Origin of the sequence: Bacillus cereus, from assembly GCF_007678085.1 — a bacterium.
Taxonomy (GTDB): Bacteria; Bacillota; Bacilli; order Bacillales; family Bacillaceae_G; genus Bacillus_A; species Bacillus_A cereus_BE.
The window spans coordinates 1-48422 of record NZ_VEDW01000011.1; the positions used below are offsets into that span (position 1 = coordinate 1).

The following is a 48422-nucleotide window of genomic DNA, read 5'->3' on the forward strand; positions in this document are numbered from 1 at the left end:
GAACACGGAAGTTAAGCTCTCTAGCGCCGATGGTAGTTGGGACCTTGTCCCTGTGAGAGTAGGACGTCGCCAAGCAATTAAAAACACAAGTCTTTTGACTTGTGTTTTTTTTGTGTTTTCAAACAGTACGCAAAAAGAAGTAATGGTAATACAAACACGTTGCCCAAGGATTAATCATATTATATAAGAGATTGATGTATATTTTTCTGTAAATTGTTAAGGAATAGAAATATAAAATATGTCCATTTAAATAGGGAGGGAAGGTTATGAAATCACAAAATGAAGTTTGTATTGTTTGTGAGACAGAAAGAAAAGAAGGGATATATGTTTATAATAATTTGATATGTTATGAATGTGAAAAGGATATGGTAAATACGGAGACAAATGATCCGAAGTATATATATTATTTAAAACAGCTTCGGAAATTAGAAGTATCATATTTTTAAATAGGCGTATGCCTATTATTTTTTTTGTTCTGTATAATAGAGAAAGAATGAAATAATAAGGAAGAGATATAGATGAATCAAAATCGCATACCTTTATATGAGGCATTAAAAGAGTTTAAAGAAAGAGGGCCGTTGTCCTTTCATGTCCCAGGTCATAAAAATGGTTTAAACTTCCCTCAGGAGGTAGTAGAGGAGTTTAAAGATATACTATCTATCGATGTAACTGAGTTGTCAGGGTTAGATGATTTACATAGTCCGTTTGAATGTATAGATGAGGCACAACAATTATTAGCTGATGTATATGAAGTGGAAAAAAGTTATTTTTTAATTAATGGTTCAACAGTGGGGAACCTAGCAATGATTTTGTCTTGTTGCGGAGAACATGACATTGTTCTTGTGCAAAGAAATTGTCATAAATCAATTATTAATGGTTTAAAATTAGCGGGAGCAAATCCAATTTTTTTAGATCCATGGATTGATGAAGCTTATAACGTACCAGTGGGAATTCATGATGAAATTATTAAGGAAGCAATTGAAAAATATCCAAATGCTAAAGCACTCATTTTAACGCATCCTAATTATTATGGTATGGGGATGGATCTAGAGGCAAGCATTGCTTATGCACATGCACATAAAATCCCTGTTTTAGTAGATGAGGCACATGGAGCCCATTTTTGTTTAGGAGGAGCATTTCCAAAGTCAGCGTTAGCATATGGTGCAGATATTGTAGTTCATTCTGCACATAAAACATTACCCGCGATGACGATGGGATCCTATTTACATATAAATAGTCACCTGGTGAAAGAAGAAAAAGTTTCTACTTATTTAAGTATGCTACAATCTAGTAGTCCATCTTATCCAATTATGACTTCTCTTGATATTGCACGCTTTACAATAGCCGGTATAAAAGAAAAGGGACATGATGAAATTGCCGGGTTTTTACGGGAATTTAAAGAAGCATTGAGTTCTATTCCACAAATAGCTATTTTACAATACCCATTACAAGACGAGTTAAAGGTTACCGTACAGACACGTTGTCAGTTATCAGGATACGAATTACAGTCTGTATTTGAAAAGGTAGGTATATATACAGAAATGGCAGATCCATATAATGTCTTATTTATTTTGCCCTTACAAGTAAATAAGGAGTATATGAAGGCTATAGAGATGATCCAAGTGGCATTGCAATATTATGAGGTGAAAGACAAGAAGGAATCTATTCGTTATACTTATAGAGGAGAAATTTCTCCTCTACCGTATACATATAAACAACTGGAAGGATACGAAACAAAAGTAGTATCTGTAGAAGAAGCAGTTGGGATGATAGCGGCGGAAATGGTAATTCCGTATCCTCCTGGCATTCCATTGATTATGTATGGGGAAAGAATTACTTCAGAACATAAAGAGCAAATTATGTATTTAGAGAAAGCAGGCGCTCGTTTTCAAGGTAGCACGAAATATATGAAAGTGTATGATATAGAAAGTAGGTTTTAGGATGAAGGGATTATTTGTAACAATTGAAGGTCCAGAAGGTTCGGGTAAAACAACGTTAATTAAAAGTTTATTGCCATACTTTGAACAAAAAGAACAAAAGGTAATGGCGACGAGAGAACCAGGTGGTATTGCAATTTCTGAGGATATTAGAACGATTTTACATAAACAAGAATATACGATGATGGAAGCACGTACAGAGGCGCTTCTGTATGCTGCTGCACGTAGACAACATTTAGTGGAAAAAGTTATGCCAGCGCTTAACGAGGACTACCTTGTATTATGTGATCGTTTTATAGATAGCTCTTTAGCGTATCAAGGATATGCAAGAGGGTTAGGTATGGATAAAGTATTTGAAATCAATCGTTTCGCAACAGAGGACTGTATGCCTAGTTTAACGATTTACTTAGATATTGAGCCAGAGGTTGGCTTAGCTCGAATTGAAAAAGATGCAGGACGTGAAGTGAATCGATTAGATATGGAAGATATCTCTTTCCATAAACGTGTGCGTGAAGGATATTTACAAGTTGTAGAACGTTTCTCAGATCGTATTGTATTAGTAAATGCTGATCAACCAATGGAAAAACTTATAGAAGAAGTTGTTCAGATTATAGAAGATAAATTGTTATAATAGAAGGAAAGAATGAAATAAGTGAGGTATGCATTATGACGAAGACGTGGGAGCAGCTTTCTGCTATACAACCCATCGGTGTAAAAATGTTGATGAATAGCATTGCAAAAGAGCGTATATCCCACGCTTACTTGTTAGAGGGAGGGAAAGGGACAGGAAAGTTTGCGACGGCAATTCAAATGGCAAAGAGTTTCCTCTGTTCTCAGCGGAATGGGGTAGAGCCTTGTCATGTATGTACAAATTGTAAGCGAATTGATTCAGGTAACTACCCGAACTTACATATTGTAAAACCAGACGGATTATCTATTAAGAAGCAACAAATTCATGATTTACAAGAAGAGTTTTCAAAAACAGGATTAGAGGCAAATAAAAAAGTATATATTATTGAGCACGCAGATCGTATGACAGCAAATGCAGCGAATACACTCTTGAAATTTTTAGAAGAACCAAGTAGTGATACAACAGCTATTTTACTTACTGAACAAAGTCATCAAATTTTAAATACGATTTTATCTCGCTGTCAAGTTGTTACATTTAGACCATTACCTACGGAATCTTTAATTAGAAGATTACAGGATGAAGGTATTACGGCACCTTTATCCACACTTGCTGCACAACTCACGAATAGTTTTGATGAAGCTTTAGCTTTATGTAGTGATGAATGGTTTGCACAAGCACGAGCTTTAGTGATAAAATTATGTGAAGCGCTCGAAAAGGATAAAGCCTCTATTTTTTTTGTACAAGAAAAATGGGGAAAACACTTTGGAGAGAAAGAACAATTACAGCAAGGTTTAGATATGTTACTCCTTATTTATAAGGATTTATTATATGTTCAACTTGGAGAAGAAGATCGTCTTGTTTTTCATGAGCAGAAAGAGATGTTTGAATCTTTCTCCTATGCTCAGAAGCGCATTGTATCAGCTCTCTTTAATATATTAGAGGCAAAAAATAGAATCAACGCTAATGTAAATGCGCAGCTTGTGTTCGAACAGTTAGTGTTGCGGTTGCAGGAGGGATGACCGTTTTGTATGATGTAGTAGGTGTTCGCTTTAAGAAGGCCGGAAAGGTATATTACTTTGATCCGAATCAGTTCGATATCTCTGAAAATGAGTTTGTAATTGTAGAAACAGTAAGGGGTATTGAGTACGGAAAAGTAGTTATTACCAAAAAGCAAGTTGATGAGAACGACGTTGTATTACCGCTAAAAAAGGTTATTCGTATTGCAAATGAAAATGATCGTACCATTGTTGAAGAGAACAAACATGCTGCGAAAGAAGCATATCAAGTTTGTCAGCAAAAGGTAGTAGAGCATAATCTTGATATGAAACTTGTAGATGTAGAGTATACGTTCGATCGCAATAAGATTATTTTCTACTTTACTGCGGATGGTCGGATTGATTTCCGCGAACTGGTGAAGGACTTAGCAGCAATTTTTAGGACAAGAATTGAACTAAGACAAATTGGTGTTCGTGATGAAGCGAAAATGCTTGGTGGTATTGGTCCATGTGGTCGTATGCTTTGTTGTTCTACTTTTTTAGGTGATTTTGAACCTGTATCTATTAAGATGGCAAAGGATCAAAATTTATCATTAAATCCTGCAAAAATCTCTGGTTTATGTGGTCGTTTAATGTGTTGCTTAAAATATGAGAATGATGAATATGAGGCAGCAAAGGAACAACTTCCGGATTTAGATCAACGTATACAAACCCCGCATGGTACTGGCCGTGTTATCGGATTAAATATTTTAGAAAGATTAATTCAAGTGGAACTAGTAGACAAGGAACGGATAGTAGAATATACGTTAGATGAGTTAGTGAATAAAGGGGTCGTTTCGAGTCAAACCACAGATTAATGAGGTGGGTGCTTGTGGAGAAAAAAGATATTTTTGCATCGGTTTCTAGTATGGAAGAGCAAATTGGACATTTATACAAACAGTTGGGAGAATTAAAACAACATCTTGCAGAGTTGTTGGAAGAAAATCAACATATAAAAATGGAAAATGAAAATTTGCGACACCGCTTTGAAGAAGTGCAGATTAAAGAAAAACAAAAAACTCAAAAACGTAAAGAAGTGAAACCAAAGACAACTGATATTGGTGAAGGCTACGATAACTTAGCAAGACTATATCAAGAAGGTTTTCATATTTGTAATCTGCATTATGGAAGTGTACGTAAAGAGGGAGATTGTTTATTCTGCCTGTCATTTTTAAATAAAAAGTGAAATTACCTTTCCAATGATAATTGGAAAGGTAATTTTTTATACATGAGAGTAGAATGAAATATGTTTTTTATTAGTGGAAGATGAAATAGGGTAGGTTAAGTGTAAGAAAAGGAGTAACACATGAATTTATATGAAGATGAACGTTTAGATTACTTATTAGCGCAAGATATGAAGATCGTACAAAGCCCATCAGTATTTAATTTTTCTTTAGATGCTGTTTTACTTGCAGATTTTGCTTGGGTACCAATTCAAAAAGGTAATTTACTTGATTTGTGTACAGGTAACGCAGTTGTGCCCCTTCTATTAAGTACAAGAACGAAAGGGAATATTACAGGTGTGGAAATTCAAGAACGTTTATATGATATGGGAATAAGAAGCGTTCAATACAATAAGTTAGAAGAAAGAATTCACTTAATACACGGGGATTTGAAAGATATGCCAGAGAAACTTGGACGTCATCAATATGATGTTGTCACATGTAATCCACCTTATTTTCAAACACCTGCAACGTCTGAGAAAAATATGAATGAACATTTAGCAATAGCTCGTCATGAAATTATGTGTACATTAGAGGATGTTGTATCTGCAAGTAGTCAGCTAGTAAAGCAAGGCGGGAAAGTAGCATTTGTACATCGTCCAGGTCGTTTACTAGATATTGTTACATTAATGCGTAAATACAAAATTGAACCAAAGCGTGTACGATTTGTTTATCCTAAGGCAGGGAAAGAAGCGAATACATTGTTAATTGAAGGAATTAAGGACGGAAACGCAGATTTGAAAATATTGCCACCTCTTTTTGTATATGAAGAAAATAATGAATATACAAAGGAGATTCGTTCAATTTTATATGGAGAAGAATAAGCATTGTTTTTATGTAGTAGAGTGCTCTGATGGCAGTTATTATGCTGGATATACAAATCATATAGAGAAGCGAATTCAGACCCATAATAGTGGAAAAGGGGCTAGGTATACGCGTGCTAGACTTCCTGTTGTTTTAAAATACGTAGAATTTCATGAAGATAAGCGTACAGCTATGCAAGCAGAGTATTATTTTAAGCAATTAAGTAGAAAACAAAAAGAAGAATATATGCAAAAAGGAGAACGCTATGTGGCAACAAAAAAGCTTTCAACAAAATGAAAAGGGAGTTTTATATTTAGTACCAACTCCTATTGGAAATTTAGAAGATATGACATTTCGTGCAATTCGAATTTTAAAAGAAGCTGATTTAATTGCTGCTGAAGATACGAGGCAAACGAAAAAACTTTGTAATTATTTCGAAATCGAAACCCCTGTTATGAGTTACCATGAGCATAATAAGGAAGTAAGTGGGAAGAAAATATTAGAGAAGTTAGACGTAGGAAAGACTGTGGCACTTGTTAGTGATGCTGGTATGCCGTGTATTTCCGATCCAGGTTACGATATTGTTGTAGAGGCTGTAGCGGAACAATATCATGTTGTCCCGCTTCCTGGGGCAAATGCGGCCCTTACAGCATTAATTGCGTCAGGTCTTGAAACAAAACAATTTTATTTCTATGGATTTTTACAAAGAAATAAGAAAGAAAGAAAAATGGAGTTAGAGAAGCTTCGTTATGTACAAACTACAATGATGTTTTATGAAGCACCTCATCGTTTAGATGATACTTTAATCTCGATGCAAGAAGTGTTGGGAAATAGAGAAATTGTATTATGTCGAGAGTTAACGAAAAAATTCGAGGAATTTATTCGAGGAACAATCGAAGAAGCAATTGAGTGGACGAAACAAAATGAAGTTCGTGGCGAGTTTTGTATTTTAGTAGCTGGTTCAACGGAAGAACCTGCCCCAGAAGAACAATGGTGGGAATCTATCTCGGTATATAATCATATTGAACATTATATAAACGAAAAAGGTATGAATTCAAAAGAGGCAATAAAAACAGTCGCTAAAGATCGAGATTTGTCGAAACGCGATGTATATCAAATCTATCATGTCGATAAAAAATAAGCTTCTCATAATTGAGAAGCTTATTTTGCTGTTTCGATATAATCTTGAAGTTCGTTTAAGATTTGCTCAGCGCCTTCTTTGCTTAAGATAATTTTACCTTCAGCTAAAGATAGGTTACCATCAGATACTTCGCCAGTTACTTGGCAAGTCATGTTTGGCTTATATTTTTTTAAGATGATTTTCTCGTCATCAACGTAGATTTCAAGAGCATCCTTTTCTGCAATACCTAAAGTACGGCGTAATTCGATCGGAATTACCACACGACCTAATTCATCAACTTTACGAACGATACCAGTAGATTTCATAATTCTTTTCCTCCTAAAGAAATAGTTTATAAGTTTCGAGTCTATTTTCTAGATTCGTCATTTTTCGACAAAATACCCTATGGACATATGATACCAATCATTTACATTTCCGTCAATTCTTTAATTCTATATTTTTTAAAAAGATTTATAGATTTCTTACTTCTTATATATAATAGAATGCGAGTAATTTCTACTATTATTTCACTTTATTTTCTGAAAAATTTATAAATTATAAATGAGGATTGTATATTTTCTTGAAATATGAGTATTAGATGATAAAGATACTAGGTATTAACTCGTTTTTTATCCCGAGTTAACGAGCAGTAAGATTCCCATTTCAAAATTCGGCTGGAGGAAAGAAGTCAAGTGGGATCGGGCTGCTTGTAAAAGCTCGATTGGTGCGGGCTAATAATCCGCGGGAGTGAACAAAACCCCACAGATTAAAGTTTCACTTTATATATAAGTTTTTGATATACTGTTTATAAATACATATGAGGTTATCCGGGAGGTCCAAAACAATGACAGAGGAAAACAAGTCCTTTTATATTACTACCCCAATTTATTATCCAAGTGGAAAATTACACATTGGACATGCTTATACAACAGTAGCAGGAGATGCGATGGCACGATATAAGCGCATGCAAGGATATAATGTTCATTATTTAACAGGAACTGATGAGCATGGACAGAAGATTCAAAAGAAGGCAGAAGAATTAAACGTTACACCACAGGCATATGTGGATAACATTGTTGCAGGAATTAAAGAACTTTGGGAGAAGATGGATATCTCTTATGATGATTTTATTCGTACAACTGAAGATCGTCATAAAGATGTTGTTGAAAAAATCTTCAAGCAACTAGTAGATCAAGGTGATATTTATCTTGATGAATATGAAGGTTGGTATTCTGTACAAGATGAGACATTCTATACAGAGCATCAATTAGTAGATCCAATTATGGAAGGTGACAAAGTAGTTGGAGGAAAAAGCCCAGATAGTGGTCATGATGTAGAACTTGTTCGTGAAGAATCGTATTTCTTTAGAATGGGTAAATATGTCGACAGACTATTAAAATTCTATGAAGATAATCCACATTTCATTCAGCCAGAGTCTCGCAAGAATGAAATGATTAATAACTTCATTAAACCAGGCTTAGAAGATTTAGCTGTTTCTCGTACTTCATTTGACTGGGGAGTTCGTGTTCCAGGTAACCCAAAACACGTTATTTACGTATGGGTTGACGCATTATCTAACTACATTACAGCATTAGGTTATGGAACAGAAAATGAAGAGATGTATAAAAAGTTCTGGCCGGCTGATGTGCACTTAGTTGGAAAAGAAATCGTTCGTTTCCATACAATTTATTGGCCAATCATTTTAATGGCATTAGATTTACCGCTTCCGAAAAAAGTCTTTGCTCATGGTTGGATTTTAATGAAGGATGGAAAGATGAGTAAGTCAAAAGGAAACGTAGTAGATCCAGTTACATTAATTGATCGTTATGGATTAGATGCATTACGTTATTACTTACTTCGTGAAGTTCCATTCGGATCTGATGGCGTATTCACACCAGAAGGATTCGTGGAGCGTATTAATTTCGACTTAGCAAATGACTTAGGTAACTTATTAAATCGTACAGTAGCTATGATTGATAAATACTTTAACGGAGAAATCCCTGCATTTAAAGCAAATGTAACGGAATTCGATGAAACGTTAGTAACGTTTGCACAGGATACATTGAAAAAAGTAGAAGAAGCAATGGAGAATATGGAATTCTCTGTAGCGTTAAGTTCAATTTGGCAATTGGTTAGCCGTACAAATAAATATATTGATGAAACACAACCATGGGTATTAGCAAAAGATGAGAATGATCGTGAAAAGTTAGCTTCTGTAATGGCCCATTTAGCAGAAGTACTTCGTCAAACAGGTATTATGCTTATGCCATTCTTAACAGTAGCACCAAGCAAGATGTTTGCTCAGCTTGGCCTTACTGAAGAAGCACATAAGTCTTGGGAAAGTCTATCTACAGTTGGCTGTATTCCAGCTGGAACGAAAGTAGAAAAGGGACAACCAATTTTCCCACGTTTAGAAATGGAAGTAGAGGTAGAGTACATTAAAGAACAAATGAAGGCCTCTGCTCCTAAAGTAGAAGAGAAAAAAGAAGAAGAACCGAAGGCAGAAGAAATTACAATTGATGATTTCTTTAAAGTAGAATTACGCGTAGCTGAAGTATTATCTGCTGAATCCGTGAAAAAAGCGGACAAGTTGTTAAAAATCCAACTAGACTTAGGCACAGAAAAGCGTCAAGTTGTTTCTGGAATTGCAAAATTCTATTCGCCAGAAGACCTAAAAGGTAAAAAGGTTATTTGTGTAACAAACTTAAAACCTGTAAAATTACGCGGTGAATTATCGCAAGGTATGATTTTAGCGGGTGAAGAGAATGGCGTATTGTCATTAGCATCGATTGACCAAAATATACCAAATGGTACAAAAATCAAGTAATTAAGACAAGAAAAGAGATGTTTCACGTGTAACATGTGTGAAGCGTCTTTTTTCTTTTTACACTCTCCATTTTTGCATTAAAATTGTAGTATTGTTATCGTTAAGTTAATAAAGAATTTATTTTTGTAGAATAAACTTGATTTCAATATAAAAGGAGCTATGTATTATGTTGTTTGATACACATTCACATTTGAATGCAGAGCAATTTGAAGAAGATTTGCAAGAAGTTATTGCACGAATGAAAGAAGCAGGAGTTACTTATACAGTTGTTGTTGGTTTTGATGAAGTAACGATAAAAAAAGCGATTGAATTAGCTGAAGCCTATGATTTTATTTACGCTGCGGTTGGATGGCATCCAGTTGATGCAATTGACATGACAGAAGAACATTTAGCTTGGTTAGAAGAACTTGCTTCCCATCCTAAAGTAGTTGCACTTGGAGAAATGGGTTTAGATTATCACTGGGATAAGTCTCCAAAAGAAATACAGAAGGAAGTATTCCGTAAACAAATTGCATTAGCGAAAAAGGTAAAATTGCCGATTATTATACATAACCGCGATGCAACTCAAGATATTGTTGATATTCTAGAAGAAGAGAATGCAGCTGAAGTGGGAGGCATTATGCATTGCTTTAGCGGCAGCGTAGAAGTAGCAGAGCGATGTGTTGATATGAACTTTTTAATTTCGTTAGGCGGACCAGTGACATTTAAAAATGCCAAGAAACCGAAAGAAGTAGCTACGGAGATTCCGTTAGAGAAATTGTTAATAGAGACGGATTGTCCATATTTAACACCACATCCATTTCGAGGGAAACGAAATGAACCGAGTTATGTAAAACTTGTGGCTGAAGAAATTGCGAACTTAAAAGGGATTTCTTATGAGGAAGTAGCAGAAGTAACAACAAAAAATGCAAAAGCTTTATTTGGTGTTGAATAAAAGGAGTGGGAGAACCCATTCTTTTTTATTTTTGTGAAAAAACAGCAGGAGTGATAGAGAAAATAAAGGCGAATGAGGAAGTGTTACAATAAGGAGAGAGAACAAAGTTTTAGACATTCTATTTTTTAAAATGTAAGAATGGGGAAAATAATAATGGAAAAGTCGTCATTTTTTTGTTTTACTAAGTAGAGACGAAACGAGTGTGGAGGCAAGCATGAAAATTAAAGAGATTATCGTTGTAGAAGGTAAAGATGATACAGTTGCGATTAAGCGTGCTGTTGATGCGGATACAATTGAAACGAACGGTTCAGCAATCGGTGATCATGTTATTGAGCAAGTTAAATTAGCGCTGCAAAAACGAGGCGTTATTATTTTTACAGATCCGGATTATCCTGGAGAGCGTATTAGAAAAATTATTTCTGATAAGGTGCCTGGATGTAAACATGCCTTTTTACCGAAGGAAGAAGCACTTGCTAAAAGGAAAAAGGGTGTCGGAATTGAACATGCTTCTAATGAATCAATTCGCCGTGCTTTAGAGAATATACATGAAGAAATGGAAGCTTACACAAGTGAAATTAGTTGGAGCGATCTAGTCGATGCAGGTTTAGTGGGCGGAGAAATGGCAAAGAGTCGCAGAGAAAGAATGGGTAAGCTATTAAAGATTGGTTATACAAACGCAAAACAGTTACATAAACGTTTACAAATGTTTCAAGTTTCAAAAGAATCATTTGCAGAAGCTTATAAGCAAGTCATACAGGAGGAAAGAAAATGAAGGATATCGCAACGCCAAATCGTACGAAAGACATTGTTGAAAAGTACGGATTTTCATTTAAAAAAAGTTTAGGACAAAATTTTTTAATTGATACGAATGTATTAAATCGTATTGTCGATCACGCTGAAATCGGTTCGGAAAGTGGTGCAATTGAAATTGGACCAGGTATCGGTGCATTAACAGAACAATTAGCGAAGCGTGCTAAAAAAGTAGTGGCTTTTGAAATTGATCAAAGACTATTACCGATTTTAGATGAGACGTTAGCTCCATATGACAACGTTACAGTTATCAATAAAGATGTATTAAAGGCAGATGTACATGAGGTGTTTAGTGAGCAATTTGAGGAAGGGCAGGATGTAATGGTAGTAGCTAACTTACCGTACTATATTACAACGCCAATTTTATTTAAATTGCTGGAAGAGAAATTACCGGTTCGTGGATTTGTTGTTATGATGCAAAAAGAAGTTGGAGATCGTTTAGCTGCTAAACCTGGAACGAAAGAGTATGGTTCTTTATCCATTGCTATTCAGTATTATACAGAGGTAGAAACAGTTATGACTGTACCGCGTACAGTGTTTGTACCACAACCAAATGTTGATTCTGCGATTATTCGTCTTCTGAAGCGTCCGAAACCAGTTGTAGAAGTAACAGATGAGACATTCTTCTTTGAAGTAGTACGAGCAAGCTTTGCACAGCGTCGTAAAACTTTAATGAATAATTTATCAAATAATTTAAATGGTTTCCCGAAAGATAAAGAGCTGTTGGATCGAATTTTAACAGAAGTAGGAATTGATCCAAAACGAAGAGGCGAGACACTATCTATCGAGGAGTTTGCAACATTAAGTAATGCATTAGTTCTTCATAAATTGTCATAAGAATAGAGAAGGGACAGTTCAACTTGAACTGTCCCTTTTGTCACCTTTCCGCTCCTACATTCATACTTTAAAAACAGGTAAGATGGCCTAATGAGTTTGGAGGTAGGAGAATGGCTTTACATGTTGGAGAATTAGTGGAACGATATTCTCATAATAGGGATATCCTTTTTCGTATTATAGAAATAAAAGGCGAGATAGCTATATTGTTTGGAGAGGAAATTAGACTGGTGGCAGATGCGCCACTTGAAGATTTAATTAGTATAGATCAACGAGAACATAAAAAAAGAGCAAAGCGTGAGAAAGAAACGATGGAGCGTACGTATCGATTGTTTCAACAAGATTATGTATTAATGAAACAAAGGCATGAACACACTTCAACGGGTGGATATACAAGTGAGGTGAATTATTTTCAAATGCCAGGACGTGTATTGCATATAGATGGAGACCCGTTATATTTGCGCAAGTGCTTAGATTTATATAATAAAATTGGTGTTCCTGTACAAGGTATTCATTGTAAAGAAACAGAAATGCATGAAAAGGTAGTAGATTTAATAGATCATTTTCGTCCGGACATTTTAGTTATTACGGGGCACGATGCATATACAAAATCAAAAGGGGTAAAGGGAGATTTAGCAGCATATAGGCATTCAAGGCATTTTGTACAGGCTGTTCGAGAAGTGAGAAAAAAATATCCATCATTGGATCAACTCGTTATTTTTGCTGGGGCATGTCAATCACACTTTGAAGCATTGATTCGAGCAGGCGCTAATTTTGCTAGTTCACCATCTAGAATTAACATTCACGCACTAGATCCTGTATATGTGGTTGGTAAAATTAGTTTTACGTCATTTATGGAGAGAGTCAATGTATGGGATGTTGTACGTAATACGATTACCGGTGAAAAGGGACTTGGCGGGATTGAGACGAGGGGGATTTTACGAACTGGATTACCCTTTCAACATTATGAAGAATAAGCAAGGTACATATGTATCTTGCTTTTTTGTATGGAAAGGATTTAAATCAGCTTGGATAAAAAGAGATAAGAACGCACAGACTACATAATGATACTTTTACAATATAGTATTTCTTCTATCTATTTGAACGCATGATGCTTTTATAATGATATTGTCTGTGAGTTGCGGTTAATAATTGGGATAGATATATCGTGTTTTAAGTGTTCAATCTAAATTACAGCGAGGTGTAACGAAGTATATGTCAAAACGTTTAGATGAAATTAAAAGCGAATTAGATCACCATCTTGGACAGAGACTGATGTTAAAGGCAAATAGTGGGAGAAGAAAAACGGTAGAACAATCAGGGGTACTTGCAGAAACGTACCGTTCTGTTTTTGTTGTACAATTGGATCAGCAAGAAGATGCGTTGCAACGTGTATCGTATAGTTATGCAGATGTTTTAACAGAGACAGTAGAGTTAACATTTTATGGTGAACCTCATAATGAAGTGATTTTATAATTGATGTATTGTTACATATATTCCCACAAATGAAAAGCTATATTATTTTGCATACTAATTATACCGTAGCAAAATAAGGAGGGACTCTGCATTGAGTAGACGAAGAGGTGTCATGTCAAATCAATTTAAAGAAGAGCTTGCAAAAGAGCTAGGCTTTTATGATGTTGTTCAGAAAGAAGGCTGGGGCGGAATTCGTGCGAAAGATGCTGGTAACATGGTGAAACGTGCTATAGAAATTGCAGAACAGCAATTAATGAAACAAAACCAGTAGTTGTAAGATACTTTCTATGCTACGGTAGCCGAGGAGTGATTCCTCGGCTTTTTGTACTCTAAAAGGTGCCATCATTTTACATAAGTAGTTTCATTCTGAATGCTTTTCGTTATAATTAGGGAAGTGTCATCGTCTTACTATAAATTTATGGTAAAATAAACGATAAAAGATTGAGTACATAGAGTGGGTGAATAGATTGAAGCTACTAGTGAAAGCACCAGCAAAGATTAATCTGTCGTTAGATGTACTGGGAAAAAGACAAGACGGATATCATGAAGTGAAAATGATTATGACAACAATTGATTTAGCGGATCGTTTAGAACTAATGGAATTAGCAGAAGACCGTATTGAAATTTTATCCCATAATCGGTATGTCCCAGACGACCAAAGAAATTTAGCTTATCAAGCAGCGAAATTATTAAAAGAGAAGTTTAATGTAAAAAAAGGCGTATCTATTACTATTGAAAAAACGATTCCAGTAGCAGCTGGATTAGCAGGTGGAAGTAGTGATGCAGCGGCGACATTACGTGGCCTTAATAAATTATGGAATTTAGGGCTTACAATTGACCAGTTAGCAGAACTTGGTGCAGAAATTGGATCAGATGTATCGTTTTGCGTATATGGTGGGACAGCAATTGCCACTGGAAGAGGAGAGCAAATTGAGCACATAAAAACTCCGCCTTCTTGTTGGGTTATTTTAGCAAAACCCCATATTGGTGTATCTACTGCTGATGTGTATGGAAATTTAAAGTTAAATCGAGTTACACATCCAAATGTAGATAAAATGGTTGATGTCATAAATGCTGGGGATTACAAAGGGATTTGTGATACTGTTGGTAACGTTTTAGAAGATGTAACGTTTGCGATGCATCCTGAAGTTGCACGTATTAAGGCGCAGATGAAGCGATTTGGGGCGGATGCTGTATTAATGAGTGGAAGTGGCCCAACCGTATTTGGCCTTGTGCACCATGATTCGCGAATGCATCGTATATATAACGGATTAAAAGGATTTTGTGAACAAGTATACGCAGTACGTTTATTGGGAGAGCGAGAAACGCTTGAATAAAGACGTATAATACGGTATGATTTGTTTAGAATATTCGTGATTTGAGGTGAGAGTATGAAAATTAGACGAAGTACAAGATTAGTCGATATGACGTATTACTTGTTACAAAATCCTCGTCAGCTAGTTTCTCTCACTTTTTTTGCTGAAAGGTATCAATCAGCTAAGTCTTCCATTAGTGAAGATTTAGTTATTATTAAGCAAACGTTTGAACAACAAGGGGTCGGCACATTGCAAACGATACCAGGAGCAGCAGGAGGAGTGAAATATATACCATATATAAGTGCGGAAGAGGCAGATCTCATTATCGGAGAGCTTTGTAGCCTATTTGAAAATCCAGGTCGTATTTTACCTGGTGGTTACTTATATATGACAGATCTTTTAAGTAATCCTCGTCATATTAATGGCGCAGGTCGTTTGTTTGCTTCTGTTTTTGCTAGGCAACCAATTGATGCGGTTATGACGGTAGCAACTAAGGGTATTCCACTTGCTTATGCGGTGGCAAATTACTTAGATGTACCGGTAGTAATTGCAAGAAAAGATAATAAGGTAACAGAAGGCCCAACTGTTAGTATTAACTATGTATCAGGTTCTTCTAAGCGAATTCAAACAATGACGTTAGCAAAGCGTAGCCTTCCAGAAGGATCAAATGTTTTAATTATTGATGACTTCATGAAAGCTGGCGGGACAATTCAAGGTATGATGAGTATGTTAGAAGAGTTTAAGGCTAATGTTGTTGGTATTGGTGTATTAGTAGAATCCACAGATATTGAAGAAAGACTAATTAATAATTTTGTATCATTAATTCGCTTGTCAGAAGTTGATGTGAAAGAAAAAGCGATTCAAGTGGAAAAGGGGAATTATTCACTGGCACCATTTGATGAAGGGCTTGTAGAGGCGGAATAAAAAGGTAAAGCTGATAGCTTTATCTTTTTTTTATTCTATTTATAAATTATAAAATAGATGGACAAACTGCTTTTCGTGCACTATTTTTAAAGAGTAAAAATAAATAATAAAAGGGTGAAAGATATGAAAGTTGTTCAAACAAACAATGCACCACAAGCAATTGGACCATATTCACAAGGGATTATTGTAAATAATATGTTTTACAGTTCAGGACAAATTCCGTTAACTGCAGGTGGAGAGCTTGTAGCAGGAGATGTAACAGTACAAACAGAGCAAGTATTTCAAAACTTACAAGCAGTATTAGAAGAAGCAGGTGCTTCATTTGATACAGTAGTAAAAACAACAGTATTCTTAAAAGATATGGATGATTTTAATGCTGTTAATGAAGTATATGGCTCTTATTTCTCTGCTCATAAGCCAGCTCGTTCTTGTGTACAAGTAGCAAAATTACCGAAAGATGTTTCAGTTGAAATTGAGGTAATTGCCCTAGTTAAGTAATTCTTTGTAAGCGATAACCTCCACTAATCTCTATATTCAATTACATTAAAAATTTTTATCTTAAAAATTTTTAAAAAATTAAAGGGAAATTAGAAATTTTGTGGAATTTATACAAATATATCGCTTATTTAGAAAAGGGTGGTGAACACAAGATGGAAGTGACTGACGTAAGATTACGCCGCGTAAACACAGAAGGCCGCATGAGAGCAATTGCCTCTATTACTCTAGACCATGAATTTGTTGTTCATGATATTCGTGTAATTGATGGTAATAATGGATTATTTGTAGCAATGCCAAGTAAACGTACTCCAGATGGAGAGTTCCGTGACATTGCACACCCAATTAATTCTGGTACACGCTCTAAAATTCAAGATGCGGTTTTAACAGAGTATCATCGTTTAGGCGAGTTAGAAGAGGTTGAGTTTGAAGAAGCGGGTGCTTCGTAAAATTCGAATGAAAAGGGCTTTTTAGAGAAAGCCCTATAATTTTGCAACAAACTCCTGTAAGCATTTACAGGGGTTTGTTTTTTTGTGTTTATATATATATTCCGTTTAGAAAATTCTAAATTAAATAAAATAAAGAAGGTAACTTCTAATTTTTTCAAAATCATTTTAAATAGTATAGCTTAATTCTTAAAAAAGATACTAAAGAGTAAAACATCTTATAAGAATTATGGTAAAATTTAATAGTTAAAATGTGTTTCTTGAAATATATGATGATTTAGGATAATATCGTTAATGGATAAATAGGTTGCGATGGAGGGTCTATATGTCAAACAGATTTGCAGTGATTCTAGCTGCAGGTAAAGGCACACGTATGAAGTCTAAGCTATACAAAGTGCTTCATCCTGTATGTGGAAAACCTATGGTACAACATGTTGTCGATCAAGTATCTCAATTAGGATTGCAGAAACTTGTAACAGTCGTAGGACATGGTGCTGAAATGGTACAAGAACAGCTAGGAAACGTAAGTGAGTTTGCATTACAAGCAGAACAACTTGGTACAGCGCATGCTGTAGATCAAGCTGCAAGTGTACTTGCAAATGAAGAAGGAACAACTTTAGTTATTTGTGGTGATACGCCGCTAATAACTGCTGAAACAATGGAATCATTGCTTCAGCAACATAAAGAAGCAGGGGCAATGGCAACGGTGCTAACAGCTTACATAGAAGAGCCTGCTGGATATGGTCGTATCGTTCGTAATGAGAATGGTCATGTTGAAAAGATTGTTGAGCATAAGGATGCAAATGAGAAAGAATTAGCTATTAAAGAAATCAATACAGGTACGTATTGTTTTGATAATAAAGCTTTATTCGCTTCACTTTCTAAAGTTTCAAATGATAACGTACAAGGTGAATATTACCTGCCAGATGTTATTGAGATTTTAAAAAATGAAGGTCATATTGTATCGGCTTATCAAACAGAGCACTTCGATGAAACGTTAGGTGTTAACGACAGAGTCGCTCTATCGCAAGCGGAAATTATTATGAAAAACCGTATCAACCGAAAGAACATGGTAAATGGTGTTACGATTATTGATCCAAGTAACACATATATTTCTGCTGATGCAATTATCGGTAGTGATACAGTTCTTCATCCAGGAACAATTATTGAGGGGAACACTGTAATTGGTTCTGATTGTGAAATTGGACCGCATACAGTAATTCGCGATAGTGAAATTGGAGATCGTACGACAATTCGTCAATCTACTGTACATGATAGTAAACTAGGTACAGAAGTATCGGTTGGTCCATTTGCACATATTCGCCCAGATTCAGTTATTGGAGATGAAGTACGCGTTGGAAACTTCGTGGAAATTAAAAAAACTGTTTTTGGTAATAGAAGTAAAGCTTCACACTTAAGTTATATCGGGGATGCACAAGTTGGAGAAGACGTGAATCTTGGTTGTGGTTCAATTACGGTGAACTATGACGGTAAGAATAAATTCAAAACTGTGATTGGTAACGGGGTATTTATTGGATGTAATTCAAACCTTGTTGCTCCTGTAACAGTTGAAGATGGTGCTTATGTGGCAGCAGGCTCTACAATTACAGAGAATGTTCCATCAAAAGCATTATCTGTGGCACGTGCACGTCAAGTTAACAAAGAAGACTATGTTGATCAATTGCTGAATAAGAAAAAATCATAATGTGGAGGGTTAATCTAGATGTCGACTCAATATCTAAATTCTAATTTGAAAGTATTCTCTTTAAACTCTAATAAGGAACTTGCTGAGCAAATTGCAAAGCACATTGGAGTAGGACTAGGAAAATGTTCTGTTGATCGTTTTAGTGATGGAGAAGTTCAAATTAACATTGAAGAAAGTATCCGTGGTTGCGATGTATTCATTATTCAATCTACAAGCTTCCCAGTAAACGAACATATCATGGAATTACTTATTATGATTGATGCATTAAAGCGTGCATCTGCAAAAACAATTAATATTGTTATTCCTTACTATGGTTATGCGCGTCAAGACCGTAAAGCGCGTTCTCGTGAACCAATTACATCGAAACTTGTAGCAAACTTGCTTGAAACAGCAGGTGCAACTCGTGTAATCACTCTAGATTTACATGCTCCACAAATTCAAGGGTTCTTTGATATCCCAATCGACCACTTAATGGGTGTACCGATTCTTTCAGATTACTTTGAAACAAAAGGTCTTAAAGATATCGTAATCGTGTCACCTGACCATGGTGGGGTAACTCGTGCTAGAAAAATGGCAGATCGCCTAAAAGCACCAATCGCTATTATTGATAAGCGTCGTCCTCGTCCGAACGTATCAGAGGTAATGAACATTATCGGTAATATTGAAGGTAAAACAGCAATTTTAATTGATGACATCATTGATACAGCTGGTACAATTACATTAGCAGCAAACGCTCTTGTTGAGAACGGTGCTTCTGAAGTATATGCTTGCTGTACACACCCAGTATTATCTGGTCCAGCAATTGAGCGTATTCAAAACTCAAATATTAAAGAGTTAGTTGTAACGAACTCTATCGTATTACCGGAAGAGAAGAAAATCGACAAAGTACATGAACTTTCAGTTGCTCCATTAATCGGAGAAGCAATCATTCGTGTATACGAAGAAGAATCTGTAAGTGTATTATTCAATTAATTGGATAGAATGAGACGTAACCAAGATTGGTTACGTCTTTTCGTATCGAAAAAAGAAAGTAGTGGTACAAGAATGAAATTGATAGTAGGACTTGGGAACCCGGGTAGAGAATATGAATTAACAAGGCATAATATTGGATTTATGGCAATTGATGAACTTGCAAAGCGTTGGAATATTTCTTTGAATGAACAAAAATTTAAAGGAGTATTTGGTGCAGGATTTGTTAATGGAGAAAAAGTAATCTTATTAAAGCCACTTACATATATGAATTTATCTGGGGAAAGTATTCGTCCACTCATGGATTACTATAAAATTGATGTTGAGGACTTCGTTGTTCTGTACGATGATTTAGACATCCCTGTAGGTAAATTACGCCTTCGTATGAAAGGTAGTGCTGGTGGACATAATGGTGTGAAATCAACAATTTCACATTTAGGAACACAAGAGTTTCAACGCATCCGCATGGGAATTGATCGTCCGAAAAATGGCATGAAGGTAGTAGATTACGTATTAGGACGTTTTACATCGGAAGAAATTCCTGATGTGAATCATTCTATTGAAAAAGCAGCGGATGCATGTGAAGAATGGTTAAACAAACCTTTTCTTCAAATTATGAATACCTTCAATAGTTAAGGATATAATTGGGGATATTTTGTTTTATTTTTACCCATACTAGCAGTAATTGGATTTTTAGGAGGCTAGTATGGAAGGATATTATTATTGCAGACATTGCGGGAGTAATGTAGGCTCCGTTACTGTAGAAAAAGTGTATAGCGACGTTTTATTTCAACTAACAGAGCAAGAAGTAGTAGAGATGATTCATTTTCATGAGAATGGAAATATATATATACAAACGATTTGTGAATCGTGTCAAGAAACGCTCGCATCTTATCCTGAGTATTATGAATATGAAAAATTTCTGCAATAAAATGTTGTCGCTTTGGCATGTCCAAAGCATTTTTCTGTTTTCTTTTTCCGAAATATTTGCATAAAATGTAGTGGCTTGCTCTTTATGTTGAGAGGGGTTTTGAAAATGATAGGTTTATTAGAGCAATTTTATAAAAATGAAGAGATCCAATCGGTTATTAATGGACTAGAAGATGGTTTAAAAGAACAACTTGTATCAGGTATGGCAACCTCTTCTCGTTCATTATTAATGGCGGCCTTATATAAAAAAACAAAAAAATCACAACTTATTGTGACGCATAATTTATATCAAGCACAAAAAGTGCATGAAGATTTAGTGGCGTTACTTGGTGAAAAAGATGTGTGGCTATACCCAGTAAATGAATTGATAGCATCAGAAATTGGTGTTGCAAGCCCAGAATTGAAGGCACAACGTATTGAAGTATTGAATCGTTTAGCTGCAGGAGAGAATGGGATTATTGTAGCACCAGTTGCAGGACTACGCAGGTTTTTACCAATGAAAGAATTGTGGAAGCAAAGGCAAATCGAAATCAATCTAGGGCAAGAGATTGATTTAGATACATTCTTGCATACTTTACATCATATTGGTTATGAGCGTAAGTCGATGGTAGAAGCTCCTGGAGAATTCAGTTTGCGCGGGGGAATATTAGATATTTATCCATTAACTGAAGAGTTACCATTCCGTATTGAATTTTTCGACACAGAAGTTGATTCTATTCGATTATTTGATGTGGATGAGCAGCGCTCTCAAGATAAAAAAGAAAGTGTTAGATTTGGTCCAGCAACAGAGTTTTTATTTTCACAGGAAGAATTGAAGTCGGGAATTAAGCGTCTTGAGGAAGGCTTGACTAAGACGATGCAAAAACTTTCCGATGATAAATTGAAGACTACAGTGCTTGAGACGGTAAGTCATGAAATTGAGATGTTAAAAAACGGGCAAAGTATAGAACAGATGTTTAAATATTTATCTATTTTCTATAACGAACCTGCTAGTCTGATAGATTATTTACCAGAAGATGGTGTTGTAATTTTAGATGAGATTTCCCGTATTCAAGAAACAGCATCACATCTTGAAACGGAAGAGGCGGAATGGTATATATCACTTCTTGGTGAGGGAACAATTATTCAAGATTTATCTTTCTCACACTCGTTTGAGGAATTTCTTCATCATAAAAAAAGAAGTTTTGTATATTTAACGTTATTCTTACGTCATATAGCGCATACACATCCGCAAAACATTGTGAATGTGACATGTAAAACAATGCAAGATTTCCATGGGCAGATGCAGTTGTTGAAAACTGAAATTGATAGATGGAACGAAGGGCATTTTACGACTGTTGTGCTTGGAACTGATGATGAACGTGTAAAAAAACTACAACATATTTTAAGTGATTATGATATTGAGGCAGATATCGTAGAGGGCACAGATATATTATTGCCTGGAAGGTTACAAATTGCTGTAGGTGATTTACATGCAGGATTTGAAATGCCGATGCAAAAGTTTGTTGTTATTACTGAAAAAGAGCTTTTTCATAAGAAAGTTAAAAAATCACAACGTAAGCAAAAGTTATCTAATGCCGAACGTATTAAAAGTTATTCGGAATTAAAAGTTGGAGATTATGTAGTTCATGTAAATCATGGTATAGGTAAATTCTTAGGTATCGAGACATTAGAGATTAATGGTGTTCATAAAGATTACTTGAATATTAAATATCAAGGTAATGATAAGTTATACGTTCCAATTGAACAAATTGACCAAGTGCAAAAATATGTAGGATCTGAAGGTAAGGATCCGAAAGTTTATAAGTTAGGCGGAAATGACTGGAAAAAGGTCAAAACGAAAGTTGAAAAATCTGTACAAGACATTGCGGATGACCTAATTAAACTATATGCTGAACGCGAAGCTTCAAAGGGTTATGCATATACACCAGATACGGCAGAACAACAAGAATTTGAATCTTCTTTCCCATATCAAGAGACCGAGGACCAATTGCGTTCTATTGAAGAGATTAAGAAGGATATGGAACGTGGACGTCCGATGGATAGGCTTCTTTGTGGTGATGTGGGATATGGAAAGACGGAAGTAGCTATCCGTGCGGCATTTAAGGCAATTATGGATGAAAAACAAGTTGCAATTTTAGTGCCGACAACGATTCTTGCACAACAACACTATGAAACAATTCGGGAGCGTTTTCAAGATTATCCAATCAATATAGGGTTATTAAGTAGATTCCGTACAAGAAAACAGCAAAATGAAACAATTAAAGGTTTAAAAGATGGCACGGTAGATATTGTAATCGGAACGCATCGTATTTTATCTAAAGATGTTACTTATAAAGATTTAGGTCTTCTTATTATTGATGAAGAACAAAGATTTGGTGTAACGCATAAAGAAAAAATTAAACAATTAAAAGCAAATGTTGACGTATTAACATTAACGGCAACTCCGATTCCGCGTACACTCCATATGTCTATGCTTGGTGTGCGTGACTTATCTGTTATTGAGACACCACCAGAAAATCGTTTCCCAGTCCAAACGTATGTAGTAGAGTACAATCCGGCGTTAATGCGAGAAGCGATAGAACGAGAGCTTGCAAGAGGTGGGCAAATTTACTTCCTATATAATCGTGTGGAGGATATCGAGAGAAAAGCAGATGAAATTTCGATGTTAGTTCCAGACGCGCGTGTAACGTATGCGCATGGAAAAATGAACGAAAGTGAATTAGAGTCTGTTATGCTATCGTTTTTAGAAGGGCAGCATGATGTTCTTGTAAGTACAACAATTATTGAGACGGGTGTAGATATTCCGAATGTAAATACGTTAATTGTATTTGATGCAGATCGTATGGGATTATCGCAGCTGTATCAGCTTCGTGGGCGTGTTGGACGTTCTAATCGTGTTGCATATGCATACTTTGCATACAAACGAGATAAAGTGTTATCAGAAGTTGCAGAGAAGCGTCTGCAAGCAATTAAAGAGTTCACAGAGCTTGGATCTGGTTTCAAAATTGCGATGCGAGACTTATCCATTCGTGGTGCAGGTAACTTGTTAGGAGCCGAACAGCACGGATTTATTGATTCTGTCGGATTTGATCTATATTCTCAAATGTTAAAAGATGCAATTGAACAGCGTAGAGGAACAGACGGAGTTGAAAATACAGTTAATGTTGAAATTGATTTAGAAGTAGATGCATATTTACCGGATGCTTATATTTCAGATAGTAAACAAAAAATTATGATGTATAAACAATTTAGAGGTGTTTCTGCAATTGAGGATATTGAAGAGTTGCAGGAAGAGATGATAGATAGATTTGGTGATTACCCGCAAGAGGTTGGTTACTTATTACAAATTGCGAATATTAAAGTATTGGCAATGAAAGAACAAATTGAGTTAATTAAGCAAAATAAATTTGAAGTAACAATTCTGTTCTCAGAACAAGCAAGTCAAAATATTGATGGCGGAAAATTATTCATGCTTGGAAATAGTTTTGGACGTATGATTGGTTTAGGAATGGAAGGATCACAATTGAAAATCGTTATGAAAACAAATGGCTTAGAGACATCGAAGTGGTTAACAATTGCAGAAAATTTATTAAAAGGCTTACCAGATGTAAAAAAAGAAGTCATAAATGCCTAATATTAGATAAAAAAATACAATTCGGCGTGCATAGAAGAACTAATGTGTAAAATACTATGTCTAACAGTTGGTGATTTTTACATGAACAGGTAAATTCACCACTTTGATCATCAGTAGAAAGTGAGGCAGCATTAGAATGAAAGCAACTGGAATCGTACGTCGAATTGATGATTTAGGTAGGGTAGTAATCCCGAAGGAAATTCGTAGAACTTTACGTATTCGAGAAGGTGACCCGCTAGAAATATTTGTTGATCGCGATGGAGAAGTAATTCTAAAGAAATACTCTCCAATTAGCGAATTAGGTGATTTTGCAAAAGAATATGCAGATGCTTTATATGATAGTTTAGGACATAATGTGCTTGTATGCGATCGAGATTCCATTATCGCGGTATCAGGCGTATCCAAAAAAGAATACTTAAACAAAAGCGTTGGCGATCTAATTGAAAAAACGATGGAAGAAAGAAAGTCTGTTATTATGACGGACGAAAGTGATATTTCCATTATTGATGGTGTAACAGAAAAGGTTCATTCTTATACAGTTGGGCCGATTGTTGCAAATGGAGACCCAATCGGGGCTGTCATTATTTTTTCAAAAGAAGCAATTATAAGCGAAATTGAGCATAAAGCGGTCAATACTGCTGCAAGTTTCTTAGCGAAACAAATGGAACAGTAAGGGTGCATAATTTTAGAAGTAGCAATCTTTCCTAATTATGATATTTCTTCTTGAGAAATCAATTATTTGGAGATATATGTATATTGAAAAAAGGTAGCGCTTTGCTACCTTTTTTCGTTGAACATTTCTAGCATGGCACGAACGTATTATTACTCGTGTAGGTAAGGAAGCTTGTTCTTTTCTTTATGATATAATACGAGGGGTGAGAATAGAAAAAGGAGTTTTCTTGTATGGAATCGAAGAAGTATCAAGCCTTTTGGCGTGGGGCTATTATATTAACAATCGCAAGTTTTGTTACAAAGGTATTAAGCGCTTTTTACCGTATTCCATATCAAAATATAGCGGGTGATATTGGTTTTTATATTTACCAACAAATTTATCCGTTTTATGGATTTTGTTTAATTTTAGCTACTTATGGGTTCCCCATTATAATTTCAAAAATGGTTGCGGAACGATTAGAGCGAGGGAAACAAAAAGAAGCGGAAGAAATTATTTGTGTATCTTTTTGGTTTTTATTAGGGATTGGTTTCATAGGCTTTTTTACATTGTTCTTTGGTGCCGAAGCAATTGCGACAGCCATGGGCGATATACATTTAAATAAGCTATTACGTGTTATTTCCTTTTCGTTCATATTGATGCCGTTTTTATCTGTAGCAAGAGGGTATTTTCAAGGGTTCAATAATATGATGCCAACAGCTGTTTCGCAAGTGATAGAACAAACGATTCGTGTTTCGATTATTGTATTTTTATCTCTATTCCTAATTGCTCATGAGTTTGATCTATATACAGTCGGTGCAGGTGCTATGTTAGGTTCAATCGCAGGCGGACTGATTGGGATTATCGTACTTGTAATTTATATGCGTCATGACTTTCGTTCTATATTCTTCAAAAGTGTAAAGAGAATTAAGGGGAAAAAGAGAATCATTAAAATTCTGTTTTGGCAGGGTTTGGCGATTTGTGTTAGTAACTTAGTGCTTATTTTTATACAAATGGCTGATTCTGTTTCCTTCTATTCTTTACTTATTGGGGCAGGAGAGCCAGCTGAAAGTGCAAAGGTATTAAAAGGTGTGTATGACAGAAGTATCCCGCTTATGCAATTAGGGACTGTCGTGACAACTTCTTTTTCGTTGTCGCTTATTCCAATCATTACAGCGGCGAAGGAAAGAGGAGATCTTTCCTTTATTCGAGAAAAGGTAAAGTTAGCAATGAAAATAACATTTGTTATTGGATTTGCAGCGGCCATTGGATTAACTTGTATTATTCAGCCTACGAATATTATGTTGTTTGAAAATAGTGATGGGTCAGATGTTTTATCCATTTTATCTTTAGCTATTTTATTTAGTTCATTGTCGATTACAACTGCTTCTATTTTGCAAGGGTTAGGACAAACATTAAAACCAGCAATATTCGTTATATTTGGGAGTTGTTTAAAGTTAGCTTTAAATTATATATTAATGCCGTATTTTGGTGTGAAGGGAGCTGCAATCGCAACACTAGTTGCGTTAATTGTAATTTCTGTGTTAAATAGTACATTACTTATGCGAGCTGTATCGGAATCGTTAATCGATAAACGTAATATGTTAGGTGTAGTTATTAGTGGTATCGGTATGGGATTTGTATTAATAATGTTTATGCGTGTGATGCAAATGTCTGGATTAGTAATTGATACGGAACATAGAGGAATCGCGACAATTGAGGCGTTGTTAGGTGTAGCTATCGGCGGATTGGCATATATGTTTTTAATTTTAAAATTACGTGTATTTACAAAAGCGGAAATAGGAACCGTGATGAAAAAAGAGAAAAAAGAAGGTTCATTGAAGAAGAGTGGATAGAGGTGGCAGGTTGTGAGTGGAATCATTACTATTTTAGGATTAGGTGCTGGTGAATTAGATCAGTTAACGATGGGTGTATATCGAAAAATAAAAGAAGCAGATCACATGTTTGTTAGAACGAAGGAACATCCCGTTATAGAAGAATTGGAGAAAGAAGGTATACAATATACAGCCTTTGACAGTGTATATGAAGCACATGATACATTTGACATTGTATATGAAACAATTGCGAATACATTACTAGAACAAGCTGAAGGCGCAGAAATCATCTATGCCGTTCCAGGGCATCCGCTTGTGGCGGAAAGAACGGTTCAGCTATTGTTGGAAAAAGGCGAAGTAGCGAATGTTGAAGTACGCATTGAAGGTGGACAAAGTTTCCTTGATCCGATGTTTGCAAGTTTAAAGATTGATCCGATTGAAGGATTCCAATTAATTGATGCCACATCATTTGAAAGAGGACAATTAGAATTACGTCAACATTTAATCTTTTGCCAAGTATATGACGCATTCGTTGCATCTGATGTGAAATTAACATTAATGGAGATGCTGCCAGATGATTATGAAGTATATATCGTAACAGCTGCAGGGACTTCATTTGAACAAGTTAAAAAGGTGCCGTTGTACATGTTAGATCATGAAACGGAGTTGAATAATTTAACGAGTGTATATGTACCACCAGTTCAGGAACGTGCGTCCTTGTATCAACAATTTGATGTGCTTAGAGAAATTATTGCAGACCTTCGTGGACCGAATGGTTGTCCGTGGGATAAAAAGCAAACACATCAATCTTTAAAGAAGTATTTAATTGAGGAAGCTTATGAAGTGTTGGAAGCGATTGATGAAGAGGACGATGATCACTTAGTAGAAGAACTGGGTGATGTATTATTACAAGTTATGCTGCATGCTCAAATCGGGGAGGATGAAGGTTGGTTCTCTATAGATGATATTATTCGAACTTTATCTGAGAAAATGGTTCGTCGCCATCCGCATGTATTTGGGAATACAGATGTAAATAGTGCCGATGAAGTACTTGCCAATTGGGAAGAAATTAAAAAACAAGAAAAAGGATTCGTGAAAGAATCTGTTTTAAATGGAGTTCCAAAAAGTTTGCCACAGTTACTACGCGCTTATGAAATTCAGAAAAAAGCTGGCAAGGTTGGTTTTGATTGGGTTGATGTACAACCGATGATAGAGAAAGCTTTAGAAGAATGGCAAGAGTTCCAACAAGAAGTTACAAACATGGATGAGGCGAAGATGTTAGGTGAATTCGGCGATTTACTATTTGCGTTTGTTAATATAGCCCGTCATTATAAAATAGATCCAGAAGCGGCGTTACATTCAACGAATGAGAAATTCGTTGGTCGTTTCTTATACATGGAAGCAAAGGTAGCTGAAATGAATAAAGAGATGCAAGATTTATCATTAGAGCAGTTGGATGTTTTATGGGAAGAGGCAAAACAAACAGAGCGTTAATAGGGGGATTTGATATGCGTTTAGATAAGTTTTTAAAAGTATCACGTTTAATTAAAAGAAGAACATTAGCGAAAGAAGTAGCTGATCAAGGAAGAATATCAATTAATGGTCAAGTGGCAAAAGCGAGTTCGGATGTGAAAGTAGCTGATGAATTAACAATTCGTTTTGGTCAAAAAATAGTAACTGTAAAAATAAACGAATTGAAAGAAACGACTAAAAAAGAAGATGCAGCAAATATGTATAGCTTAGTTCGTGAAGAAAAAGTAAAGGCTGAAGAAGGCTTGTTCTAAAATCAATTATCCCTTCATACATTACTATTAGCTAGTATAAATGTATGGGGGGATTTACGTGAATAATGGTTACTCACCTATGTCTTCTAATCAACAAAATGTTTCGGTAGAGCATGATATTATTATGCGTGGCAGGCGTGTAATTGATATTACCGGTGTAAAGCAGGTAGAGAGTTTTGATAGCGAAGAGTTTTTGCTTGAGACTGTAATGGGCTTTTTAACAATTCGTGGTCAAAATTTGCAAATGAAAAATTTAGATGTAGAAAAAGGTGTTGTATCGATTAAAGGGAAAGTTCATGAGATGCTGTATATTGATGAGAATCAAGGGGAGAAAACTAAAGGTTTCTTTAGTAAGTTGTTTAAATGAGCCTAACAATCCAGTTGTATACGATGCTCTCAATGATTGGAATGGGTGCTTGGATTGGAGCGTCTTTAGATACATACCAACGATTTTTAAATCGTCAAGAACGTAAACGTTGGCTTGTATTTATACATGATATACTATTTTGGATTGTCCAAGCATTATTCGTTTTTTATGTATTACTTCTTGTAAATGAAGCTGAACTACGTATATATGTATTTTTGGCATTATTATGTGGTTTTGCGGCATATCAAAGCTTGTTGAAAGCACTATACATGAAACTGTTAAATTTTCTCATCTATATTTTTATGCAAACAACGCATTTTTTTGTTCAAATTATAAAGCTACTCATGATAAAACCTGTTATTATTATAGCGCAGCTATTTATTGCATTTATATTATTCTTATTTCGTATACTGCTTTCAATTGGACATGTGTTATGGAAAATGGTGATTTGGATATTACTTTTCATATGGAAAGTTTTTTTCTGGCCTGTTCGATTTATTGCTTCGCTCATATGGAAACTTCTCCCTAATCGTGTTAAACTTTTTATAATGAAACATGTAGGGTTCCTGCAATATATAGCAAAATTGAAGGGACACATCTTCCAATTATGGGAGCGTATAAAAAAGAAGTTAGGGGGACCTCGGAAATGAGGGAACTGAGACAAAGAACAATCGAAAAACAGAGTCCAAATCCTGTTAAAGAGCATATAATACAAACGGATGAGAACAGGAAGCGACTTTATCGCCGTTTAGCGGTTTTTCTTGTCTTTGCTTTTACAATTATTGCGAGTATTAGTGTAACGTTTTATCAACAAAACAGTTCCATTAGAGCAAAAGAAGCAAAAGTTAAGGACATGAAAAAAGAACTGGATTCATTAACGAATAAAGAAAAGAGTCTAAAAGACGAAGTTCAAAAGTTAAATGATGAAGAGTACGTATTAAAGATTGCTAGAAGGGATTATTTCTTCTCTGGAAAAGGGGAGATAATTTTTCCTGTTTCTAAGTAGAGTATGTCTTATTGACACTATATTTTAGGATTATATATAATAAAGTAAAATTTGACTTTTTAACCACTAAGGAGGAGCATTTTTTTTATGTCAATCGAGGTAGGCAGCAAGTTACAGGGTAAAGTAACAGGTATTACAAATTTTGGGGCTTTTGTGGAGCTGCCAGAAGGCTTAACGGGTCTAGTTCATATTAGTGAAGTTGCTGATAATTATGTGAAAGATATTAACGATCACTTAAAAGTGGGCGACCAAGTAGAAGTAAAAGTTATTAACGTTGAAAAAGATGGTAAGATCGGTCTATCTATTAAAAAAGCGAAAGAGCGTGAAAAAACAGAAGGAGATCGTCCACGTGGTGAATACCAACGCGGTGGCGGTGGCGATCAACAACGTTCTGGACGTCCACAACGTAATCGTTCTTTCAACAGAGATAACCGTGGCGGCGGTAACGAACGAGCTCCAAAAGAAACATTCGAGCAAAAGATGGCACGTTTCTTAAAGGACAGTGAAGATCGTTTGACTTCTTTAAAGCGTAACACAGAATCTAAACGTGGTGGCCGTGGCGCACGTCGCGGATAATAAGAACGTTTAATTCTTAGCATATAGAGAGGTACCCAGGGCGATTGCTCGGGGTGCTTTTTTATATGTGAAAATATATTTTAAAAAAAGTTTTCAAGATGTGTTGACTTTAAATTATATCTGAGGTAAGATACTAATTGTCCGTTAAATAAGACGACATGGCGGTGTAGCTCAGCTGGCTAGAGCGTACGGTTCATACCCGTGAGGTCGGGGGTTCGATCCCCTCCGCCGCTATATTTAATTTAACGGCCCGTTGGTCAAGTGGTTAAGACACCGCCCTTTCACGGCGGTAACACGGGTTCGAATCCCGTACGGGTCATCCTAAAAAGATCATGCAAATTTGCATGATCTTTTTTTGTTAAATAAATTAAGACATACAACACTTCTACAAAATCACCCTGTTTTTTCTGAATGTTCGATTAAAATATTCAGAAAAAATTACATACCATGTATATATGTAGAGTTATTTCGAATAAAAAGTCGAACGATTATAAAAGTGAAAACTGTTGTTTTGACAAAAATCCCAAGAATCATCTTTTATAATGACAGTAATTAAACTATGCAGGTGGTGTTAAAAATATGCCTAAAGCAGGAAGGAATACTATGAATACAAGTGCATTGGCAATGAATGAGAGTCAGCTTGGAGCAGTAAAGTGGACGAGTAAGTTGCGAATGAAGTTTGAACAAGTTTTCTTTAGATGGGGATTTATTATTGTTGTTATTGGTTTTCTTTTGGGACGAGCATATATATTAACAAACATTTTACCGTTTGCACTGCCGTTTTTTGCTGCTGTTTATGTTATGAAGCGGGATAAAATGCCGCTCGCGTTCTTGGCTCTAATGGGGGGCGCACTTTCAGTTTCGATAGATAATTTATTCTTTACCTTTGCATCTATTTTTACTTTCTTCATTTATAATATCTTCTTTAGTCGGTTTACACGTAAAACTGTCGGACTTGTTCCATTCCAAGTATTTATCTCCGCATTAACCGCACATTTAGTTGTTGTATATTTTGCACAACAAACTGTTACCATGTACGATTTACTCGTTAGTACGATTGAGGCAGGACTTAGCTTCGTATTAACTATGATATTTTTACAAAGTGTTCCGCTTTTAGTCGAACGAAAAGGTAAACAACAAGCGCTAGAGACAGAAGAAATTGTTTGTTTAATTATATTACTAGCATCTGTTTTAACAGGTACAACAGATTGGTTTGTATATGACGCTTCTATTCAACATATTTTTACTAGGTATTTAGTGCTCGTGTTTGCATTTATCGCGGGGGCTGCTACAGGATCTACAGTGGGGGTCGTCACTGGACTAATATTAAGTTTGGCAAATGTTTCCAGTTTGTCTCAACTTAGTCTGCTTGCTTTTTCTGGGTTGCTTGGTGGTTTGTTAAAAGAAGGGAAGCGTTTAGGTGTTAGTTTAGGTTTATTAATTGGGACGAGCTTGATTACGCTGTATGTAGACAAGCAAACAAACATTGTGACAACTTTAATTGAATCTGGTGTGGCGATTGCTTTCTTCTTATTAACACCGAAACTTGTTATGGATCGCATTGCTAAGTTCATGCCAGGCACACAGGAACATTCGCAGGATCAACAACAGTATTTAAGAAGGATGCGTGATGTTACAGCGAATAAAATTAATCAATTTGCTAATGTATTTGCTGCTTTATCTAATAGCTTTTCTGTATATGGGTATGTGGAGGAGGAAGATAAAGAGACAGAGGCAGATTTGTTCTTAAGTACAATTACTGCAAAAACATGTCAAACATGCTTTAAAAAGGATCAATGCTGGGTAGTTAATTTCGATAAAACGTACGATTATATGAAACAAATAATGAGTGAAACGGAAGAGGGGACGTTGCAGCATAATCGGAAGTTAGTTCGTGAATGGGACAAGCATTGTGTAAGAGGGAAGAAAGTGACGGATTTAGTAGCGGGTGAATTAGATCACTTCTATGAGGGGCAAAAATTACGAAAACAAATGAAAGAAAATCGTAGAATAGTAGCAGAGCAACTATTAGGCGTATCAAAAGTTATGGAGGATTTTGCTAAAGAGATCCAAAGAGAACGAGAAAATCATCAAGTGCAAGAAGAGCAGATTCTGCAAGCGTTTCGTGATTTTGGTGTAGAAGTAGAACATGTTGATATATATTGTTTAGATAGAGGAAGTATTGATATTGAAATGTTGATTCCAGTTGCATCTAATGAACATGGAGAATGTGAAAAGTTAGTTGCGCCGATGCTTTCTGATATTTTAAAGGAAAATATAGTTGTTAAACATGAAGAAAAATCTTCTTATCCGAACGGCCACAGCTTAATATCATTTGGTTCAGCAAAAACGTATTCTCTTGATACGGGCTTGGCTACAGCTGCAAAAGGCGGTGGGTTTGTTTCGGGTGATTCCTATGCGATGATGGATTTAAGTGTTGGTAAATATGCGCTTGCAATTAGTGATGGTATGGGAAATGGGCAAAGGGCTCATATGGAGAGTAAAGAAACGGTAAAATTATTACAAAAGATACTTCAATCAGGCATTGATGAGGAAATAGCGATTAAATCTATCAATTCTATTCTTTCTTTAAGAACAACAGAAGAGATGTTTACGACGTTAGATTTAGCTATGGTAGATTTGCGGGATGCGAGTGCAAAATTTTTAAAGATTGGATCGACGCCGAGTTTCGTTAAACGCGCGAATAATATTTTGAAAATTGAGGCAAGTAATTTGCCGATGGGGATTATTGAGGATGTTGAAGTCGATGTAGTGGGTGAACAATTAAAAACGGGCGATATTCTTATTATGATGAGTGATGGGATTTTTGAGGGAGCGCAACATGTGGAGAATCATGAACTATGGATGAAACGAAAAATTAAAGAATTACAAACCGAAGATCCGCAAGAAATTGCTGATATTATTATGGAAGAGGTGATTCGCTCGAGTGATGGTTATATAAATGATGATATGACTATTGTTGTGGCGAAAGTGAAGAAAAATATGCCGAAGTGGGCTACGATTCCAATTGTAGGAATGCAGGCACAATAAACTTTAAGTTTGATGTTTCTTTCTAAAAACCTAGGTGGATGCCTAGGTTTTTTTGCTTTAAAAGGGAATGTTATTATTTTTGTGAATATGTACGGATGATGTAAGATAAAAATGTAATTTTTGTATATCTTTTTTTTGCACAATGTTTGTAAAAGTTGTACCATTATAAACAAGGTAACTAACGTTGCTGTTCTTGTTTAATGAAAGGTGATTACGAAGTTGAAAGATACATTTGTTGAAAAGGTAGATGACTTTGTAAAGCAGCATGATGTATTAAAGGAACGTTCAACAATTGTTGTAGGGGTTTCTGGTGGTCCTGACTCTTTGGCTCTTCTATATTATTTGTTAGAAAAAAGATCAGCAAAACAGTTTGAAATTGTAGTGGCACATGTGGATCATATGTTTAGAGGTGATGAATCTCATGAGGACCTACAGTTTGTGCAGGACCTTTGTAAGGGACTGGGAGTTATTTGCGAAACGATAAGGATTAATGTGTCGCAATATCAACAGCAATACGGGATGAATGCACAAGTTGCTGCTAGAGAATGCAGATATGCATTTTTGGAAAGAATAATGAAGAAATATGATGCGAGATATGTAGCTCTTGGACATCATGGTGATGACCAAGTAGAAACGATTTTAATGCGCCTTGTGCGAGGGAGTACTCCGAAAGGATATGCAGGCATTGCGGTGAAGCGTCCTTTTCATAATGGATATTTAATTAGGCCGTTACTTGGAGTAACGAAGGAAGAAATTGTTGATTACTGTAATGAGCTAAAAATAATTCCCCGTATAGATCCAAGTAATAAAAAGGAAGTATATACGAGGAATCGATTACGTAAATATGTCCTTCCGCATTTGAAAGAAGAAAATTCACAAGTGCATGAGAAATTCCAAAAATTTAGCATGCAGATGCAAGAGGATGAGGCGTATTTGCAGGAATTAGCTTTTGAGAAAATGAATAAAGTAATTACAAAAAAAAGTGATAAACAAATTAGCTTATCAATTCCTGCCTTTGAATCCATGTCTATGCCTTTACAAAGAAGAGGGATTCAACTAATATTAAACTATCTTTATGAATATAAGATTCCATCTTCTCTTTCCTCTATACATATTGACAAAGTGATTGAATTTTTTAAGCGGACACAACCTTCGGGTTCACTTGATTTCCCAGGTGATTTAAAAATTGTCCGCACATACGAGGAGTGTAGCTTTGGATTTAAACAAGAAATTGTTTCTCCTTTTTTGCAAGATTTATCAGTACCCGGGGCAATTACGCTATCGAACGGGGATAAGCTTGTAGCAGAGGTGAGCGAAGATATACCAAGTAACATGAATGAAACAGTATTTGTTGCTAAGTATAATGATATATCATATCCACTTCGTATTCGGTCTAGAGAAAATGGAGATCGCATGTCAATACAAGGTATGAATGGCACCAAAAAGATAAAAGCTATTTTTATCGAGGCAAAAGTACCAAGAGAAAAAAGAGAAGAATGGCCGGTCGTTTGTGATGCAAGTGGGAATATTATTTGGATACCCTTGTTGAAGCGATCTGCATTTGCTATCTCGAAAGAGACGGCAAAGAAGGATAAATATATGATTATTCACTACAAAAGCAAGGAGTCTTCCGGGAGGATAATGAAATGATGAATCAAGATATCGAAAAAGTATTAATTTCTGAAGAACAAATACAAGAAAAGGTGCTCGAATTAGGCGCAATTATTGCAGAGGATTATAAAAACACAGTACCTCTTGCAATCGGCGTATTAAAGGGTGCAATGCCATTCATGGCAGATTTATTAAAGAGAACAGATACATATCTTGAAATGGACTTTATGGCTGTATCTAGTTACGGTCACTCTACTGTTTCAACAGGCGAAGTGAAAATTTTAAAAGACCTTGATACTTCTGTAGAAGGTCGCGATATTTTAATCGTTGAAGATATTATTGATAGTGGTCTTACGCTAAGTTACTTAGTAGACCTATTTAAATATCGTAAAGCGAAATCTGTAAAAATTGTTACGTTATTAGATAAGCCAACAGGCCGTAAAGTAGATTTGAAAGCGGATTATGTTGGATTTACTGTACCGCATGAATTTGTTGTAGGGTATGGATTAGATTATAAAGAGCAGTACCGTAATCTTCCTTATGTAGGAGTATTAAAACCAAGCGTTTACTCAAATTAATTAAATACAGGCGTCACAATTGTATAGGAAAGTTTTTCTATGTTACGATTTACTATAGTGTTTATGCCGTGAGAGGAGGTTAGGAATGAATCGTATCTTCCGTAATACCATCTTTTATTTACTGATATTCCTAGTAGTAATTGGAATCGTGAGCTATTTTAATGGTTCGACACAAAAAACGACATCAGTTAGCTACGATAAATTCATTACTAAACTAGAAAAAGGTGAAGTGCGTAATGTGCAACTTCAACCGAAAAATGGTGTATTTGAGGTAAAAGGACAATTTAACAACTCTAGCCAAGGAGAACAATTTGTTACTTATGCACCAAATACTGAGGAATTACAAAAGAAAATTAATGACAAAGCGCAAGGTGCTGAAGTTAAGTATCAACCAGCAGAAGAAACAAGTGCTTGGGTAACATTCTTTACTTCTATCATTCCGTTTGTTATTATCTTCATTTTATTCTTCTTCTTATTAAACCAAGCTCAGGGCGGCGGTAGCCGTGTTATGAACTTCGGGAAAAGTAAGGCGAAGTTATATAATGACGAAAAGAAAAAAGTTCGTTTTAGAGATGTTGCTGGAGCGGATGAAGAGAAACAAGAGCTTGTTGAGGTAGTTGAATTCTTGAAAGATCCTCGTAAGTTCGCTGAAGTTGGTGCCCGTATTCCGAAGGGTGTTCTATTAGTAGGACCTCCAGGTACAGGTAAAACTTTACTAGCACGTGCCGTTGCAGGTGAGGCAGGCGTTCCGTTCTTCTCTATCAGTGGTTCTGATTTCGTAGAGATGTTCGTCGGTGTCGGTGCATCACGTGTACGTGATTTATTCGAAAATGCAAAGAAAAATGCTCCTTGTATCATTTTCATTGATGAAATTGATGCAGTAGGACGTCAACGTGGCGCAGGTCTTGGTGGTGGCCATGATGAGCGTGAGCAAACGTTGAACCAATTACTTGTTGAAATGGATGGATTCGGTGCAAACGAAGGTATTATTATCATCGCTGCGACAAACCGTCCTGATATTCTTGACCCAGCGTTATTACGTCCAGGTCGTTTTGACCGTCAAATTACAGTAGATCGTCCAGATGTAAATGGCCGTGAAGCTGTACTGAAAGTACATGCTCGTAATAAACCGCTTGATGAGAATATCAACTTAAGAGCAATCGCGACTCGTACGCCAGGGTTCTCTGGTGCCGATCTTGAAAACTTATTAAACGAAGCTGCTTTAGTAGCTGCACGTCAAGATAAGAAGAAAATTGATATGAGTGACATTGATGAAGCGACGGATCGTGTTATTGCAGGTCCGGCTAAGAAGAGTCGTGTTATCTCTGAAAAAGAACGTAATATCGTTGCTTTCCATGAAGCGGGCCACACTGTAATTGGTGTTGTTCTTGATGAAGCTGATGTCGTTCATAAAGTAACAATTGTCCCTCGTGGTCAAGCTGGTGGATATGCAGTAATGCTTCCGAAAGAAGATCGTTACTTCATGACAAAGCCAGAGTTACTTGATAAAATCACTGGTTTACTTGGTGGTCGAGTAGCTGAGGAGATTGTGTTTGGTGAAGTGAGCACAGGTGCTCACAACGACTTCCAACGTGCAACTGGCATTGCAAGACGTATGGTTACGGAATTCGGTATGAGTGATAAGCTTGGACCGATGCAATTTGGTAGCTCGCAAGGTGGTCAAGTGTTCTTAGGAAGAGACTTCCATTCAGAACAAAATTACAGTGATGCAATTGCACACGAAATTGATGTGGAAATGCAAACGATTATGAAAGAATGTTATGCTCGTGCAAAAGAAATTCTTACTGAAAATCGTGATAAACTAGATCTTATTGCGAAAACGTTACTTGAAGTAGAAACGTTAGATGCAGAGCAAATCAATCATTTATGTGATTATGGCAGATTGCCAGAACGTCCAACATCTTCAGCTGATGTGAAAGTAAACATCAACATGAAGAAGGACGATGAAGAATCAGAAGATAAGTAAGAGATGAAGGAGTGACGATGGTCACTCCTTTTTTTATTTGTGGAACGAAATGAAGTGGAAAAAGAATTTAAATAAATCTGGTATTAAAAATTGAAATAGAGCGTAATCTTTTTGTAAAATGATGAGGATAGAAAAGCTGATTATATAAGTATGTGTGATATGATGTTTTTATAAGTTTTATACATATTGCACAAATATAGATTAAATAAGATAAGTGGTGAGAATATGATTTTTGTATTGGATGTAGGGAACACAAATGCTGTGCTAGGCGTGTTTGAAGAGGGGGAACTTCGTCAACATTGGCGCATGGAAACAGATCGTCATAAGACAGAAGATGAATATGGAATGCTTGTAAAGCAGTTGCTTGAGCATGAAGGTCTTTCGTTTGAAGATGTAAAAGGTATTATCGTGTCTTCAGTCGTACCACCAATTATGTTTGCTTTAGAGCGCATGTGTGAAAAGTATTTTAAAATTAAACCGCTTGTAGTAGGTCCTGGAATAAAAACGGGGCTAAATATTAAATATGAAAATCCACGTGAAGTAGGCGCGGACCGAATTGTAAATGCGGTAGCAGGAATCCACTTATATGGAAGTCCGCTTATTATTGTCGATTTCGGTACGGCCACTACATATTGTTATATTAACGAAGAAAAGCATTATATGGGTGGAGTTATTACGCCGGGAATTATGATTTCAGCAGAGGCTTTATATAGTAGAGCAGCAAAACTTCCTCGTATTGAAATTACAAAACCAAGCAGTGTTGTTGGAAAGAATACGGTAAGTGCGATGCAGTCTGGTATTCTTTATGGTTATGTTGGACAAGTGGAAGGTATTGTTAAGCGTATGAAAGAGGAAGCTAAACAAGAACCGAAAGTTATTGCAACAGGTGGATTAGCGAAATTAATTTCAGAAGAATCGAATGTAATTGATGTTGTAGATCCATTTTTAACATTAAAAGGTTTGTATATGTTATACGAGCGTAATGCAAATTTACAGCATGAGAAAGGTGAATAAATAAGTATGAAAGATTATTTAGTAAAAGCGTTAGCGTTTGATGGAGAAGTGCGTGCATATAGTGTGCGTACTACAAACACAGTAAGTGAGGCGCAAAGACGTCATGATACATGGAGAACAGCTTCGGCGGCACTCGGTCGTTCTTTAACTGCAGGTACAATGATGGGCGCAATGTTAAAAGGTGATCAAAAGTTAACGATTAAGGTAGAAGGTAATGGCCCGATTGGTCCTATCTTAGTAGATGCTCATGCAAATGGGGATGTACGTGGTTATGTAACGAATCCGCATGTTGACTTTGAAGGGACGGAACAAGGGAAATTACGTGTATATCAAGCGGTAGGTACTGAAGGATTTGTAACAGTAATTAAAGATATTGGTATGCGTGAGCCGTTTGTTGGTCAATCTCCAATTGTTTCAGGAGAATTAGGAGAAGACTTCACGTATTATTTTGCAGTTTCTGAGCAGACACCTTCTTCTGTAGGTGTTGGCGTTCTTGTAAATGGAGATGACAGCATATTAGCGGCAGGTGGATTTATCCTTCAAATTATGCCAGGTGCACAGGAAGAAACAATTTCATTCATTGAAGATCGTTTGCAGAAGATTCCTCCTGTATCAACGTTGATCGAACAAGGGCTTTCTCCAGAAGAGTTACTGTATGCAGTTCTTGGAGAAGATAAAGTAAAAGTGTTAGAAACGATGGATGTTCAATTTAATTGCACATGCTCACGCGAACGTATTGAGAGTGTGTTAATTAGTTTAGGTAAAACAGAGTTAGAGCAAGTTCGTGAAGAAGAAGAAGAGACAGAAGTTCATTGTCATTTCTGTAATGAGCGATACAAGTTCTCTAAAGAAGATATTACAAATTTAATTGAGAATTTGTAATTAGGAAATTAAGGGGATTCACCCTCTAAATAGATTGACAAATAGGGAATCTTCTGACAAAATCTAAATATAGATAAAACCAATAAAAATACTCGGTGTTAGGAGTGACAGGAATGCGAGTGGCACAATCAGTTTCAGAATTAATCGGGAAAACGCCGATCGTTAAGTTGAACCGCATCGTAGAATCAGACAGCGCAGATATATACTTAAAATTAGAATTTATGAATCCAGGGAGCAGCGTTAAAGATCGTATTGCATTAGCTATGATTGAAGATGCTGAAAAAAAAGGATTATTAAAAGAAGGCGATACAATCATTGAGCCAACAAGTGGTAACACAGGAATTGGTTTAGCGATGGTAGCGGCTGCTAAAGGATATAAGGCAATTTTAGTAATGCCAGAAACAATGAGTATTGAGCGTCGTAATTTATTACGTGCTTACGGTGCGGAATTAGTATTGACTCCAGGGCCTGAAGGAATGGGTGGAGCAATTCGTCAAGCGACTGAATTAGCAAAAGAGCATGGTTACTTTATACCACAACAGTTCAAAAACCAATCGAATCCAGAAATTCATCGTTTAACAACAGGGCCAGAAATTGTTGAACAAATGGGTGACCAATTAGATGCATTTATTGCGGGTATTGGTACAGGTGGAACGATTACTGGTGCTGGTGAAGTGCTGAAGGAAGCGTATAAAGATATTAAAATTTATGCAGTAGAACCTGCGGATTCACCAGTATTATCTGGTGGGAAACCGGGTCCACATAAAATCCAAGGAATTGGGGCGGGATTCATCCCAGAGACATTGGATGTAGAAGTATATGATGAAATTGTTCAAGTGAAAACAGAGCAAGCGTTTGAATATGCAAGAAGAGTGGCAAAAGAGGAAGGTATTTTAGTGGGTATCTCTTCTGGAGCGGTTATTTATGCGGCAACAGAAATCGCGAAAAAGTTAGGTAAAGGGAAAAAGGTACTTGTTATTATTCCAAGTAACGGTGAACGTTATTTAAGTACACCACTTTATCAATTTGAGTCATAATTATATGTGATTGAAAAAGCATCCTTGAAAAAGGATGCTTTTTCTTTTTGGATTGGAAATAGGAAAAGAGTGAATGACTAGAAAACTTCATGTAAAATAAGAGGTAGTATAATTAATTTATTTTCACTAGCCTTCTAGTATAACTACTCTTATACATAACGAATGTAGTTTGAAGTGGTTAATCTAAGAGGGTGGGATAAAAGAAGACGGGGTGTTGATATGCAACGAAGAAAATCTTTAGCGCTTTCTATTCCATATCAGTTAGATTTCTTTAAGCAATATAAATTTCTTTCTAAGGATAAACCGCAACATATTTTGTTAGAGAGTGGACGTGGCGGTCGTTATAACATTGTGGGGTTGAACCCGGTAGCGGTAATCCGAGGGAAGGGTGAAACGTTACATATAAGCGAAAGTGGTAAGGAAACAATAAAACAAGGAAATCCATTAGATTTAATGCAGGAATATATGGAGCGATGGAAAACAGACTATAATCCAGAGTATCCGCCGTTTCAAGGTGGTGCAATTGGTTACTTTAGTTATGATTGCATCCGTTATATTGAAAAACTCCCTTCCCTTGCGGAGGATGACATTAATATACCTGATATATTCTTTTTGTTATTTGATGATGTGTTTGTGTATGATCAAGAAGAAAAGGTATTGTGGATTATTACACATTATGTAGATAAGCATGAAGAGGCAAAAGAACGATTAAGTGAATGGAAGGTTCTGTGGGCAACAGAATCACCGGAAATTACTATACCGTTTGCATGCCCTGAAGAGAAAAGTGAAACAGTTGCTTTTACAGAAGAAAGCTTTATGAAGGCGGTTGAATGTATTCAAGAATATATTGGAGCTGGTGATGTGTTCCAAGTAAACTTGTCGACAAGACAAGAAAGAACGTTACAAACACATCCGCTAGAAATTTATACAAGTCTTCGTGAAATTAATCCATCTCCATATATGGGTTACTTGGAGCTTGGGGATTTTCAAATTGTTAGTGGATCGCCAGAGTTGTTAATTAAAAAACAAGGAACCGAAGTAAGTACAAGGCCAATTGCTGGAACGAGATCTAGAGGGACGAATGAACAAGAGGACGAAGAATTAGCAAGAGAATTAATTGAGAACGAAAAAGAAAGAGCAGAGCACGTCATGCTTGTGGATTTAGAACGAAATGATTTAGGGCGTGTTTGTAAATATGGCACTGTAGAAGTAGATGAATTTATGGTAATCGAGAAATACTCACATGTAATGCATATTGTTTCTAATGTGCGTGGTGAGGTGGATGAAGATAAAGATGCTTTTGATTTAGTGAAGGCTGTATTCCCTGGGGGAACAATTACTGGTGCCCCGAAAATACGTACGATGGAAATTATTGAAGAATTAGAACCTGTTCGCAGAGGGATTTATACAGGTTCAATCGGTTGGATCGGTTATTCTGGAGATACAGAATTGAATATTATAATTAGAACACTTCTTGCTAAAGATGGAAAAGCACATGTACAAGCAGGAGCGGGAATTGTAATTGATTCAAATCCGGAAAATGAATATAAAGAGTCGCTAAAAAAGGCGATTGCTTTATGGCGTGCAAAAGAACGTAGTGAAGAAACGGTTAGGTGAGAGAAATGATATTAATGATTGATAATTATGATTCTTTTACATTTAATTTAGTGCAGTTTCTTGGAGAACTTGGACAAGAGCTTGTTGTTAAACGTAACGATGAAGTGACTATTTCAGATATTGAGAATATGAAACCAGACTTTTTAATGATTTCGCCAGGTCCGTGTAGTCCGAATGAAGCGGGTATTAGTATGGAAGTTATTCGGTACTTTGCTGGAAAGATTCCAATCTTTGGGGTCTGTCTTGGGCATCAATCCATTGCACAAGTGTTTGGTGGAGAGGTTATTCGTGCAGAACGATTAATGCATGGAAAAACGTCACCTATGCATCATGACGGAAAGACGATTTTTTCGGATATTCCTAATCCGTTTACTGCGACGCGCTATCATTCCCTTATCGTTAAGAAAGAGACGTTACCCGATTGCTTAGAGGTAACATCGTGGACAGAAGAAGGGGAAATTATGGCGCTCCGTCATACAACATTACCGATTGAAGGTGTACAGTTCCATCCGGAGTCTATTATGACTTCTCATGGGAAAGAGTTGTTGCAGAATTTCATTCGTAAATACAGTCCAAGTGTGACATCGTGTTAATTTACGTAAATGGTGAGTATGTAGAAGCAAATGAAGCGAGAATTTCTCCTTATGACCATGGTTATTTATATGGTCTTGGAGTGTTTGAGACATTTCGTATTTATAATGGTCATCCTTTCTTGTTGGATGATCATTATGATCGTTTAATAGATGCGCTGAATACATTGCAAATTAAATGGACAATGACGAAAGATGAAGTATTGCTTATTTTGAAGAACCTACTCGTTAAGAATGAATTAGAGCATGCGTATGTCCGTTTTAATGTATCAGCGGGTATAGATGAAATTGGATTGCAAACGGAAATGTATGAAGAGCCGTCTGTTATTGTTTTTATAAAACCTTTAGCAGCCCCGGGAGATGTAGTGGAAAAAGAAGGGGTTGTTTTAAAGCAAGTGAGAAATACACCAGAGGGTGCGTCTCGCTTGAAGTCTCATCATTATTTAAATAACATTTTAGGGAAACGTGAAGTTGGAAATGTTGTGAATAAGGAAGGTATTTTCCTTACTGAAACAGGTTATGTTGCAGAGGGTATTGTTTCGAATCTCTTTTTCGTAAAAGGTGATATTTTATATACACCTTCGTTAAAAACGGGGATTTTAAATGGTATCACTCGTGCGTTTATTATAAAGGTTGCTGAAGAGTTAGGTATAGAAGTAAAGGAAGGCTTCTTTACAAAAGATGAATTGCTTTCAGCTGATGAAGTCTTTGTAACAAATTCGATTCAAGAAATTGTTCCACTTTATCGGATAGAGGGACGAGATTTCCCGGGTAAAGTGGGTATGGTTACAAAAAGATTTATGAGTCTTTATGACATGCAGAGAGAGAAATTGTGGAGCAGAAATGAATTGCGAAGAGGAGATGTGTAGTTTGAAGTGGGATTATGATTTGCGCTGCGGCGAATATACATTGAACTTAAATGAAAAAACATTAATTATGGGGATTTTAAATGTAACACCAGATTCGTTTTCTGATGGTGGGAGTTACAACGAGGTAGAGGCTGCGGTGCACCATGCGAAAAAAATGAGAGATGAAGGTGCTCATATTATTGATATCGGCGGTGAATCTACTCGTCCGGGTTTTGCTAAAGTATCAGTAGAAGAAGAAATCAAGCGAGTTGTTCCAATGATTCAGGCAGTTTCAAAAGAAGTAAAATTGCCTATTTCTATCGATACGTATAAAGCTGAAGTTGCAAAACAAGCAATCGAAGCGGGTGCTCATATTATTAATGATGTTTGGGGAGCGAAGGCGGAACCGAAAATCGCTGAAGTTGCAGCTCATTACAATGTACCTATTATTTTAATGCATAATCGCGATAACATGAATTACCGTAATTTAATGGCGGATATGGTTGCTGATTTATACGACAGTATTAAAATTGCTAAAGATGCTGGTGTAAGAGATGAGAATATCATTTTAGACCCAGGCATCGGCTTTGCTAAAACACCTGAACAAAATTTAGAAGCGATGCGTAATTTAGAACAGTTAAACGTATTAGGTTACCCAGTGCTGTTAGGTACTTCAAGAAAGTCCTTTATTGGGCATGTGTTAGATTTACCGGTAGAGGAACGTCTTGAGGGAACGGGAGCTACCGTTTGTCTCGGTATTGAAAAGGGCTGTGAGTTTGTTCGTGTTCATGATGTAAAGGAAATGGCGCGTATGGCTAAGATGATGGACGCGATGATTGGTAAGGGGGTAAAGTAATTGGATAAAATCTATGTTCATGATATGGAGTTTTACGGTTATCATGGTGTATTCCCAGAGGAAAATAAATTGGGCCAGAGATTTAAAGTGGACTTAACGGTGGAATTGGATTTGAAGCAGGCGGGAGAAAGTGATGACTTAGAGCATTCTGTCAATTATGGAGAGCTTTTCGAATTATGTAGAAAAGTTGTTGAAGATAGAACGTATAAGCTTGTAGAGAGTATCGCTGAAAATATTGCTGCAGATATATTGAAACAATATGAGAGTATTTTCCGTTGTACAATTAAAGTAATTAAACCAGATCCGCCGATACCTGGGCATTATCGTGCTGTAGCAGTGGAAATTACGAGAGAACGTCCATGAATAATATAGCTTACATTGCATTAGGCTCAAATATCGGAGAACGTCATACGTATTTAACTGAAGCGATTCAGTTTCTAAATAAAAATCCTTATATCCAAGTTGAGGATGTTTCGTCTGTATATGAAACGGAACCAGTTGGTTATACTGACCAAAGTTGCTTTTTAAATTTAGTTGTAAAAATTTCTACCAATTTATCACCGCAAGAGTTATTGAAAGTTACGCAAAGAGTAGAGAATGCTTTAGGAAGAAAAAGGGAAATTAGGTGGGGTCCGAGGACCATCGACCTTGACATTTTGCTATATAATCAAGAAAATATTGAAGCAGAGAATCTTATTGTTCCGCATCCGCGGATGTTCGAAAGAGCTTTTGTTATCGTTCCGTTGTTAGAGATTAATCAAGATATTAAACAAAACATTTCACGTTCACAAGTAGAAGAAATGAAAAGGCGAGAGGGAGTAACGGTATGGAAGCAGAAAAATGGGGAAGACGCATTCGTGCTTTTCGAAAGCTAAAAGGCTATACGCAAGAAGGTTTTGCTAAAGAGTTAGGGGTATCTGTATCTGTTTTAGGTGAAGTTGAGAGAGGGAATCGATCGCCTTCCCAAGATTTTGTAGTGGAAGTTGCTAAGGCATTAAAGGTTTCGGTGGAGGAATTAATGCCAAAGTGACTATGAAGGAAGGAGTAAGTCGAGTGTTAAAGATCGCAAATATTGAGATGAAAAACCCGGTTGTATTAGCACCGATGGCGGGAGTGTGTAATTCTGCATTCCGTTTGACAGTAAAAGAGTTTGGTGCAGGCCTAGTTTGTGCTGAAATGGTAAGTGATAAAGCGATATTACTTAATAACAAAAGAACATTAGATATGTTATATATTGATGAAAGAGAAAAGCCATTAAGTTTACAAATTTTCGGTGGAGAGAAAGAAACTCTTGTAGATGCTGCGAAATACGTAGATAAATATACGACAGCAGACATTATTGATATTAATATGGGTTGCCCAGTACCAAAAATCATTAAGTGTGATGCGGGAGCAAAGTGGCTTTTAGACCCGAATAAAATATATGAAATGGTAGCAGCAGTTGTAGATGCTGTTGAAAAGCCAGTTACAGTTAAGATGCGTATTGGTTGGGATGCAGATCATATTTTCGCAATTGAGAATGCGAAAGCTGTTGAGCGTGCTGGTGGACAAGCGGTAGCAGTTCATGGGCGTACCCGAGTACAAATGTATGAAGGGAAAGCGGATTGGGATATTATTAAACAAGTAAAGCAAGCTGTAAACATCCCAGTTATCGGAAATGGTGATGTCGAAACGCCACAAGATGCAAAGCGAATGCTTGATGAAATTGGTGTAGATGGTGTTATGATTGGTCGCGCTGCCCTTGGGGACCCATGGATGATTTATCGTACGGTAAAGTATTTAGAGACAGGTGAATTAATGCCGGAACCGACAGTGCGTGAGAAAATTGACGTATGTATGTTGCATCTAGATCGTCTTATCGATTTAAAGAACGAAACTGTTGCTGTAAGAGAGATGAGAAAGCATGCAGCTTGGTATTTAAAGGGTGTTCGAGGTAATGCAACTGTACGCAATGGTATCAATGCTTGTAATACGCGTGAAGACCTTGCGAATGTATTAGGTGCATTTGTAGAAGAAGTAGAAGCGAAACAACAGACAATTCACGTTGGGTAATAATAGATAGGGAAGATTGACATTCTTCTATACACTTCCTATAATTACGTGAAAGAAAGAAGAACTGCCAGTTAGTTGCTGGCAGTTTTTCTAGTTGAGTAGAAAATGCTATACTGTATATATTGTAAAAATTAATAGAGCTGGAGTGATATCAATACCATGGATAACATGAACCACGAAGAATTAAACGACCAATTGCTTGTTCGTCGTGAAAAGCTACATAACTTACGTGAGCAAGGAATCGATCCGTTCGGTAAACGGTTTGAACGTACAAATGCAACAAATGACTTATTAAGCTTATATGGAGAGTTCTCTAAAGAAGAATTAGAAGAGAAAGAAATCTCTGTTTCTATCGCTGGTCGTATTATGACAAAGCGCGGTAAAGGAAAAGCTGGATTTGCACATATTCAAGATTTACATGGACAAGTTCAAATCTATGTTCGTAAAGATGCTGTTGGAGATGAAGAGTACGAATTATTTAAAACAGCAGATTTAGGTGACTTAGTAGGTATTGAAGGTAAAGTGTTCAAAACTAACGTTGGAGAACTTTCAGTGAAAGCAACGGGCTTTACGCTATTAACGAAGTCTCTTCGTCCATTACCGGATAAATATCATGGATTAAAAGATGTTGAACAACGCTACCGTCAACGTTACTTAGATTTAATCACAAGTATGGAAAGCCGTGAAACATTCGTTACTCGTAGTAAGATCATTCGTGAAATGAGAAGATACTTAGATGACAACGGTTATCTTGAAGTGGAAACACCTATGATGCATGCAATTGCAGGTGGAGCTTCTGCGCGTCCTTTCATTACGCATCATAATGCATTAGATATGGAATTATATATGCGTATCGCAATTGAACTTCATTTAAAACGCCTTATCGTGGGTGGATTAGAAAAAGTTTATGAAATTGGTCGTGTATTCCGTAATGAGGGTGTATCAACTCGTCATAACCCTGAGTTTACAATGATTGAATTATATGAAGCGTATGCTGATTATAAAGATATTATGAAACTAACAGAAAATATGGTTGCTCATATTGCGAAGCAAGTATTAGGTACAACAACAATCCAATATGGTGATTATGAAATTAATCTAGAACCAGAATGGACACGTCTTCATATGGTAGATGCAATTAAGGAGCATTCTGGAGCAGACTTCTGGAATCCGATGAGTGTAGAAGAAGCGCGTGAACTTGCAAAAGAACATAATGTAGATATTAAGGATACAATGGAAGTTGGTCATATTATAAATGAATTCTTCGAACAAAAAGTAGAAGATAAATTAATCCAACCAACATTTATTTACGGTCATCCGGTAGAGATTTCGCCACTTGCGAAAAAGAATGACGAAGATCCGCGATTCACAGATCGTTTCGAATTATTTATCGTTGCACGTGAACATGCAAATGCATTCACTGAGCTAAATGATCCGATTGATCAAAAAGAACGTTTTGAAGCGCAACTGAAAGAGCGCGAGCAAGGTAATGATGAAGCTCACATGATGGATGATGATTATATTGAAGCTCTTGAGTACGGTATGCCTCCTACAGGTGGACTGGGAATTGGTATTGATCGTCTCGTTATGTTATTAACGAATGCACCGTCTATTCGTGATGTGTTATTATTCCCTGCTATGCGTCATAAACAAGACTAAGCTTTGGAGATTTCTCCAAAGCTTTTTTATTTGAGTATGAGCTATGTGGGGATAGTAGCTCATGATGGTGTGAGAAATTATATTTATATAGAAGAAATGTACTGTTTTTATACTTTTTTACTAAGTTAAAAATTTTATTAGAAAAACTATTGCATTTTAATAATCAAACTGGTATATTTATATTCGTTGCCACGAAAGGTAACAAGCGAAACAAACGAAAAACAACTTATTGAAAAAAGTTGTTGACGAAAATATAACGAAATGTTATATTAATAAAGTCGCTTCTGAGCGACAGACAAGTTCTTTGAAAACTGAACGAAACAAACAACGTGAAACGTCAATTTTTATTTTTAGATGCTAGACAAACTAAC

51 protein-coding genes and 2 tRNA genes are annotated in these 48422 nt (G+C 36.3%); 52 read left to right on the forward strand and 1 reads right to left on the reverse strand.

Annotated elements, in window-relative coordinates:
* From FS742_RS27830 to rsmI, 10 genes are all read left to right on the forward strand, one after another.
* Nucleotides 1-187 (forward strand): hypothetical protein (locus FS742_RS27830; RefSeq protein WP_222124850.1); only part of this gene is annotated, 187 nt, incomplete at its 5' end.
* A 79-nt stretch (nt 188-266) separates the two neighbouring features.
* Nucleotides 267-446 (forward strand): sigma factor G inhibitor Gin, encoded by a 180-nt coding sequence (locus FS742_RS26410; protein ID WP_000842028.1) that lies wholly within the window; start codon nt 267-269, stop codon nt 444-446.
* 72 nt (nt 447-518) lie between these two features.
* Complete coding sequence (locus tag FS742_RS26415; protein ID WP_144616331.1) at nt 519-1940, forward strand: aminotransferase class I/II-fold pyridoxal phosphate-dependent enzyme; 1422 nt, start codon at nt 519-521, stop codon at nt 1938-1940.
* A 1-nt stretch (nt 1941) separates the two neighbouring features.
* Nucleotides 1942-2568 carry a dTMP kinase gene (gene tmk / locus FS742_RS26420; protein WP_098344100.1) on the forward strand — a complete coding sequence of 209 codons (627 nt, stop codon included), beginning with the start codon at nt 1942-1944 and terminating at the stop codon, nt 2566-2568.
* A gap of 35 nt (nt 2569-2603) precedes the next feature.
* On the forward strand, nt 2604-3587 hold the full coding sequence (gene holB, locus FS742_RS26425) for a DNA polymerase III subunit delta' (protein ID WP_144616333.1): 984 nt from the start codon (nt 2604-2606) through the stop codon (nt 3585-3587).
* A gap of 5 nt (nt 3588-3592) precedes the next feature.
* Nucleotides 3593-4420 (forward strand): PSP1 domain-containing protein, encoded by an 828-nt coding sequence (locus tag FS742_RS26430; RefSeq protein WP_000272429.1) that lies wholly within the window; start codon nt 3593-3595, stop codon nt 4418-4420.
* Between the two features lie 14 nt (nt 4421-4434).
* Entirely contained in the window at nt 4435-4788 is a 354-nt protein-coding gene (gene yabA, locus FS742_RS26435) for a DNA replication initiation control protein YabA (protein WP_000412057.1), read from the forward strand.
* A gap of 120 nt (nt 4789-4908) precedes the next feature.
* Nucleotides 4909-5649 (forward strand): tRNA1(Val) (adenine(37)-N6)-methyltransferase, encoded by a 741-nt coding sequence (locus FS742_RS26440; RefSeq protein ID WP_061678923.1) that lies wholly within the window; start codon nt 4909-4911, stop codon nt 5647-5649.
* On the forward strand, nt 5636-5926 hold the full coding sequence (locus FS742_RS26445; protein WP_144616335.1) for a GIY-YIG nuclease family protein: 291 nt from the start codon (nt 5636-5638) through the stop codon (nt 5924-5926). Before FS742_RS26440 ends, FS742_RS26445 begins: the two co-directional genes overlap by 14 nt.
* A complete protein-coding gene (rsmI, locus tag FS742_RS26450) occupies nt 5895-6770 on the forward strand; it encodes a 16S rRNA (cytidine(1402)-2'-O)-methyltransferase (protein WP_144616337.1) in 876 nt (291 codons plus the stop codon). Before FS742_RS26445 ends, rsmI begins: the two co-directional genes overlap by 32 nt.
* Nucleotides 6771-6790: 20 nt before the next feature.
* On the opposite strand, the gene FS742_RS26455 is transcribed toward rsmI, so the two are convergent.
* On the reverse strand, nt 6791-7075 hold the full coding sequence (locus tag FS742_RS26455) for an AbrB/MazE/SpoVT family DNA-binding domain-containing protein (RefSeq protein ID WP_000843036.1): 285 nt from the start codon (nt 7073-7075) through the stop codon (nt 6791-6793).
* 518 nt (nt 7076-7593) lie between these two features.
* Here FS742_RS26455 and metG point away from each other — a divergent pair.
* The 42 genes from metG to lysS all read left to right on the forward strand — a co-directional run bounded on the left by metG (nt 7594) and on the right by lysS (nt 48051).
* Nucleotides 7594-9576: a methionine--tRNA ligase gene (metG, locus tag FS742_RS26460; protein ID WP_144616339.1), complete on the forward strand. Its 1983-nt coding sequence runs from the start codon at nt 7594-7596 to the stop codon at nt 9574-9576.
* Nucleotides 9577-9742: 166 nt separating this feature from the next.
* Nucleotides 9743-10510, forward strand: coding sequence for a TatD family hydrolase (locus tag FS742_RS26465; protein ID WP_000895831.1), 768 nt, complete (start codon nt 9743-9745; stop codon nt 10508-10510).
* Between the two features lie 214 nt (nt 10511-10724).
* Entirely contained in the window at nt 10725-11282 is a 558-nt protein-coding gene (rnmV, locus tag FS742_RS26470; protein ID WP_000692830.1) for a ribonuclease M5, read from the forward strand.
* A complete protein-coding gene (gene rsmA, locus FS742_RS26475; protein WP_144616340.1) occupies nt 11279-12157 on the forward strand; it encodes a 16S rRNA (adenine(1518)-N(6)/adenine(1519)-N(6))-dimethyltransferase RsmA in 879 nt (292 codons plus the stop codon). The genes rnmV and rsmA overlap by 4 nt, the downstream gene beginning before the upstream one ends.
* A 110-nt stretch (nt 12158-12267) precedes the next feature.
* Nucleotides 12268-13131, forward strand: coding sequence for a sporulation peptidase YabG (yabG, locus tag FS742_RS26480; RefSeq protein WP_001173738.1), 864 nt, complete (start codon nt 12268-12270; stop codon nt 13129-13131).
* Nucleotides 13132-13369: 238 nt separating this feature from the next.
* Complete coding sequence (gene veg, locus FS742_RS26485) at nt 13370-13630, forward strand: biofilm formation stimulator Veg (RefSeq protein ID WP_000044349.1); 261 nt, start codon at nt 13370-13372, stop codon at nt 13628-13630.
* A 91-nt stretch (nt 13631-13721) separates the two neighbouring features.
* Nucleotides 13722-13901, forward strand: a complete 180-nt coding sequence (gene sspF, locus FS742_RS26490; RefSeq protein WP_001985066.1) for an acid-soluble spore protein SspF — start codon at nt 13722-13724, stop codon at nt 13899-13901.
* Nucleotides 13902-14097: 196 nt separating this feature from the next.
* The gene (gene ispE / locus FS742_RS26495; RefSeq protein ID WP_000772094.1) at nt 14098-14967 is read left to right on the forward strand and encodes a 4-(cytidine 5'-diphospho)-2-C-methyl-D-erythritol kinase; all 870 of its coding nucleotides are present in this window, start codon (nt 14098-14100) and stop codon (nt 14965-14967) included.
* A 54-nt stretch (nt 14968-15021) separates the two neighbouring features.
* A complete protein-coding gene (purR, locus tag FS742_RS26500) occupies nt 15022-15870 on the forward strand; it encodes a pur operon repressor (protein WP_061678916.1) in 849 nt (282 codons plus the stop codon).
* A gap of 123 nt (nt 15871-15993) precedes the next feature.
* Nucleotides 15994-16368 (forward strand): RidA family protein, encoded by a 375-nt coding sequence (locus FS742_RS26505; protein ID WP_048526389.1) that lies wholly within the window; start codon nt 15994-15996, stop codon nt 16366-16368.
* A gap of 152 nt (nt 16369-16520) precedes the next feature.
* On the forward strand, nt 16521-16814 hold the full coding sequence (spoVG, locus tag FS742_RS26510; RefSeq protein ID WP_000454041.1) for a septation regulator SpoVG: 294 nt from the start codon (nt 16521-16523) through the stop codon (nt 16812-16814).
* Between the two features lie 322 nt (nt 16815-17136).
* Nucleotides 17137-18516: a bifunctional UDP-N-acetylglucosamine diphosphorylase/glucosamine-1-phosphate N-acetyltransferase GlmU gene (glmU, locus tag FS742_RS26515; RefSeq protein ID WP_061678915.1), complete on the forward strand. Its 1380-nt coding sequence runs from the start codon at nt 17137-17139 to the stop codon at nt 18514-18516.
* An 18-nt stretch (nt 18517-18534) separates the two neighbouring features.
* Nucleotides 18535-19488 carry a ribose-phosphate diphosphokinase gene (locus FS742_RS26520; protein ID WP_000107420.1) on the forward strand — a complete coding sequence of 318 codons (954 nt, stop codon included), beginning with the start codon at nt 18535-18537 and terminating at the stop codon, nt 19486-19488.
* A 72-nt stretch (nt 19489-19560) separates the two neighbouring features.
* Nucleotides 19561-20121, forward strand: coding sequence for an aminoacyl-tRNA hydrolase (pth, locus tag FS742_RS26525; RefSeq protein ID WP_001979768.1), 561 nt, complete (start codon nt 19561-19563; stop codon nt 20119-20121).
* 70 nt (nt 20122-20191) lie between these two features.
* A complete protein-coding gene (locus FS742_RS26530; RefSeq protein ID WP_144616342.1) occupies nt 20192-20416 on the forward strand; it encodes an anti-sigma-F factor Fin in 225 nt (74 codons plus the stop codon).
* A 105-nt stretch (nt 20417-20521) separates the two neighbouring features.
* Entirely contained in the window at nt 20522-24052 is a 3531-nt protein-coding gene (gene mfd / locus FS742_RS26535; protein WP_144616344.1) for a transcription-repair coupling factor, read from the forward strand.
* Nucleotides 24053-24188: 136 nt separating this feature from the next.
* Nucleotides 24189-24725: a stage V sporulation protein T gene (spoVT, locus tag FS742_RS26540; protein WP_000648302.1), complete on the forward strand. Its 537-nt coding sequence runs from the start codon at nt 24189-24191 to the stop codon at nt 24723-24725.
* A 230-nt stretch (nt 24726-24955) separates the two neighbouring features.
* Nucleotides 24956-26557 carry a putative polysaccharide biosynthesis protein gene (locus FS742_RS26545; RefSeq protein WP_144616346.1) on the forward strand — a complete coding sequence of 534 codons (1602 nt, stop codon included), beginning with the start codon at nt 24956-24958 and terminating at the stop codon, nt 26555-26557.
* A gap of 12 nt (nt 26558-26569) precedes the next feature.
* A complete protein-coding gene (gene yabN, locus FS742_RS26550) occupies nt 26570-28030 on the forward strand; it encodes a bifunctional methyltransferase/pyrophosphohydrolase YabN (protein ID WP_144616348.1) in 1461 nt (486 codons plus the stop codon).
* Nucleotides 28031-28044: 14 nt separating this feature from the next.
* The gene (locus FS742_RS26555) at nt 28045-28320 is read left to right on the forward strand and encodes an RNA-binding S4 domain-containing protein (RefSeq protein ID WP_001234876.1); all 276 of its coding nucleotides are present in this window, start codon (nt 28045-28047) and stop codon (nt 28318-28320) included.
* Nucleotides 28321-28378: 58 nt separating this feature from the next.
* Complete coding sequence (yabP, locus tag FS742_RS26560) at nt 28379-28687, forward strand: sporulation protein YabP (RefSeq protein ID WP_001059101.1); 309 nt, start codon at nt 28379-28381, stop codon at nt 28685-28687.
* Nucleotides 28684-29337 (forward strand): spore cortex biosynthesis protein YabQ, encoded by a 654-nt coding sequence (yabQ, locus tag FS742_RS26565; protein WP_076542792.1) that lies wholly within the window; start codon nt 28684-28686, stop codon nt 29335-29337. The genes yabP and yabQ overlap by 4 nt, the downstream gene beginning before the upstream one ends.
* Entirely contained in the window at nt 29334-29693 is a 360-nt protein-coding gene (divIC, locus tag FS742_RS26570) for a cell division protein DivIC (RefSeq protein ID WP_001208737.1), read from the forward strand. The genes yabQ and divIC overlap by 4 nt, the downstream gene beginning before the upstream one ends.
* An 87-nt stretch (nt 29694-29780) precedes the next feature.
* Nucleotides 29781-30269 carry a S1 domain-containing RNA-binding protein gene (locus tag FS742_RS26575; RefSeq protein ID WP_000021454.1) on the forward strand — a complete coding sequence of 163 codons (489 nt, stop codon included), beginning with the start codon at nt 29781-29783 and terminating at the stop codon, nt 30267-30269.
* Nucleotides 30270-30429: 160 nt separating this feature from the next.
* Nucleotides 30430-30503, forward strand: a tRNA-Met gene (locus FS742_RS26580).
* A 13-nt stretch (nt 30504-30516) separates the two neighbouring features.
* Nucleotides 30517-30588: transfer RNA gene (locus tag FS742_RS26585), tRNA-Glu, on the forward strand.
* A gap of 260 nt (nt 30589-30848) precedes the next feature.
* Nucleotides 30849-33320: a stage II sporulation protein E gene (spoIIE, locus tag FS742_RS26590; RefSeq protein WP_144616350.1), complete on the forward strand. Its 2472-nt coding sequence runs from the start codon at nt 30849-30851 to the stop codon at nt 33318-33320.
* A 219-nt stretch (nt 33321-33539) separates the two neighbouring features.
* Nucleotides 33540-34970, forward strand: coding sequence for a tRNA lysidine(34) synthetase TilS (gene tilS / locus FS742_RS26595; protein ID WP_144616352.1), 1431 nt, complete (start codon nt 33540-33542; stop codon nt 34968-34970).
* Nucleotides 34967-35509 carry a hypoxanthine phosphoribosyltransferase gene (gene hpt, locus FS742_RS26600; RefSeq protein ID WP_000981838.1) on the forward strand — a complete coding sequence of 181 codons (543 nt, stop codon included), beginning with the start codon at nt 34967-34969 and terminating at the stop codon, nt 35507-35509. Before tilS ends, hpt begins: the two co-directional genes overlap by 4 nt.
* An 85-nt stretch (nt 35510-35594) precedes the next feature.
* Nucleotides 35595-37496 carry an ATP-dependent zinc metalloprotease FtsH gene (ftsH, locus tag FS742_RS26605; RefSeq protein WP_060629188.1) on the forward strand — a complete coding sequence of 634 codons (1902 nt, stop codon included), beginning with the start codon at nt 35595-35597 and terminating at the stop codon, nt 37494-37496.
* A 225-nt stretch (nt 37497-37721) separates the two neighbouring features.
* Nucleotides 37722-38510, forward strand: a complete 789-nt coding sequence (locus tag FS742_RS26610) for a type III pantothenate kinase (protein WP_000578367.1) — start codon at nt 37722-37724, stop codon at nt 38508-38510.
* Nucleotides 38511-38516: 6 nt separating this feature from the next.
* Nucleotides 38517-39392, forward strand: a complete 876-nt coding sequence (gene hslO / locus FS742_RS26615) for a redox-regulated molecular chaperone HslO (protein WP_144616354.1) — start codon at nt 38517-38519, stop codon at nt 39390-39392.
* Between the two features lie 113 nt (nt 39393-39505).
* Nucleotides 39506-40429 carry a cysteine synthase A gene (gene cysK, locus FS742_RS26620; protein WP_001261702.1) on the forward strand — a complete coding sequence of 308 codons (924 nt, stop codon included), beginning with the start codon at nt 39506-39508 and terminating at the stop codon, nt 40427-40429.
* A 219-nt stretch (nt 40430-40648) separates the two neighbouring features.
* Complete coding sequence (gene pabB / locus FS742_RS26625; protein ID WP_144616356.1) at nt 40649-42046, forward strand: aminodeoxychorismate synthase component I; 1398 nt, start codon at nt 40649-40651, stop codon at nt 42044-42046.
* A 5-nt stretch (nt 42047-42051) separates the two neighbouring features.
* Nucleotides 42052-42639 (forward strand): aminodeoxychorismate/anthranilate synthase component II, encoded by a 588-nt coding sequence (gene pabA, locus FS742_RS26630; RefSeq protein ID WP_144616358.1) that lies wholly within the window; start codon nt 42052-42054, stop codon nt 42637-42639.
* Nucleotides 42633-43505 (forward strand): aminodeoxychorismate lyase, encoded by an 873-nt coding sequence (gene pabC, locus FS742_RS26635; protein ID WP_144616359.1) that lies wholly within the window; start codon nt 42633-42635, stop codon nt 43503-43505. The genes pabA and pabC overlap by 7 nt, the downstream gene beginning before the upstream one ends.
* A complete protein-coding gene (gene folP, locus FS742_RS26640) occupies nt 43480-44340 on the forward strand; it encodes a dihydropteroate synthase (RefSeq protein ID WP_144616361.1) in 861 nt (286 codons plus the stop codon). The genes pabC and folP overlap by 26 nt, the downstream gene beginning before the upstream one ends.
* Nucleotides 44341-44703: a dihydroneopterin aldolase gene (folB, locus tag FS742_RS26645; RefSeq protein ID WP_000358076.1), complete on the forward strand. Its 363-nt coding sequence runs from the start codon at nt 44341-44343 to the stop codon at nt 44701-44703.
* Nucleotides 44700-45215 carry a 2-amino-4-hydroxy-6-hydroxymethyldihydropteridine diphosphokinase gene (gene folK, locus FS742_RS26650; protein WP_144616363.1) on the forward strand — a complete coding sequence of 172 codons (516 nt, stop codon included), beginning with the start codon at nt 44700-44702 and terminating at the stop codon, nt 45213-45215. The genes folB and folK overlap by 4 nt, the downstream gene beginning before the upstream one ends.
* Complete coding sequence (locus FS742_RS26655; RefSeq protein ID WP_000387029.1) at nt 45167-45370, forward strand: helix-turn-helix domain-containing protein; 204 nt, start codon at nt 45167-45169, stop codon at nt 45368-45370. The genes folK and FS742_RS26655 overlap by 49 nt, the downstream gene beginning before the upstream one ends.
* A gap of 23 nt (nt 45371-45393) precedes the next feature.
* Nucleotides 45394-46392, forward strand: a complete 999-nt coding sequence (gene dusB, locus FS742_RS26660; RefSeq protein WP_144616365.1) for a tRNA dihydrouridine synthase DusB — start codon at nt 45394-45396, stop codon at nt 46390-46392.
* Between the two features lie 159 nt (nt 46393-46551).
* Nucleotides 46552-48051: a lysine--tRNA ligase gene (lysS, locus tag FS742_RS26665; RefSeq protein WP_048526409.1), complete on the forward strand. Its 1500-nt coding sequence runs from the start codon at nt 46552-46554 to the stop codon at nt 48049-48051.
* The last annotated feature ends 371 nt before the right edge of the window (nt 48052-48422 follow it).

Bases quoted from the DNA above. Each gene is read 5' to 3' on its own strand.
- FS742_RS26530 (WP_144616342.1), top strand. From the start codon at position 20,192: ATGGAAGGATATTATTATTGCAGACATTGCGGGAGTAATGTAGGCTCC.
- folK (WP_144616363.1), top strand. From the start codon at position 44,700: ATGAATAATATAGCTTACATTGCATTAGGCTCAAATATCGGAGAACGT.
- FS742_RS26440 (WP_061678923.1), top strand. From the start codon at position 4,909: ATGAATTTATATGAAGATGAACGTTTAGATTACTTATTAGCGCAAGAT.
- FS742_RS26455 (WP_000843036.1), bottom strand. From the start codon at position 7,075: ATGAAATCTACTGGTATCGTTCGTAAAGTTGATGAATTAGGTCGTGTG.
- rnmV (WP_000692830.1), top strand. From the start codon at position 10,725: ATGAAAATTAAAGAGATTATCGTTGTAGAAGGTAAAGATGATACAGTT.
- cysK (WP_001261702.1), top strand. From the start codon at position 39,506: ATGCGAGTGGCACAATCAGTTTCAGAATTAATCGGGAAAACGCCGATC.
- holB (WP_144616333.1), top strand. From the start codon at position 2,604: ATGACGAAGACGTGGGAGCAGCTTTCTGCTATACAACCCATCGGTGTA.
- ftsH (WP_060629188.1), top strand. From the start codon at position 35,595: ATGAATCGTATCTTCCGTAATACCATCTTTTATTTACTGATATTCCTA.
- FS742_RS26575 (WP_000021454.1), top strand. From the start codon at position 29,781: ATGTCAATCGAGGTAGGCAGCAAGTTACAGGGTAAAGTAACAGGTATT.
- tmk (WP_098344100.1), top strand. From the start codon at position 1,942: ATGAAGGGATTATTTGTAACAATTGAAGGTCCAGAAGGTTCGGGTAAA.
- lysS (WP_048526409.1), top strand. From the start codon at position 46,552: ATGGATAACATGAACCACGAAGAATTAAACGACCAATTGCTTGTTCGT.
- rsmI (WP_144616337.1), top strand. From the start codon at position 5,895: ATGTGGCAACAAAAAAGCTTTCAACAAAATGAAAAGGGAGTTTTATAT.
- pabA (WP_144616358.1), top strand. From the start codon at position 42,052: ATGATATTAATGATTGATAATTATGATTCTTTTACATTTAATTTAGTG.
- spoVT (WP_000648302.1), top strand. From the start codon at position 24,189: ATGAAAGCAACTGGAATCGTACGTCGAATTGATGATTTAGGTAGGGTA.
- FS742_RS26545 (WP_144616346.1), top strand. From the start codon at position 24,956: ATGGAATCGAAGAAGTATCAAGCCTTTTGGCGTGGGGCTATTATATTA.
- metG (WP_144616339.1), top strand. From the start codon at position 7,594: ATGACAGAGGAAAACAAGTCCTTTTATATTACTACCCCAATTTATTAT.
- FS742_RS26465 (WP_000895831.1), top strand. From the start codon at position 9,743: ATGTTGTTTGATACACATTCACATTTGAATGCAGAGCAATTTGAAGAA.
- pabB (WP_144616356.1), top strand. From the start codon at position 40,649: ATGCAACGAAGAAAATCTTTAGCGCTTTCTATTCCATATCAGTTAGAT.
- folP (WP_144616361.1), top strand. From the start codon at position 43,480: ATGAATTGCGAAGAGGAGATGTGTAGTTTGAAGTGGGATTATGATTTG.
- divIC (WP_001208737.1), top strand. From the start codon at position 29,334: ATGAGGGAACTGAGACAAAGAACAATCGAAAAACAGAGTCCAAATCCT.
- glmU (WP_061678915.1), top strand. From the start codon at position 17,137: ATGTCAAACAGATTTGCAGTGATTCTAGCTGCAGGTAAAGGCACACGT.
- FS742_RS26445 (WP_144616335.1), top strand. From the start codon at position 5,636: ATGGAGAAGAATAAGCATTGTTTTTATGTAGTAGAGTGCTCTGATGGC.
- hslO (WP_144616354.1), top strand. From the start codon at position 38,517: ATGAAAGATTATTTAGTAAAAGCGTTAGCGTTTGATGGAGAAGTGCGT.
- pth (WP_001979768.1), top strand. From the start codon at position 19,561: ATGAAATTGATAGTAGGACTTGGGAACCCGGGTAGAGAATATGAATTA.
- hpt (WP_000981838.1), top strand. From the start codon at position 34,967: ATGATGAATCAAGATATCGAAAAAGTATTAATTTCTGAAGAACAAATA.
- FS742_RS26505 (WP_048526389.1), top strand. From the start codon at position 15,994: ATGAAAGTTGTTCAAACAAACAATGCACCACAAGCAATTGGACCATAT.
- veg (WP_000044349.1), top strand. From the start codon at position 13,370: ATGTCAAAACGTTTAGATGAAATTAAAAGCGAATTAGATCACCATCTT.
- FS742_RS26410 (WP_000842028.1), top strand. From the start codon at position 267: ATGAAATCACAAAATGAAGTTTGTATTGTTTGTGAGACAGAAAGAAAA.
- FS742_RS26520 (WP_000107420.1), top strand. From the start codon at position 18,535: ATGTCGACTCAATATCTAAATTCTAATTTGAAAGTATTCTCTTTAAAC.
- mfd (WP_144616344.1), top strand. From the start codon at position 20,522: ATGATAGGTTTATTAGAGCAATTTTATAAAAATGAAGAGATCCAATCG.
- FS742_RS26655 (WP_000387029.1), top strand. From the start codon at position 45,167: ATGGAAGCAGAAAAATGGGGAAGACGCATTCGTGCTTTTCGAAAGCTA.
- FS742_RS26415 (WP_144616331.1), top strand. From the start codon at position 519: ATGAATCAAAATCGCATACCTTTATATGAGGCATTAAAAGAGTTTAAA.
- FS742_RS26555 (WP_001234876.1), top strand. From the start codon at position 28,045: ATGCGTTTAGATAAGTTTTTAAAAGTATCACGTTTAATTAAAAGAAGA.
- rsmA (WP_144616340.1), top strand. From the start codon at position 11,279: ATGAAGGATATCGCAACGCCAAATCGTACGAAAGACATTGTTGAAAAG.
- FS742_RS26610 (WP_000578367.1), top strand. From the start codon at position 37,722: ATGATTTTTGTATTGGATGTAGGGAACACAAATGCTGTGCTAGGCGTG.
- yabG (WP_001173738.1), top strand. From the start codon at position 12,268: ATGGCTTTACATGTTGGAGAATTAGTGGAACGATATTCTCATAATAGG.
- spoIIE (WP_144616350.1), top strand. From the start codon at position 30,849: ATGCCTAAAGCAGGAAGGAATACTATGAATACAAGTGCATTGGCAATG.
- purR (WP_061678916.1), top strand. From the start codon at position 15,022: ATGAAAATTAGACGAAGTACAAGATTAGTCGATATGACGTATTACTTG.
- spoVG (WP_000454041.1), top strand. From the start codon at position 16,521: ATGGAAGTGACTGACGTAAGATTACGCCGCGTAAACACAGAAGGCCGC.
- yabQ (WP_076542792.1), top strand. From the start codon at position 28,684: ATGAGCCTAACAATCCAGTTGTATACGATGCTCTCAATGATTGGAATG.